This is a genomic window from Lentzea tibetensis (genome assembly GCF_007845675.1).
Taxonomy (GTDB): Bacteria; Actinomycetota; Actinomycetes; order Mycobacteriales; family Pseudonocardiaceae; genus Lentzea; species Lentzea tibetensis.
Map to the genome: position 1 here is coordinate 115344 of NZ_VOBR01000020.1, position 41770 is coordinate 157113.

35 protein-coding genes, 1 pseudogene and 2 riboswitches (1 of these 38 running past the window's edge) are annotated in these 41770 nt (G+C 71.2%); of the genes and pseudogenes, 18 read left to right on the forward strand and 18 right to left on the reverse strand.

Features of this window, described 5'->3' with window-relative positions; all coding sequences use genetic code 11:
- A protein-coding gene (locus FKR81_RS28310; RefSeq protein ID WP_146356267.1) for an alpha/beta fold hydrolase crosses the window boundary here: on the reverse strand, window positions 1-921 show its 5' portion. 30 nt of this gene lie to the left of the window's left edge; only the first 921 of its 951 coding nucleotides appear in the window; its start codon is at window positions 919-921; its stop codon lies beyond the left edge, outside the window.
- A 132-nt stretch (window positions 922-1053) separates the two neighbouring features.
- Between FKR81_RS28310 and FKR81_RS28315 the strand changes: the two genes are divergently transcribed.
- Window positions 1054-3831, forward strand: coding sequence for a helix-turn-helix transcriptional regulator (locus tag FKR81_RS28315; protein ID WP_235921816.1), 2778 nt, complete (start codon window positions 1054-1056; stop codon window positions 3829-3831).
- Here the strand turns inward: FKR81_RS28315 and FKR81_RS28320 are convergent, their stop codons facing one another.
- Window positions 3832-4236 (reverse strand): DUF5997 family protein, encoded by a 405-nt coding sequence (locus FKR81_RS28320; protein WP_146356269.1) that lies wholly within the window; start codon window positions 4234-4236, stop codon window positions 3832-3834.
- Between the two features lie 52 nt (window positions 4237-4288).
- Between FKR81_RS28320 and FKR81_RS28325 the strand changes: the two genes are divergently transcribed.
- On the forward strand, window positions 4289-5077 hold the full coding sequence (locus FKR81_RS28325; protein ID WP_146356271.1) for a LysR family transcriptional regulator substrate-binding protein: 789 nt from the start codon (window positions 4289-4291) through the stop codon (window positions 5075-5077).
- A gap of 5 nt (window positions 5078-5082) precedes the next feature.
- Here FKR81_RS28325 and FKR81_RS28330 read toward each other — a convergent pair whose 3' ends face one another.
- From FKR81_RS28330 to FKR81_RS28345, 4 genes are all read right to left on the reverse strand, one after another.
- Entirely contained in the window at window positions 5083-5499 is a 417-nt protein-coding gene (locus tag FKR81_RS28330) for a hypothetical protein (RefSeq protein ID WP_146356273.1), read from the reverse strand.
- A gap of 96 nt (window positions 5500-5595) precedes the next feature.
- Complete coding sequence (locus tag FKR81_RS28335; protein ID WP_146356274.1) at window positions 5596-7821, reverse strand: ATP-binding protein; 2226 nt, start codon at window positions 7819-7821, stop codon at window positions 5596-5598.
- A 90-nt stretch (window positions 7822-7911) separates the two neighbouring features.
- Window positions 7912-8940, reverse strand: a complete 1029-nt coding sequence (locus FKR81_RS28340) for a ribonucleotide-diphosphate reductase subunit beta (protein WP_235921817.1) — start codon at window positions 8938-8940, stop codon at window positions 7912-7914.
- Window positions 8937-11318 (reverse strand): ribonucleoside-diphosphate reductase subunit alpha, encoded by a 2382-nt coding sequence (locus FKR81_RS28345; RefSeq protein ID WP_235921818.1) that lies wholly within the window; start codon window positions 11316-11318, stop codon window positions 8937-8939. Before FKR81_RS28345 ends, FKR81_RS28340 begins: the two co-directional genes overlap by 4 nt.
- 109 nt (window positions 11319-11427) lie before the next feature.
- Window positions 11428-11635: riboswitch (cobalamin riboswitch) on the reverse strand.
- A gap of 99 nt (window positions 11636-11734) precedes the next feature.
- Window positions 11735-11941: riboswitch (cobalamin riboswitch) on the forward strand.
- Between the two features lie 107 nt (window positions 11942-12048).
- On the opposite strand from FKR81_RS28345, the gene metE reads away from it, so the two are divergent.
- Both metE and FKR81_RS28355 read left to right on the forward strand, forming a co-directional pair.
- Window positions 12049-14298 carry a 5-methyltetrahydropteroyltriglutamate--homocysteine S-methyltransferase gene (metE, locus tag FKR81_RS28350; protein WP_146356276.1) on the forward strand — a complete coding sequence of 750 codons (2250 nt, stop codon included), beginning with the start codon at window positions 12049-12051 and terminating at the stop codon, window positions 14296-14298.
- 285 nt (window positions 14299-14583) lie between these two features.
- A complete protein-coding gene (locus FKR81_RS28355) occupies window positions 14584-15486 on the forward strand; it encodes a tetratricopeptide repeat protein (protein ID WP_146356278.1) in 903 nt (300 codons plus the stop codon).
- A gap of 88 nt (window positions 15487-15574) precedes the next feature.
- Here FKR81_RS28355 and FKR81_RS28360 read toward each other — a convergent pair whose 3' ends face one another.
- Both FKR81_RS28360 and FKR81_RS28365 read right to left on the reverse strand, forming a co-directional pair.
- Complete coding sequence (locus FKR81_RS28360; RefSeq protein WP_222598429.1) at window positions 15575-16573, reverse strand: polyprenyl synthetase family protein; 999 nt, start codon at window positions 16571-16573, stop codon at window positions 15575-15577.
- Complete coding sequence (locus FKR81_RS28365; protein ID WP_146356280.1) at window positions 16567-17472, reverse strand: polyprenyl synthetase family protein; 906 nt, start codon at window positions 17470-17472, stop codon at window positions 16567-16569. The genes FKR81_RS28360 and FKR81_RS28365 overlap by 7 nt, the downstream gene beginning before the upstream one ends.
- A 100-nt stretch (window positions 17473-17572) precedes the next feature.
- On the opposite strand from FKR81_RS28365, the gene FKR81_RS28370 reads away from it, so the two are divergent.
- The 6 genes from FKR81_RS28370 to FKR81_RS28395 all read left to right on the forward strand — a co-directional run bounded on the left by FKR81_RS28370 (window position 17573) and on the right by FKR81_RS28395 (window position 22758).
- Entirely contained in the window at window positions 17573-18520 is a 948-nt protein-coding gene (locus FKR81_RS28370; protein ID WP_146356282.1) for a terpene synthase family protein, read from the forward strand.
- Window positions 18521-18604: 84 nt separating this feature from the next.
- Complete coding sequence (locus tag FKR81_RS28375; RefSeq protein ID WP_146356284.1) at window positions 18605-19561, forward strand: chitinase; 957 nt, start codon at window positions 18605-18607, stop codon at window positions 19559-19561.
- A 69-nt stretch (window positions 19562-19630) separates the two neighbouring features.
- Window positions 19631-20428, forward strand: a complete 798-nt coding sequence (locus FKR81_RS28380) for an ankyrin repeat domain-containing protein (RefSeq protein WP_146356286.1) — start codon at window positions 19631-19633, stop codon at window positions 20426-20428.
- A 109-nt stretch (window positions 20429-20537) separates the two neighbouring features.
- Window positions 20538-21179 (forward strand): metal ABC transporter ATP-binding protein, encoded by a 642-nt coding sequence (locus tag FKR81_RS28385; protein WP_235921819.1) that lies wholly within the window; start codon window positions 20538-20540, stop codon window positions 21177-21179.
- The gene (locus tag FKR81_RS28390) at window positions 21176-22018 is read left to right on the forward strand and encodes a metal ABC transporter permease (RefSeq protein ID WP_146356290.1); all 843 of its coding nucleotides are present in this window, start codon (window positions 21176-21178) and stop codon (window positions 22016-22018) included. The genes FKR81_RS28385 and FKR81_RS28390 overlap by 4 nt, the downstream gene beginning before the upstream one ends.
- Complete coding sequence (locus tag FKR81_RS28395) at window positions 21979-22758, forward strand: metal ABC transporter solute-binding protein, Zn/Mn family (protein ID WP_146356292.1); 780 nt, start codon at window positions 21979-21981, stop codon at window positions 22756-22758. Before FKR81_RS28390 ends, FKR81_RS28395 begins: the two co-directional genes overlap by 40 nt.
- A gap of 39 nt (window positions 22759-22797) precedes the next feature.
- Here FKR81_RS28395 and FKR81_RS28400 read toward each other — a convergent pair whose 3' ends face one another.
- Window positions 22798-24321, reverse strand: coding sequence for a class I adenylate-forming enzyme family protein (locus FKR81_RS28400; RefSeq protein ID WP_146356294.1), 1524 nt, complete (start codon window positions 24319-24321; stop codon window positions 22798-22800).
- Entirely contained in the window at window positions 24318-25949 is a 1632-nt protein-coding gene (locus FKR81_RS28405) for a CoA transferase (RefSeq protein WP_235921820.1), read from the reverse strand. The genes FKR81_RS28400 and FKR81_RS28405 overlap by 4 nt, the downstream gene beginning before the upstream one ends.
- A gap of 69 nt (window positions 25950-26018) precedes the next feature.
- On the opposite strand from FKR81_RS28405, the gene FKR81_RS28410 reads away from it, so the two are divergent.
- Complete coding sequence (locus FKR81_RS28410; RefSeq protein WP_146356296.1) at window positions 26019-27128, forward strand: acyl-CoA dehydrogenase family protein; 1110 nt, start codon at window positions 26019-26021, stop codon at window positions 27126-27128.
- Here the strand turns inward: FKR81_RS28410 and FKR81_RS28415 are convergent.
- The 3 genes from FKR81_RS28415 to sigC are packed head-to-tail and all read right to left on the reverse strand — an operon-like array spanning window position 27109 to window position 29658.
- On the reverse strand, window positions 27109-27909 hold the full coding sequence (locus FKR81_RS28415; RefSeq protein WP_146356298.1) for a sugar ABC transporter permease: 801 nt from the start codon (window positions 27907-27909) through the stop codon (window positions 27109-27111). The two genes, FKR81_RS28410 and FKR81_RS28415, sit on opposite strands and share 20 nt — an antisense overlap.
- Window positions 27894-29045: an MFS transporter gene (locus FKR81_RS28420; RefSeq protein WP_222598430.1), complete on the reverse strand. Its 1152-nt coding sequence runs from the start codon at window positions 29043-29045 to the stop codon at window positions 27894-27896. The genes FKR81_RS28415 and FKR81_RS28420 overlap by 16 nt, the downstream gene beginning before the upstream one ends.
- 37 nt (window positions 29046-29082) lie before the next feature.
- Window positions 29083-29658: an RNA polymerase sigma factor SigC gene (gene sigC, locus FKR81_RS28425; protein WP_146356300.1), complete on the reverse strand. Its 576-nt coding sequence runs from the start codon at window positions 29656-29658 to the stop codon at window positions 29083-29085.
- Between the two features lie 45 nt (window positions 29659-29703).
- Here sigC and FKR81_RS28430 point away from each other — a divergent pair, with 45 nt between their 5' ends.
- The 5 genes and pseudogenes from FKR81_RS28430 to FKR81_RS28445 all read left to right on the forward strand — a co-directional run bounded on the left by FKR81_RS28430 (window position 29704) and on the right by FKR81_RS28445 (window position 35678).
- Window positions 29704-30462 (forward strand): zf-HC2 domain-containing protein, encoded by a 759-nt coding sequence (locus FKR81_RS28430; RefSeq protein WP_146356302.1) that lies wholly within the window; start codon window positions 29704-29706, stop codon window positions 30460-30462.
- Window positions 30463-30575: 113 nt separating this feature from the next.
- Window positions 30576-32384, forward strand: a pseudogene (locus FKR81_RS28435) (glycoside hydrolase family 3 protein); the annotation flags it as partial.
- Between the two features lie 27 nt (window positions 32385-32411).
- Window positions 32412-32798 carry a carbohydrate-binding protein gene (locus tag FKR81_RS45235; RefSeq protein WP_235921825.1) on the forward strand — a complete coding sequence of 129 codons (387 nt, stop codon included), beginning with the start codon at window positions 32412-32414 and terminating at the stop codon, window positions 32796-32798.
- Window positions 32799-32827: 29 nt separating this feature from the next.
- On the forward strand, window positions 32828-34021 hold the full coding sequence (gene dinB / locus FKR81_RS28440; RefSeq protein WP_146356306.1) for a DNA polymerase IV: 1194 nt from the start codon (window positions 32828-32830) through the stop codon (window positions 34019-34021).
- Between the two features lie 121 nt (window positions 34022-34142).
- On the forward strand, window positions 34143-35678 hold the full coding sequence (locus FKR81_RS28445; protein WP_146356308.1) for a sigma-70 family RNA polymerase sigma factor: 1536 nt from the start codon (window positions 34143-34145) through the stop codon (window positions 35676-35678).
- A gap of 23 nt (window positions 35679-35701) precedes the next feature.
- On the opposite strand, the gene FKR81_RS28450 is transcribed toward FKR81_RS28445, so the two are convergent.
- On the reverse strand, window positions 35702-36097 hold the full coding sequence (locus FKR81_RS28450; protein WP_146356310.1) for a DUF6292 family protein: 396 nt from the start codon (window positions 36095-36097) through the stop codon (window positions 35702-35704).
- 121 nt (window positions 36098-36218) lie between these two features.
- Between FKR81_RS28450 and FKR81_RS28455 the strand changes: the two genes are divergently transcribed.
- A complete protein-coding gene (locus tag FKR81_RS28455; RefSeq protein ID WP_235921821.1) occupies window positions 36219-37439 on the forward strand; it encodes a PP2C family protein-serine/threonine phosphatase in 1221 nt (406 codons plus the stop codon).
- A gap of 42 nt (window positions 37440-37481) precedes the next feature.
- On the opposite strand, the gene FKR81_RS28460 is transcribed toward FKR81_RS28455, so the two are convergent.
- The 3 genes from FKR81_RS28460 to FKR81_RS28470 all read right to left on the reverse strand — a co-directional run bounded on the left by FKR81_RS28460 (window position 37482) and on the right by FKR81_RS28470 (window position 40444).
- The gene (locus FKR81_RS28460; RefSeq protein ID WP_146356354.1) at window positions 37482-38384 is read right to left on the reverse strand and encodes an acyl-CoA desaturase; all 903 of its coding nucleotides are present in this window, start codon (window positions 38382-38384) and stop codon (window positions 37482-37484) included.
- Between the two features lie 162 nt (window positions 38385-38546).
- Window positions 38547-39314: a shikimate dehydrogenase family protein gene (locus tag FKR81_RS28465; protein ID WP_235921822.1), complete on the reverse strand. Its 768-nt coding sequence runs from the start codon at window positions 39312-39314 to the stop codon at window positions 38547-38549.
- Between the two features lie 20 nt (window positions 39315-39334).
- The gene (locus FKR81_RS28470; RefSeq protein ID WP_146356314.1) at window positions 39335-40444 is read right to left on the reverse strand and encodes a 3-hydroxyacyl-CoA dehydrogenase family protein; all 1110 of its coding nucleotides are present in this window, start codon (window positions 40442-40444) and stop codon (window positions 39335-39337) included.
- 140 nt (window positions 40445-40584) lie between these two features.
- On the opposite strand from FKR81_RS28470, the gene FKR81_RS28475 reads away from it, so the two are divergent.
- Window positions 40585-41625, forward strand: a complete 1041-nt coding sequence (locus tag FKR81_RS28475; RefSeq protein ID WP_235921823.1) for a 3-oxoacyl-ACP synthase III family protein — start codon at window positions 40585-40587, stop codon at window positions 41623-41625.
- A gap of 4 nt (window positions 41626-41629) precedes the next feature.
- On the opposite strand, the gene FKR81_RS28480 is transcribed toward FKR81_RS28475, so the two are convergent.
- A partial coding sequence (locus tag FKR81_RS28480) for a 3-deoxy-7-phosphoheptulonate synthase (protein ID WP_146356317.1) occupies window positions 41630-41770 on the reverse strand: 141 nt, incomplete at its 5' end.

Sequence of the window (41770 nt, forward strand, 5' to 3'; positions counted from 1 at the left end):
GAGGAACTCGGTCAGTGCGGCCAGCATCGCCTCGGGCGCCTGTTCGGCGACCCAGTGGCCGGCGCCGGGGATGACCACGGTCCGCACGTCCTTCGCGGTGGCCTCCATGCCGTGCCCGACGTGGTCGCCCCAGCTCGCCTCGCCGCCGACCGCCAGCACGGGCATCGTCAGCGGCTGGTTCTTGCGCTCGCCGTTCTGCGTCTGGGTGGCGTCCCACGCGCGGTAGAACCCGAAGCTGCCGTGCAGGGAGTCCGGGTTGGACAGTCCGCTGACGTAGTAGTCGACCGCGTCGGCGGGCACGTTCCCGCCCTGGATGGCGAACTCGTAGCCGAAGAAGATGGCTTCGCGGCCGGTGACGAGCTGTTCGGTCAGGTCGTTGTCGACCCGGTTGAACGGGATGTGCCAGATCCTGTTGTTGACCGCCTCGGGGACGAACAGCGGCGGTGCCGGAACCACTCCGGGAGGACCGGGGACCTCGGCGACGACCAGGCGCTCGACCCGGTCCGGGAAGTCGGCGGCCAGCGCGTAGCTGATGATCATGCCGGTGTCGTGGCCCGCCACGGCGAACCGCTCGTGGCCGAGCTCGTCCATCAACGCGGCCAGGTCACCGGCGAGGGTGCCGGTGTCGTAGCCGTCCGCGGGCTTGTCGGTGAGTCCCATGCCCCGCTGGTCGACCGCGATGACGGTGAAGTCCTCGGCCAGCGCCGGCATCAGGAAGCGCCACGCGTACCAGGTCTCCGGCCATCCGTGCACCAGCAGCAGCGGCGGGCCGTCGCCGCCGATCACGACGTGCTGCCGCAGGCCGCCGGCCTCGACGAACCGGCTGGTGAACGTCTCGGTGAACCCGGCGGGGAGCTGGGGAGCGCCGGAGGCGGAGCCGGGGCCTTCGGCCGCGGGGTACCGGGTGAGGTCCGATCGCATGATGTGTTCCTTTCGGGGATTCCGGCTCCTCGCCGGCTGGATCCAAGACTCGCCTTCTTCGGCGCGCTTCGAACCCGTGTGACCCACTGGCCGGTGCCCTGGCCCACGTGCGACGCACTAGGGTCCTGACGAGTGGGACCCACCTCGAGTCGTGATCCCGGACCAGGCCTGCGCGGCAGGCGCGGCGAGTGCGACACCCTCGACCGCCTGCTGGCGGACGCACGCGCGGGGCGGAGCCAGGTGCTGGTGCTGCGCGGCGAGGCGGGGATCGGCAAGACTGCGTTGCTCGACCACGTGCAGAGCCGTGCGTCGGGATGCGCGGTGACGCGGGCGACGGGTGTCGAGTCCGAGATGGAGCTCGCCTACGCCGGGCTGCACCAGCTGTGCGCCCCCTTCCTCGACCGGCTCGAGCGCCTTCCCGATCCCCAGCGCGACGCGCTCGGCACGGCGTTCGGCCTGACCGCCGGGGAGCCGACCAACCGCTTCCTGGTCGGGCTCGCGGTGCTGACCCTGCTGGCCGAGGTCGCGGAGGAGCAGCCGCTGGTGGTGCTCGTCGACGACGCCCAGTGGCTCGACCGCGTCTCCGCGAACACCCTCACGTTCGTGGCGCGGCGCCTGCTGGCGGAGCGCGTCGCACTGGTGATGGCGGTGCGCGACGGCGACGGCGAGCCGCAGCTGGCCGGGCTGCCGGACCTCGTGGTCGACGGCCTGAGCGACCTCGACGCGGGCGAGCTGCTGGACTCGGTGGTCCGGGGGCCGATCGACGGGCGCGTCCGCGACCGGATCGTCGCCGAGGCCCGCGGCAACCCGCTCGCACTGCTCGAACTGCCGCGCATGTGGACGGCGGCGGAACTGGTCGACGGGTTCGAGCAGTTCGACGCGGTCCCGCTGGCGGGCCGCATCGAGCAGTGCTTCGCCCGGCAGCTCGATCCGCTCCCCGCCGACACCCGCCTGCTGCTGCTCACCGCCGCCGCCGAGCCGCTCGGTGACGCCACGCTCCTCTGGCGGGCGGCAGGTCTGCTCGGGCTCGGCGCCGATCCCGCCGCGGCCGTCGAGGCGGCCGGACTGATCGAGTTCAGCGCCCGCGTCCGGTTCCGCCATCCGCTGGTGCGCTCAGCGGTCTACCGGGCGGCGTCGCCTCAGCAACGGCTGGAGGTGCACCGCGTCCTCGCGGAGGTCACCGACGCCGCCGTCGATCCCGACCGCCGGGCGTGGCACCGCGCACAGGCCAGTGCGGTGCCGGACGAGGACGTCGCGCTCGATCTCGAGCGTTCGGCCGAGCGGGCGCAGGCGCGCGGCGGGCGGATGGCGACCGCCGCGTTTCTCGAACACGCGGCGATGCTGACGCCCGACCCCGCGCACCGCGCGGAACGCGAGCTCGCCGCGGCCAGGGTGAAGCGCGAGGCGGGCATGCTCGACCCGGCGCTGCGCCTGCTGGCCGCCGTCGAGGCGGGTCCGCCCGACGCGCTGCGCAGCGCGGAGGTCGAGCACCTGCGCGGGCAGATCGCGTTCGACCAGCGGCGCGGCGGTGACGCCGCGCGGATGCTGCTCAGCGCGGCCCAGCGGCTCGGCGGGCTCGACGCCGGCCTGGCGCGCGAGACGCACCTCGAAGCACTCGCCGCCGCCGTGTGGGCGACCGGAGCCGACGGGCACGACGGCGTCGCCCGAGCGGCCGAGGCCGCGCGGGCCGCTCCCCCGGCCCTCACCCCGCCGAGAGCGGTCGACCTGGTGCTGGACGCGCTCGCCGCCAGGTTCACCGATGGCTACGCGGCCGCCGCACCGATCATGAGCCGCGCGCTGGACGCCGTCCGCACGCTCGGCGTCGACCACGTCGGCCAGTTCCTCTGGCTGGCGGGCAGCAGGGCCAGCGGCGTCATCGCCACCGAGGTGTGGGATTTCGACGCGGGACGCGCGCTCGCCGCGCACCAGGTGCGGCTCGCCCGCGACACCGGTGCGCTGGTCCAGCTGCAGGTCGCGCTCAACTTCCTCGCGACCAACGAGCTGCTCGCGGGCGAGCTGGCCGCGGCCGAGGCGCTGGTCGAGGAGGACCGCCAGATCGCGGACGTGACCGGCAACGCGTCCAGCGCGCACACCCCGATGCTGCTCGCCGCCTTCCGCGGCCAGGAAGCGCTGGCGACCTCGCTGATCGCGGCCGCCGGGCACGAGGCGTCGGAGCAGGGGCAGGGCCGGGTCGCCGCCTTCGCCGACTACGCGAACGCGGTGCTGCACAACGGTCTCGGCCGTCACGACCTGGCGCTCGACGCCGCTCGCCGGGTGTTCGACCGCGACGTCGTCGGCTACCAGGTCCTCGTGATGACCGAGCTGGCCGAGGCGGCGTCGCGGACCGGCGACGAGGCGGTGCTGGCGGCCGCGGTCGCGCGGATGTCGGAGCGCGCGCCGGCCGCGCCCACCGAGTGGGCGCTCGGTGTCGAGGCACGGCTGCGCGCCCTGCACGGCAAGGGCGACCTCGCGGAGGACCTGCACCGCGAGTCGATCGAGCGGCTGCGCCGCACCTCGCTGCGGGTCGAGCTGGCACGCGGGCACCTGCTGTTCGGGGAGTGGCTGCGCAGGGAAGGCCGACGCGTCGACGCGCGCGAACACCTGCGCACCGCGCACGAGATGCTGACGGCGTCCGGCCTCACCGCGTTCGCCGACCGGGCGCGTCGCGAGCTGCTCGCCACCGGTGAGACGGCGCGCAAGCGCACCGTCGAGACCAGTGACGAGCTGACCGCCCAGGAGTTCCAGATCGCGCGGCTCGCCCGCGACGGTCTGTCCAACCCGGAGATCGGGACGCAGCTGTTCATCAGCCCGCGCACCGTCGAGTGGCACCTGCGCAAGGTCTTCGCCAAGCTCGGCGTCAGCTCGCGCAGACAGCTGCGCCACGCCGAGCTGGCCGTCAGGCCGTCCTGACTACCGGCGACGCGCTGACCGGCCGATGCTGGGCTCCGCGGGCCGCTCCTTGAGGCGCGCCGCTTCCTTCTTGACCTCGGCCGCGGTGGCGCGCTCCTGCTGCAGCCACTCCGGGTTGGCCGTCTTCAGCTCTTCGATCTGCTCGGTGGTCAGCGACTCGGTGATGCCGCTGCGCGCCAGTCCGCTCATGGAGATGCCGAGCTTCAGCGCGATGATCTGCCGGGGATGCGGCCCGTTGCGGCGCAGGTCCCGCAGCCACTCGGGCGGGTCGGCCTGCAGGGCGTTCAGCTCGTCGCGCGAGACGACACCCTCCTGGAACTCCGCGGGGGTGGCTTCGAGGTGCACGCCCAGCTTCTTCGCCGCGGTCGCGGGCTTCATCGTCTGGGGCGTCTTCGGCGACTTCATGACGAGAAGGGTAACGGGCGCCCGCACCGGTCACGCCCGGTAGTCTGCCCTCGTGACCGGCTCGGACGTACCTCCCTCATTCACGCTCGCGTACGTCCCGGGGGTGACGCCCGCCAAGTGGGTCCGGATGTGGAACGAACGGTTGCCCGACGTCGAGCTGACCCTCGTCCAGGTGCCCGCCGCGCAAGCCGCTGACCTGGTGCGCAACCGCGAGGCCGACGCGGTCCTCCTGCGGTTGCCGGTCGACCGGACAGGTCTGCACGCGATCCCCCTCTACACCGAGACGACCGTCGTCGTGCTGCCGAAGGACCACGCCGCCGCCGCGGCCGAGGAGATGTCCACAGAGGACTTCGCCGACGCCGTGGTGCTGCACCCGCTCGACGACACGCTCGAGTGGGAGCGGCCGCCGGGTCAGCCCGCGATCGAACGCCCCGCCACGACAGCCGACGCCGTCGAGCTGGTGGCCGCTGGCATCGGGCTGCTCGTCGTCCCCCAGTCACTCGCGCGGCTGCACCACCGCAGGGACCTCACCTACCGGCCCATGCCGGACGCCCCTGAGTCGCGCGTCGCGCTGTCGTGGCTGGAGGACGAGACCACCGACCTGATGGAGCAGATGATCGGGATCGTCCGCGGGCGGACCGTCAACAGCACCCGCGGACGTCCCGCGGAACCCGCGAAGCGCGAGCGTCCCAGCGACGGTGCGCGCAAGGCGGTGGCAGGCAAGGGCGCGGGCAACGCTGCGGGCAAGAGCGCGGGCAAGGAGTCAGCGGGCAAGGGCACGCGGCGGGGTGCGGGTGCCCGTGACAGCGGCAAGCGCGGGAAGCCTCGCCGCCGGTCGTAGCCCGCTCACTCCCGGACGTAGATGATCTCCCGAGAGCCGGCGCCGTTGGCCCACACCGCTTCCAGCCGGGCGCCGCGGGTGCGGCTGTGCTTCGGTGACGGCACGGGCGACGAGAAGTTGATGACGCCGGTGTCACCTGGACAGAGTGGAGTCGACTTGTACACCGGGTCGCTCCCCAGTGTCCGGTCCACCTGCAGGTGCAGGTGCACGCACTGCTGATGAGGCCTGATCCCCAGTCTGGCGTGGAGACTCCACTCGGTGACGTCGTTGCCCACCCAGACCTGTCCCCACACGGTGATCTGGAGGTGGGGCTTGTCGTTGTAGTCGACGAAACCCGTACCCGCGTCGGCCGTGCCCGCCAGTCCCGGTGTCATGGCCAGCGCCATGGCTCCGGCGACCAGCGCCTTGCTCCGCTGCCGCATCGTTCGGCTCCTTCCTGTTGCTGCGGCACATCGAACTCCTCGGCGGCTGGAGAAAAGCTGGAGAGCGGCGGGAACATCAGTCGCAGCCGGGCAACCTCACGAATCCAGCGACGACCTGCGTTCGACCGCCCACGTGGCGATCTGGCTGCGTGAGGTGAAAGCCAGCTTGCCCATGATCCGTCCGACGTGGCCTTCGGCGGTCCGTCTGGAGATCACCAGCCGCTTGGCGATCTCCTGGTTGGACAACCCGAGCGCGATCAGTTGCGCCACCTGCACCTCGCGGTGGGTCAGCCCGCCGGTGCCCGCGGTGCGTCGCCGGGACGTCGGTGACTCGGGCCCTTCCAGCGCGAGTGAGACGGCCTCGTCGAGCGTGCGTTCGTCACCCCGGCTGAACGCCTCGTGGAACGCCGGGTCGCCGAGCGCCCGGCTGGCGTTCGCGACGCAGTTCTCGTGCGGTGCGACGTATCCCCCGGAGATGTGCTCGGCCAGACCGAAGGTGCGCCGGATCATCTCGCCTGCGCCGAGCAGCTCGGCCGCGCGCTCCGCCTGGTTCTCGGCACCGGCGATCCAGGCCGACAGCTCGATGATGATCCGGATGCCGATGACGTCGCGGAAGGACTGCTTGATCTCCAGGCACTGTCTCGCATACCTGGTCGCCGCGCGCAGGTCGGCTCGGCCGAAGGAGATCAGGACGAGCGTGTTGAGCACGTACGACAACACCCACCGTTCGCCGCGCGCTTCGCACAGCCGCACCGTTTCCCGGCACAGCCGCGCGGCGCGGTCGGGATCGCCGAGGAACAGGTGTGCCGCGGCGAGCTCGAAGCGGGTGATCGTCGCGAAGGTGTCGACCACGCCCAGCCCGTCGAACCGGCGCAGCGCCTCCCCGAGCAGGTCGGCTGCGCGGGAGTGGTCGCCCTCCATCAACGTCGCGAGTCCCAGGACGCGGATCGCGTTGGCCTCCAACGACTCCGCACCGACCTCCGCCGCGACGGCCAGCGACTCGACGGCGTGCTCGTGGCACGCGGGCACGTCACCCCGCATCGCGGCCACCGCGCTCGCCGCCTGCAACGCCTCCGCTCGTTGCCTGCTGGGACCGGTGTCCAGCGCGAGGAACTCGTCCAGCCAGAAGCGCTGCTCGGCGGGCTGAGCGCCGCACGAGGACCAGTAGAACCACAGCGCCGCCGCCATCCGCAGGCCCGTTCGCGCTTCACCGCGCACGGTGGCGCAGTAGTCCAGCGCGAAACGCAGGTTCGCGTGGCCGGCTCGCAGCCTCGCGCACCACACCGACTGGTCAGGCCCGAACCACTCGGCGGCGCACCGTTGCGCCAGTGCCAGGAAGTGGTCCCGGTGCCGCATCCGCAGCCGCGGCCGCTCCCCGCTCGCACCGAGCTTCAGCTGGCCGTACTGCCGAATCGTCTCCAGCATGGAGTAGCGCGACGAGTCGTCACCTCGGCGTTGCAGGACCGACTTGTCCACGAGTGCGGCGACACCGTGGGACAGGTCCACGCCGCCGCAGACCTGCTCCGCGGCGTGCAGGTCGAACCCGTCGGCGAACACGGACAGCCGCGCCCACAACGACTTCTCCTCGTCCGAGCACAGGTCGTAGCTCCAGTCGAGCATCGCCCGCAACGTCCGATACCGCGCGGGGGCAACCCGCGAGCCGTGCGTGAGCAGCCGGAAGCGGTCGTCGAGACGCTGCAGGATCTCTTCGGGAGACAACGCGCGCAGCCACGCCGTGGCGAGCTCGATTCCCAGCGGGATGCCGTCGAGCTCACGGCAGATGTCGGCGACCACCAGCCAGTTGTCCTGGGTGACCTGGAAACCCGGCTCGGCCGCGGAAGCACGTTCGGAGAACAGCTGCATGGCCGCGGACCGCCGCTGGACCACGCCCTCGGAACGGGGCACCGGCAAGGGCTGCACCCGCACCACGTGCTCAGCCGGAATCCGCAACGCGTGCCTGCTCGTCGTCAGCACGCGCAGACCAGGTGCGGCGCCGAGCAGTTCGTCGATCAGCGACGCGCTGGCGGCGGCCGAGGCCTGCACGAGCCCGAACGTGCTCGCGACCGTCTCCGCCAGCAGGTCGTGGCGTTTCAGAGTGCCCAGCTGCACCAGCCACGCGCCGTGCGGCAACCTCCGACGCAACTGGGTCGCGACGCGCAGCGCGAGCCGAGTCTTGCCGACACCGCCGATACCGGTCAACGTCACCAGTCTCGCGCTGGACAGCGTCGTCTTGATCTCGCTGATCTCCCGTCGCCGCCCGACGAAACTGTTGACCTCGGCGGGGAGGTTGCCCATCTGTTCCGCTGACGCCGTTGTGACCACCGTGGCATTGCTACCAGGAATGGGTGTGAAAGGCGTGCGGCCGCTCGGGTTGCGCGCAACGCACAACCCCGAGCGGCCGCACCCGTTCTCCTAGAAGTCCTCGTCGAAGGCGACCGTGCCGCTCACCGCGACCTGGTAGGCCGACACGCGGCGTTCGAAGAAGTTGGACAGCTCCTGCACGTCCTGCAGCTCCATGAACGCGAACGGGTTCTTGGAGCCGTAGATCGGCTCGATGCCGAGCACCTGCAGCCGCCGGTCGGCGACGTGCTCCAGGTAGGACCGCATGTCCGCGACCGACATGCCCGCGACGCCGCCCTCGAGCAGGTCCTCCGCGAACTGGACCTCCGCGTCCACGGCCTCGCGCAGCATCTGCCGCACCTCTTCGTGCAGCTCGTCGTCGAAGAGGTCCGGCTCCTCGCGGCGCACGGTGTCGACGACGTCGAACGCGAACGCCATGTGCATCGACTCGTCGCGGAACACCCAGTTCGTGCCCGAAGCCAGCCCGTTGAGCAGGCCGCGCGAACGCAGGAAGTACACGTAAGCGAAGGCGCCGTAGAAGAACAGGCCCTCGATGCACGCGGCGAAGCAGATCAGGTTCAGCAGGAACGACCGGCGGTCGTCCCGCGTCTCCAGCTGCGTCAGCGACGAGATCGAGTCGATCCACTTGTAGCAGAACTCGGCCTTGGCGCGGATCGACGGGATGGTGTCGACCGCGGCGAACGCCTCGGCGCGGTCGTTCTCGTCGGGCAGGTAGGTGTCGAGCAGCGTCAGGTAGAACTGGACGTGCACGGCCTCCTCGAACAGCTGCCGCGACAGGTAGAGCCGGGCCTCCGGCGCGTTCACGTGCTCGTAGAGGTTGAGCACCAGGTTGTTCGCGACGATGGTGTCGCCGGTCGCGAAGAACGCCACGAGCCGGTTGACGAGGTGCCGCTCGGCCTCCGACAGCTTGTTCAGGTCGGCGAGGTCCGAGTGGAGGTCGACCTCCTCGACGGTCCACGTGTTCTTGATCGCGTCACGGAAGCGCTCGTAGAACAGCGGGTAGCGCATGGGCCGCAGGGTGAGGTCCATGCCGGGGTCGAGCAGGGCGTGCTTGCGGGCGGTGGACTCGAGCGTGGTCACTGGCAGGCCTCACAGGACTCGGGGTTTTCCAGGGAGCAGGCGAGCGCGTCGGCGTCGGTGACCGGGGCGGGCGCGGCCGAGGTCGGCACGGTGGCCTGCTGGATGCGCGTCGCCGGACGGGAGCGCAGGTAGTACGTGGTCTTCAGCCCGGCTTTCCAGGCGTACAGGTACATCGACGAGAGCTTCCCGATCGTCGGCGACGCGACGAACAGGTTCAGCGACTGGCTCTGGTCGATGTACGGGCCGCGCGCGGCCGCCAGCTCGATCAGCGCCTTCTGCGGGAGCTCCCACGCCGTGCGGAACAGCTCGCGCACCTCGGCGGGCAGTTCGGTGAGGCCCTGCGCCGAGCCGTCGTCGCGCTTGAGCCGCGACCGGATCTCCTCGGTCCACAGGCCGCGCGACTTGAGCTCGCGCACCAGGTACGAGTTGATCTGCAGGAACTCGCCGGACAGCGTCTCGCGCTTGAAGGCGTTGGACACCTGCGGCTCGATGCACTCGAAGCACCCGGCGATCGACGCGATCGTGGCGGTCGGCGCCACCGCGATCAGCAGCGAGTTGCGCAGGCCGTGCTCGGAGATCCGCTCCCGCACCGCGGCCCAGCGTTCGGTCTGCGTGGGCGTGACGCCCCACAGGTCCGGCTGCAGATCACCGCGCGCGGCACGGGTCTGCGCGTACGCGGGGTGCGCACCCGCCGAAGCCGCGAGCTCGGCCGACGACTCCAGTGCGGTGAGGTAGATCTCCTCGGCGATCCGCGTCGACAGCTCGCGCGCCCGCTCGGAGTCGAACGGCAGGCGCAGCTTGAAGAACACGTCCTGCAGACCCATGACACCGAGCCCGACCGGGCGCCAGCGCGGGTTGCTGCGACCGGCCTGCTCGGTCGGGTAGTAGTTGATGTCGATCACGCGGTCGAGGAACACGACCGCCGTGCGCACCGTGGACCGCAAGCGGTCCCAGTCGAGGTCGTCACCGTCGACGTGGGCGCCGAGGTTGACCGAACCGAGGTTGCAGACAGCCGTCTCGGCGTCGCTGGTGACCTCGAGGATCTCCGTGCACAGGTTGGACAGGTGCACGACGTTGCCGGGCTCGGCGGTCTGGTTGCACGTGCGGTTGGACGTGTCCTTGAACGTCATCCAGCCGTTGCCGGTCTGCGCCAGCGTGCGGATCATCCGGCCGTACAGGTCGCGGGCCTTGACCGTGCGCACCGCGCGCCCGGCCGCCTCGGCGGCCCGGTACTCGCGGTCGAAGTCCTCGCCCCACAGGTCGGGCAGCTCCGGCACCTCGTCCGGGTTGAACAGCGACCAGTCGGCGTCCGCCTCGACGCGGCGCATGAACTCGTCCGGGATCCAGTTGGCCAGGTTGAGGTTGTGCGTGCGCCGGGCGTCCTCACCGGTGTTGTCGCGCAGCTCGAGGAACTCCTCGACGTCCGGGTGCCACGTCTCCAGGTACACGCACGCCGCACCCTTGCGGCGGCCGCCCTGGTTGACCGCCGCGACCGACGCGTCCAGCGTCCGCAGCCACGGCACGATCCCGTTGGAGTGGCCGTTGGTGCCGCGGATCAGCGCGCCGCGCGACCGCACTCGCGACCACTGCACGCCGATGCCGCCCGCGAACTTCGACAGGTGCGCGATCTGGGAGTACCGCTCGTAGATCGACGCGAGCTCGTCGCGCGGCGAGTCGAGCAGGTAGCACGACGACATCTGGGTGTGCTGGGTGCCGGAGTTGAACAGCGTCGGCGAGCTGGGCAGGTACGCCAGCGACGACATCAGCCGGTAGAAGTCGATCGCCTCGGCCGCGGTGTGCGACAACCCGCAGGCGACCCGCAGCAGCCAGTACTGCGGCATCTCGATCACCGCGCGGGTGGACGGGTGGCGCAGCAGGTAGCGGTCGAAGACGGTGCGCAGGCCGAAGTACTCGAACCGGCGATCGGCGTCGAAGTCGATCGCGTCGTCCAGCTTGCGGGCGTTGGCCGCGACGAAGGTGGCCGTCGCGTCGCCGATGAGGCCCTCGCGGTGCCCGAGCGCGACGCTCTGGCTGAACGAGTGCACCCCCTGCCCGCGGACCTCCTTGTCGATGTACGCCGACAGCAGGCCGGCGGCGAGCTTGGAGTACGCGGGCTCCTCGGCGACCAGCTCGGCGGCGGTCTGGATGGACAGCCGGTCCAGCTCGGACGTCGTCGCGCCGTCGTACAGACCGCTGATCGTCTTCGTGGCCACCCGCAGCGGGTCGATGTCCTCCAAGCCGTCCGCGCAGCGCTGGACCGCGCGCACGATCTTGTTCACGTCGACCGGCTCGAGTGCGCCACTGCGCTTGCGCACCCGCATCGTGGTGCTCCTGCCGGTGTCGGCCACCGGTGGGGCCGACAGGTCGGAGACCGTCACAGCTCTCTCCTCGCGAGCTCGAGGCCACGAAGGGGTGCGAGGAGCAGACGGGCGCGCGCGATCGCCACGTCCTCCCGCCCTCCCTCGGGGCCGCGGACGCCCGCACGCGGTCGCGTGCGGGGCGCTGGCAGGTCTTCGGACTCACGGGCGTGCCTGGCAGGCGCCTACCGGCCGTCGCTTCCCGGACTCGCGTCCAGTGCTTCGTTGACGGCTTTCGTTCCCGTTCACCGCTGCGGGGCAGTCCCGGACTCGCACCGGGTTCCCTCTTGCGACGACCGATCTGGATGATCGGCCGAACCAGCTATCGCGGCACAATACATGGACACCGCAGCCCCACATGCACCCCACATCTAGTGGCGTGTCGCTCAGTTGGAGTAGCGAATCCCAGTGGCCGGATGCCGTGATCGGCTTGGGCTACGCTCAGCGGTGCCGACGGTTCACCCGGTCCTCGAGGACCAGGTGAGGCAAGAGGGAACCCGGTGGAAATCCGGGACTGCCCCGCAGCGGTGAGTGGGAACGAAAGCCGTCAGAAGCACTGGATCTCGGGATCTGGGAAGCGACGGCCGGTAGGAGCGTGCAGCACGCCCACGAGTCCGAAGACCTGCCGCCGGTGCGCGCACCACCGGTGCGCGTTGCTCCGGAGCCTCTCGGGTGGGCCAGGGCGCTCGCTTCGCGCTGCGCTGCCTCGTGGGTCTCCGGTGCTGTCCGCACGCTCGCGAGGAGAGAGCTTGTGATCACCATCGGCAGCACCGTGCTCGGTTACCCGCGCATCGGTCCGAAGCGCGAGCTGAAGCGCGCCGTCGAGCAGTACTGGGCCGGCAAGATCGACGAGTCCGCGCTGCGGGAGGTCGCCCGGCAGCTGCGGGAGTCGACCTGGACCGAGCTGCGGGACGCGGGCCTGGACACGATTCCCGGCAACACGTTCTCGTTCTACGACCAGGTGCTCGACACGGCCGAGCTGTTCGGCGTCATCCCGCAACGGTTCCACGATCTCGGTCTGTCCCCTTTGGACACCTACTTCGCCGCGGCGCGCGGTCGCGGTGACGCGGTCGCGCTGGAACTGACGAAGTGGTTCGACACCAACTACCACTACCTGGTCCCCGAGCTCGGCCCGGACACCGCGTTCCGGCCGGCCGGCGACAAGCCGATCGCCGAGTTCCACGAGGCCCGCGAGCTCGGCATCACGACGCGGCCGGTGCTGCTCGGTCCGGTGACGTTCCTGTTGCTCGCCAAACCGACCGCGGCGGGCTTCGAGCCGCTCGCGCTGCTCGACCGGCTGCTCGACGTCTACACCGAGCTGCTGACCAGGTTGCGCGCCGAGGGCGTGGACTGGGTCCAGCTGGACGAGCCCGCGTTCGCCGCCGACCGCACACCCGCCGAACTGAGCGCGCTGCGCCGCGCGTACCAGGTGCTCGGCGGCCTGTCCGGCAGGCCGAAGGTGCTCGTCACCGGGTACTACGGAGACCTCGGCCCCGCGCTGGAGGTACTGGCGACCAGCCCCGTCGACGCACTGGCCGTCGACCTGGTCTCCGCGCCGGACAGCCAGATCGCGGCGATTCCCGCGTTGCGGGACAAGACGCTCGTCGCCGGCGTGGTCGACGGCCGCAACGTGTGGCGCACGGACCTGCACGCCGCGCTCGCCAAGGCCGCGTCCCTGCTCGGGTCCGCCGGCCACGTCGCGGTGTCGACGTCCTCCACGCTGCTGCACGTGCCATACGACCTGGACGCCGAAACCGGCCTCGACGCCGACGTCCGCGCGCGACTGGCGTTCGCCCGGCAGAAGGTCCGCGAGGTCGTCCTGCTCGGACAGGCGCTGCGCAACGGCGCGAACGGCGAGTTCGCCGACGAGGCCGCGCGGTCCCGCCCGACGCCGCGCCGCGACGACCACGTGCGGGCGCGCGTCGCGTCACTGCGACCCGAACACCGCGTCCGCGCTCCGTACGACGAACGTGCCGACGCGCAGCGGGACCGGTTGAAGCTGCCCCAGCTCGCCACCACCACGATCGGCTCGTTCCCGCAGACCGGCGACATCCGCAGGGCACGTGCGGAACTCCGCGCGGGCGCGCTCGACCAGGCGGGCTACGACCAGCGGATGCGCGACGAGATCGACCGCGTGATCGCGTTGCAGACCGACATCGGCCTGGACGTGCTCGTGCACGGCGAGCCCGAGCGCAACGACATGGTGCAGTACTTCGCCGAGCACCTGGACGGCTTCGCCTCCACCGAGTTCGGCTGGGTGCAGTCGTACGGCTCCCGTTGCGTCCGGCCACCGATCATCCACGGCGACGTGTCCCGACCGGCCCCGATCACCGTCGGCTGGTCGGCCTACGCGCAGTCGCTGACCAGCAAGCCGGTCAAGGGCATGCTCACCGGACCCGTGACGATCCTCGCCTGGTCGTTCGTCCGCGACGACCAGCCGCTCGCCGACACCGCCGCCCAGGTCGCGCTCGCGTTGCGCGACGAGATCCGCGACCTGGAGGCCGCGGGCATCCGGATCGTCCAGGTCGACGAGCCCGCGCTGCGCGAACTGCTGCCGCTGCGCGCACAGGACCAGCAGTCCTATTTGGACTGGTCGGTGGCCGCGTTCCGGCTCGCCACCTCCGGTGCGGCGCCTGCCACGCAGATCCACACCCATCTGTGCTACTCCGAGTTCGGCGAGGTGATCGACGCGATCGACGGACTGGACGCCGACGTGACGACCATCGAGGCCGCGCGTTCGAAGATGGAGGTGCTCGAGGACCTGCGCTCCGCCGGCTTCAGCCGCGGTGTCGGGCCCGGTGTGTACGACATCCACTCACCGCGAGTGCCTTCCGCGAACGAAGTCGCCGTGCTGCTGGTGGAAGCGGTGCGGGCGGTGCCGGGCGACCGGCTGTGGGTCAACCCGGACTGCGGCCTGAAGACCCGCGGCTACGCCGAGGTCGAGCCCGCACTGCGCAACCTCGTCGCGGCCACCCTGCGCGTGCGCGCCACGCTCACATGAGCGGCAAGTCACCTGCCGAGTCGCGCCTGACGTTGTCGCAGATCATGGACAACAACGACACCAACCTGATGGGGACCGTGCACGGCTCCCGGATGCGGACGGCGTGACGTGACCGCGTCCCTCGCTTCCTCGGGGAGCGAGGGACGCGGTGCGCACATTTGTATGCGCCCCTCGCGTAGCCTTCCCGCCTCTTCGACGTCCCTGTCGGTCCAGACAGGACACTCCAGCAGTCGAGCGCGGGTACCAAGACTGGTGCGCGCGCAGAAGATGGAAGGCTTTACTCCTTTGAGCGCAACGAGTTACACGACCCTCGCCGGACTGGTCAAGGACCCGGCCAGCAGCGGCGCCGACCTGTACGCCGCGGCCATCGGGCTGCGGGACAGCTTCGTCCGATCCGAGCACCTGATCGGCCTGCTGCCGCCGGACGCCCCCGAGGTGCTCGTCGCCGGCCTGCGGCGGGCCGGTGACGCGGGCGTCGTCGACGCGTGGCTCGAGCTCGGCCGCCTGCTCACCAAGGGCGCGGCGCCGTGGGCGCCCTATCCGGAGCGCGACGTCGACGCGGCGATCGAGGCCTACCAGGCCGCGGACCGCGCCGGATCGGCGGCAGGCGCGCTCGGGTGGATCAGGGCCGCCTACTTCGCCCGCAGCACGTCCCACGCGACGGCGGCCGCGACCCGGCTGGCCGAGCTGCTCGCGGCGCGACCGGACGACCCGGACCTGTTGCTGCTGACCGGATACCTGACGCACCAGGGCTACGGCCACCCCGCCGACCCCGCGGCGGCCGTGCACCACCACCTCGCGGCGGCCGAACACGGCAGCGGCGACGCCGCGTTCGAGCTCAGCGTGCTGTACGGGTCCGGCAGCGGCGTGCCCGCCGACCAGGAGGAGTCGCATCGCTGGACCTTCCGGGCCGCCGAACTCGACAGCGCTCGTGGAATGGCCAACCTGGGCGGCATGTACGCGACCGGCCGCGGCGTCGAGCAGGACCCGGCCGCCGCGGTCCGGTGGTACGCGAAGGCCGCCTACCGGGGCCACGCGAAGAGTGCTTACACCGCAGGCGTGATGTACCTGGTCGGTGACGGCGGCCTGCCGGTCGACGAGGACGAGGCCGAGTCGTTCTTCGCCCGCGCCGAGGAGCTCGGGTTCAACGTCGACGACAACCTCGAGGCGATGGGCCTCTCCCGGTAACACCGGCCGCGGCACTCCCAGGGGAATCCGGCACGCAGGTGGCCGCCTGCGCCGGTGTGCCCGCGCCCGCAGGGGTGGTTCGCGGGCATCAGGCGAGGTTGTCGCGGTAGTACCGGACCGCGAGCTCGGCGAGCGCGGTCAGCTTCTCGCTGCCGCCGACGGCGCGATCGACGTGGGTGATCGCCACGTCGATCCGCCGCCGGATCTCGGACTCCGCCCAGTCCCGCGCTCCCGACCGGATCACCAGCGACGCCGCGTACCGGGCCTGCTCGTCGTCCAGTTCGACGCCGTTCGCGTAGAGCTCCGCGAGCTCGGGCTCTGACCCCAGCGCGCGCACGATCGGCAGGGTCTTCTTGAGGCGCGCCAGATCCGAGCCGGTGGGCTTGCCCGTGGCGGACTCGTCGCCCCAGATGCCGAGCAGGTCGTTGGCGAACTGGAAGGCCACGCCGATCTCCACGCCGTAGTCGTCGAGCGCGTCGACCACCGCGGCGTCCGCGCCCGCGGTGAGCGCCGTGACCGCGCACGCACAGCCGAGCAGGACACCGGTCTTCCTGGCGGACATGAGGAGGCACTCGTCGAGGGTGATACCCGGCCGTTGTTCGAAGGCGATGTCCATGCTCTGCCCCTCGCACAGCTCGGTCACGCACCGCGCGAGGCGGGCGACCGCGGCGCTGGGCACTTCCCCGTGCGTCGCAAGGGTTTCGAGGCCGAGCGCGAGCAATGCGTTTCCCGCGAGCAGTGCGTCGACCGTGCCGTAGACCGTCCACAGCGCGGGTTGGCCGTGGCGTCGCACGTCCTGGTCGTGGACGTCGTCGTGCACGAGCGTGAAGTTGTGCACCAGCTCGATCGCGGCGGCCACCGTCACCGCGGTGTCCGGCGAAGCCTGCAAAGCCTCGGCTGCGGCGAGAACGAGCGCGGGTCGCACGGCCTTTCCGGTGCCGCCGCGGTGCGCGTTGCCCGCGCTGTCCCACCAGCCGAAGTGGTGTCCGGCGATCAGCCGCATCCTGTCGGGCAGGGTGTCCACGCGTTGGCGCAGCACGGGTTCGACAGCGCTGCGGGCCCGTCCCAGCAGGTCGGTCGTCACCACTCGCGCACACCCGGCAGCGCGAGGTCGGTGAGCGCGCGCAGGGCGTCCGCACCGGCCGGATGGAACGGCGCGTCGTCGAGCGCGTCGAGTGCCCGCCTGCGCCGGGTCACGATCATCCGGCGGACCTCGTCGACCGCACCGGTCTCGGCGATCAGCAGTTGCGCCATCCGCACTCCCGCGTCGTCGAGATCCCGGTCCCCCACCAGGTGCACGAGCTGCTCGCGTTGCGACGCGGTGGCGAGCTCGAACGCCAGCTCGAGCACCACGGTGGCCTTGCCCTCGCGCAGGTCGCCGATCGGCGCGAGCGGTCGCGCACCGTCCGGCACGACGTCCTCCAGGTCGTCGAGCAGCTGGAACGCCTCCCCCAGCGGTTCGGCGTACGCGGTGCAGGCGTCCTGAACGTCCCGGCTCGCCCCCGCCATCGCCGCACCGATCCGGAGCGGGCGGTGCACCGTGTACTGGGTCGTCTTGTAGTGGATCACCTGAAAGGGCTGCTCGGTGCCCAGCAGATCGAGCAGTTGCCCGATGAGCACGTCCTCGCGCATCCGCCGCACGCGCTCCGCCGCGGTCGTGCCCGCACCGCCGAGGAGTTCCGCCGACCACGCCTCGCACATGTCTCCCAGCAGGATCGCGGCGCTGACCGCCGACCACTCGTCCAGCGAGTCGACGACGCGGTGCAGGGTCGGCCGGCCACGCCGCGTGTGCGACCGGTCGATCACGTCGTCGTGGATCAGCACGTAGGCGTGGAAGAGCTCCAGCCCGACCGCCACGTCGAGCAGACGCGGGCTCGCGTCGTGCCGCACGGTGTGCCAGCCTGCCCAGCAGAAGCGGGCGGACTCGCTTTCCCGGCCCGTCGAGAAATGCCCCCAACCACCGCAGTGGCGCCATTGTGTGAGCATTCGTCAATTTTCCCGCCCGATCGAGCACGAACGTCGCGAGAGCGCTGTCTATGTCCTTTCGAACCGCGGCCAGGTCAGACGTCCCATTTGGAGTCAAATGATGAAGTATTCGAAGGGACAAGCAGTGATGAACACACAACCGATAGAGATTCCCTTTCCGGTTCGACAACACCCCGACAGATCTCGCATTGAAACCAGTACGAGGGACTGGGCGGCCCGGTTCGGCCTCGTCGACGGTGACGACGCGAAGCGGAACCTCGCCGCGGCCCGGTTCGGGGAGTACGCCGCCTACACCCACCCGGCCGCGCCCTGGCCGGAGGCCGGGATCACGGCCGACTGGCTGACCTGGGCATTCCTCATCGACGATCAGTACGAGGACGGCGAACTCGCCACCGCGGACACCTGGCGCGAGATCATCGCCGCCGTCACCGACGTCCTCGCGGCCAGGCCACCGAGCGGCCCGTTCGCCGACGCGCCCCTGATCGCGGCACTCGCGGACCTCACCACCCGGTTGTACGCACTCGCATCGCCGGCCTGGCAGAAACGTTTCACCTCCCATTTCGCCGCCATGGTCGCGGGAGCGCTGCGAGAAATCGAGCTCCGTCACGCGGGCATCGCGCCAATGCGGGCGGACTACGTCGAGCTTCGACGTGACGCGGGGGCGATGAGAGTCGTCTTCGACATCATGGAGATCTGCATTCGTGCGGAACTGTCCGATGAGGTGTACCGGGATCCGCTGTACCAGGAAATAATCGAGTCCGGCGCCGACGTGGTGACCTGGACGAACGACCTCCACTCGGCCGCCAAGGAACTCTCCGCCGGCATGGTCACCAACATGGTGCTGGTGTTGCACCACCATGAAGGAATGGACCTGCCCCGTGCCGCCGAGGCCACTCGCAATCTCGTCGCACTACGCGTCGCCGATCTGGACATCGCGGTACGCCGGCTCGGAGACGGTCACCCGGCCCGCCGGTGCGCGGAAGCGGTCTGCGACTGGGTGGCGGGCTCCAACAGCTGGCACGCCGCCGGCACCGACCGCTATCGCTGACCCACCGGACGTCTAGCCATAGCCGCCGGTTTGGTCTATACCAATGATGACCCACCTCACACCCTGCCACTGAGGAGGTTCGTCATGCGGAAGCTGTTCAAGATCGGATTGATCGCCGCGCTGGCGGCGATGGCCCTGCCGGTCGGCACGAGTCAGGCGGCGACGGCCTCATCGGTCGCGCCCTACGTGGACATGGGCGCGTGGCCGACACCCGTGTTGTCCACAATGGCCGGCAAGGGAGGCGTGAAGAGCTTCACCCTCGGTTTCGTCACCTCGTACGGCTGCAAGGCCAGCTGGTTCGGCGCGTACGACCCCAGGACGGGGTGGCAGAAGGAGGAGATCGCCAAGCTCCGGGCGGCCGGCGGTGACGTGAAGATCTCCTTCGGCGGCGCGTCCGGCATCGAGCTGGCCTACTTCTGCACCACGCCGACGACGCTGGCCAACGAGTACGACGCCGTGGTCAACGCGTACTCGCTGAAGTACGTGGACTTCGACATCGAGGGAGCCGCCGTCGCCGACCCGACGACGGTGGCGCGCCGGTCGCAGGCGCTGAAGATCCTCCAGGACCGGCACCCCGGCCTGAAGATCTCGCTGACCCTGCCGGTCCTGCCCAGCGGGCTCACCCAGGACGGCGTGAACGTGGTCCGGTCGGCCAAGAACGCCGGCGTGAACCTGGACGTGGTCAACGTCATGGCCATGGACTACTACCAGGGCCCTGCCGACCAGGGCGCCAAGGCGGTCGCCGCCGCCAAGGCCACGCAAGCCCAGGTGAAGTCGGTGTACGGACTCTCCGACGCGGCCGCCTGGAAGAAGATCGGCGTCACCCCGATGCTGGGCGTGAACGACTCGCAGAACGAGATCTTCTACCAGAAGGACGCCCGCACGCTGGTGAGCTTCGCCAGCTCGGTGCACCTGGGCATGCTCTCGTTCTGGGAGCAGGGCCGGGACGCCAACGCGTGCACCGGCGCCCTGTACCGCTGCACGAACGTCGCGCAACAGCCCTACGAGTTCGCCAGGATCTTCGCTGGCTACAACGGTTAGCTCGATTCGATCTCCGCCCCATGAGCGTCAGCCGATACGTTGACGCTCATGGGGTGGAGATTCAGAGGTGTGTACACCGTCGGATCGCCGGGCGGCCGGGAGTGGCTGGCGGGCGACGAGGTGGTCCGGGGTCGTTATCACCACATCACGCCCGATGACGCGCCGCGCGCACGGTTGCCGTCCACCGGTGTCGTGGTCGTGCACGGGTTCGGCCCACCGGCCACCTACGACCACGTGGACCCCGACCTGGTGTCGAGACCGTTGCCCTGGGACGCGTTCCTGCCCGCGGAGGGTGACACCGGAGGCCTCGACGCCGCGGACGCACTGACCATGCTCGGCAGGTGGCACCGTCCACCGACCGCCATGGTCGCGTGGATGCGGGAGCTCGCGCGCGCCGCCGGTGCGCCCGCGGTGCTCTACCAGTGCGAGACGTCCGGTGGTCCGCCGGACCACGAGAGCGCGCTGCTGGTGAACGAGAAGGAGATCGCCGTCGTCGTGTGCTGGGACGAGCCCGGTGGCAGGGCGGTGTGGCCGGCGGATCTCCAGGCTCCGGACCCGCTCCAGTTCCTGCTCCGGTCGCTGGGCGCGGAACCCACCGGGTGGTACTTCGAGCCGCACGCCCGTGACGACCTGACCGGTGCGCTGCCCTGGGACGATCCCGCCGCCGACCGGCTCAGCCTGTTCCGGGCGTGTGTTCGCGGCGACCTGGAGGCCGTCGACGCGGTGCTCCGGCGCGGGGCCGACCTCCACGGGTATCCGTTCGAGTCACCGCTCAGCGCGGCGTCGGACCGAGGTCATACCGCCGTGGTGGAACGGCTTCGGCAAGCCGGTGATCGCCGCCAGGAGGACGTGACGCCGGGCCAGTGAGATGACCGGCCCGGCGTGACTCGTCCACTGGTCGGACCGCATGCCGAAGAAGTTCCCCGGATCACCCGACAGAGGGAACTGACGAGGCCTCCTGGCCGACTAGATGCGCGTGGAAACGACAGGGCTGCCGGTCCGCTTCGCGGGCGTGAGCTGCGCGCACGGCGGACGTGCCGTCGTGCGCGACGTCGACCTGGTGGTGGAACCTGGCGAACTGGTCGCGCTGACGGGCACGAACGGATCGGGCAAGACGACCCTGCTGCGCGCCGTCCTGGGCTTGCACCGGGCGAGCACCGGCGTCATCGAGGTCGGCGGAGCGCACGCCCGGTCCGCTGCCGACTGGGCGCAGCGCCGCCGCGAGGTCGCCTGGATCCCGCAACGCCAGGCCGCGGGCCGGTTTCCGCTGCTGACCGACGAGCTGCTCGCCAGCAGCGGAGCACCCGAGCACGCGCGCGCGGCCGCCGCCCAGCTCGGCGTCGACCACCTCCGTGACCGGCCGCTGCACACGTTGTCCGGCGGCCAGCTCCAGCGCACCTACCTCGCGCGGGCGATGGGTTGCATCGAGGCCGGAGCCGGGCTGCTGCTGGCGGACGAACCCACCGCGGCGCTCGACTTCGCCGGGCAGGCCGACGCCGCCGACCTGCTCGCGTCGTTGCCGGTGACCGTCCTCGTCGTCACGCACGACCGTGCGGTGGTCGAGCGGTGCGAACGGGTGCTGGAGATGGCCGCGGGCACGCTGCGGGAGATCTCGTGATCGAACTGCTCGAGCTCGCCTCGGTGCAGCGGGCCGCGTTCGCGCTGCTGCTCGGCGCCATCGGACTGCCGATCGTCGGCGTGGTCATCATCGGGCTGGACATCATGCCGGTGCGGTTCGCGATGATGCACATCGCGTTGCTCGGCATAGCGATCGGCCTGTTCACCGGACTCGATCCGTTGCTGTGCGCGGTGGTCGCGTGTGGACTGTCGGGCGCCGGCCTCACGCCGCTGGCCCGCAGCTCGACCGGGTTGTCCGGGGCGATGGGGCTGTTGATGAGCCTCGCCATCGCCGCTGCGCTGCTGGTGCTGTCGATCTCCGGTGTGAACGCGTCCAGCGCGTTCGAGCTGTTGTGGGGCTCGATTCTCGCGACCCGCACCGGCGACGTCGTCCTGCTGGGTGCCCTCGCGGTGGTCGTGCCCGGCTTGTTCCTGTTGCGACGCAGGCAACTGGCGCTGTTGCTGCACGATCGCGAGCTCGCCGCGTGCTCCGGGGTGCGGGTCGAACGGCTGACGCTCGTCCTGCTCGTGCTGGTGGCGATCGCCATCGCGGGCGCGATCCGGCTGACCGGCGCGCTGCTCGTCGACGCGCTCACCCTGCTGCCCGCGCTCGCCGCCCGCAGGCTCGCCCAGTCCCTCACCGCGATGGCGTTGTGGGCGGTCGGCATCGGTGTCGGTGTGAACCTCGCCGGGTTCGCACTGGCCCTGCTGCTGGACCAGCCGCCCGGTCCCGTCCTCGTCCTGCTGGCGGGAGCTGTCGCACTCACCGTCCACCTGATTCCCGAACGGAGAACGACCACATGGCAGTCCGCGGCATCGCCCGGATCTCTTGGGCACTGATCGCGTCAGCACTCGCGCTGACCGGATGCGGATCGAGCACGACACCCGCGTCCCAGCAGGCCGACGGCCCGAAGATCGTCGCGACGACCAGCTGGGAGGCCGGTTTCGCGAAGGCGGCCGGCGCCAGGAACGTCACGGTGATCGTGCCGAAGTCCGTGCTGCACGCGCCGGACTACGACCCGAAGCCGTCCGACCTCGCCGCGGTCGCCGACGCGGACTTCGTGCTGTACGCGCCGTTCGAGGCGTTCGCGCCCAAGATCACCGACGCGGCCGGGTCGAAGGCGAAGAAGGTCGAGGTCGCGCTGGACAACTCGCGCGACAAGGTCAAGGCCGAGGTCACCCGGCTCGGTGAGCTGTTCGGCACCGCCGACGCGGCGAGGAAGTGGAACGAGTCGTTCGACGCCGAGTACACCAAGCTCGCGGGCGACGTGAAGGCCAAGTGGCCGGCCGGGCAGCCGCCGAAGGTCGTGGCGCAGATGTTCGTCGGGTACGCCGCGGACCTCGCGGGCGCCGAGGTGCTCGGCACCTACGGCCCCGAGCCGGTGACCGCGTCGCAGGTCGCCGACCTGGTGGGCAAGGCGCCGCAGTTCGTGTTCGAGAACTCGCACATGAGCACCGGCACCGTGCTGCCCGACGCGAAGGCGAAGCAGGTCATGCTGGTGAACTACCCCGGTGACGACAACGACCTGCTCGGCGTCTACCGCACCAACGCGAAGACCATCATCGAGGCGCTGGCGTGACGCGGGGTGAGGGGCGGCACGACGCCGCCCCTCACCGGGTCAGCGTGCGAGGCGGCGCAGGACTTCCTTGTCGACCTTGCCCGCCGGGCTCAGCGGCAGCTCGTCGAGCACCAGCAGCCGTTCGGGGTGCTTGAACCGCGCGATGCCCGCGGCAGCGAGGAACTCGCTCAAGCACTCGACCCCCACCTCCCCGGTCAGCACGAGACAGGCGCACAGCCGTTCGCCCATCAGCTCGTCCGGCACGCCGACGCACGCGACGTCGCGGATCGCCGGGTGCGCCGCGATTGCCTGCTCCACCTCCGCCGGGCTGATGTTGGCGCCACCGCGGATCACGACGTCCTTGCGTCGCCCCACCACGGTCAGGTAACCGTCCGAGTCGAACACGCCGAGGTCGCCGGTGCGCACCCAACCGTCCGGGGTGCGGTAGCGGGCGTTGAGGTCGTCGTCGCCGACGTAGCGCATCGGGCTCATCGGGCCGCGCGCGATGATTTCTCCCGCCGTGCCAACGGGAACCGGCTGCAGCGCGTCGTCCACCAGCCGGATCTCGGCGACCGCGGGGTTGGGTCTGCCCGCGCCGGTGGTCCGCTCGGCGGGGTCGTCGAGCGCGGTGTGGCAGTTGACGCCGTCGGCTGAGCCGTAGACGTTCACGACCGTGCAGCCGAACGCGTCGCGGCAGGCCTGCGCGGTGGTGGCGTCGAGCTGCGCGCCGCCGGGAGCGATGACCCGGATCGACGAGGTGTCGCTGGTGCGCGGCTGGTCCAGCAGCATCCGGAACATCGTCGGGACGCCGAAGAGGTGCGTCGGCCGGGCGCGTTCGATCAGGTCCAGTGTGGACTCCGGCGTGAACTTCCGCTGCACCACCAGCGTCCCGCCGTGCCGGGCGAGCGTGACGGTGGTGCCGTTGCTGCCGAACGACGACGCGAGCGGAACCAGGAACAGCGCGCGCAGCTCCTCGCCCGGCGGGATCAACCTGCCGACGAACGCCCCGCGCCCGCCCAGCAGTGCGTTGTGCGAGTACAGCACCATCTTCGGCTCGGCCTCGGAGCCCGACGACACGAGGATCCGCGCCGGGCCGTTGGGATCCGACCGCACCGGTGTGAACGCACCGGCGGGAGCGAGGAGCTCGCGGGGCGTGAGCACCGGACAGGGCACCGCGCCCGCCAGGTCCTCGTCCGCGATCACCGCCACCGCGCCGCTGCGCGTGACCAGGGACCGCGCCTCGTGAGAACCGCGGCCGACCGGGAACGGCAGCACGACGCCACCTAACGCGGCAACGGCGAGATCGGCGGCACACGCGTGTCTGCCGTTGGCCAGCTGGGTGGCGACCACGTCGCCCGCACCGACACCGTGCCGACGCAGGTTGGCCGCCATCAGCAGGGCAAGCTCGTTGAGCTCGGCGTAGCTGACCTCGCCGTCGTCGTCGATCACGGCGGCCTGTTCCGGCCGCAGGAACACCCGCAGCGAGAACAGGTCGTAGATGTCCCGGTCCGGGTAGCGGCCCTGCTCGGCCCAGCGGTGCCGCAGCTCCGCGGGCACGAGGTCGCGCACGGTGGTGGCGGTCAACGAAACCTCCAGGGTGTCAGCACTTCCGGGCACCGGTCGGTGTCGATCGCGACGGCATCGGCGAACCGCGGATCGGTGACGATCGCGGCCAGGTCGTCGGTCACCGGCACGCCTTCGTGGCGCCAGCCGCCGGTGCCGCGCGCGGGCCGCCGGAACCCCGGCGCGGGACGGCCTTTCGCACCGAGCTGCAGCAGGTCGGCGGCGGCCAGCAGGGACGACTCGCAGCGGATCGCCCTGCCGGTTCGCTCGCGGTGCAGCAGTGCGGCCACGGTCGCGTGGGCACCGAGCAGGCCGCCGAGCACGTCGAGCAACGTCATCAGCGACGGTGCGGGCGGCTCGTCGCTCGGGCGCAGCAACTCCCCCAGCCCGGTGCGGGCCTGCGCCATGAAGTCCGTGCCCATCGGCGCGTCCGGCAGCCGGTCCGCCCAGCCGGAGGTGTGCACGAACACCAGCGACGGGTTCACCACGACCAGGTCGTGCGCGCCCAGCCCGAGTTGCTCGGCCTTGCCCGGCGCCCAGTTGTGCAGGAACACGTCCGCCGTCCGCACGAGCTCGCGCAGCCGGTCGCGGTCGCGCGGGTCCTTGATGTCGATCTCCACGGCGGACTTGCCGCGGTTGAGCGCGAGCCAGCGCGCGGACATCTCGCCGCACATCGGTGGCACGCCGCGCAACGGATCCCCGCCCGGCGGCTCGATCCTGATCACGTCCGCGCCCAGCAACCGCAGCAGATGAGCCGCCAGCGGCGCCTGCACCCGGCGGCCCGCCTCCAGCACGACCAACCCGGACAACGGCAGGTCGCCGCCAGGCCGAACACGATCACTGCTCGCGTCCAACGTGGACAGCTCCCACGCCGGCAGCGGCACGAACTCCGCCTGCCTGCGCGCGTACGGGTAGAGCTCGCAGATGCTCATGCCCGATGCGTCCGCGTGCGCGGTGAGCTCGGCGAACGTCCGGGTCGTGGTCGCCTCGTGCAGCTCCGGCGGCAGGGGCGCCGCCGCGGTGGCGTACCGGAACTGGAACGGCCGCCATCCGGCACCGATCGCCCTCGCGGGAACGTCCAGTCGCGCCCAGAACGCCTGCCACACCGCAGGATCGAGCGCCTCGATCTCGAACAGCACACCGTCCTCGCTCCGGAACGGAGGTCCGCCCGGCCCGATCGGCGCGGCCTCACCCTCAGGTGCGCCCGCCGCGGCGAGGTACTGCGACACGGTCAGCAGCGCGGCCTGCGCCACGCTCGTCGTGACCTCGGATCGTCCGGCCAGCACCGCCGCGAGCAGCCCCGTACCGCCGACGACTCCGGCCGCGGTCGCGCAGTAGTCCAGCCCCAGCCCCGCTGGTGCGCCGGTGCTGCGCCCGTGCACGTGCATCGGCCCGCACACGGCCTGCGCGCTCGCCTCGTCCACGACCTCACCGCCGTGCAGCGGTCCGGCCCAGCTCACCGTCAGCTCGGTGCCGCCGGTGCCGACGTGCGCGGCTTCACCGTCAACACCGGGGAACCGCGAGACCGTCGCGCCCGACTGGTGCAGGAGCGCGCTGAGCACGTCGGCCGTCGCGGAGTCACCGCGGACCGTCACCTCGGTCGTGCGGGGCGGCGGGTCGGCCGACGTCCGGGCGAGGTGCAGGGTCACACGAACCTCCTCGGAGAACAGGGACTGTCCTCCCACGAGTCGGACGACACGGCGCGCTGGTTCCCGGCGATGAGGAGACTGCTTGTGCTGGAACGGATCTCGGCTTTCGTGCGCGACCACGTGCAGCCTGTTGAGACGGTGCTCGACGGCGACTCCGCGCACGCCGAGCTGGCCCGATTGCGTGAGCTGGCGAAGTCGGCGGGCCTGTGGGCGTTGCCACTCCCCCGCGAGCTGGGAGGCGGTGGACTCGACCTCGCCACGTACTTCGGCCTCGCGGAAGCAGAAGGCCGCAGTGACCACGGTCCGACGGCGCTCGGGTCGGCGAGCCTGCTCGACGTCCGCATGTTCCGCGCGCACGCGAGCGAGGCGGTTCGCGAGCGCTACCTGAAGTCCTTGGTGGCCGGGGAGATCACCGGCAGCTATGCGATGACCGAGCCCGGTGTCGCCGGTTCCGATCCCGCCGCGTCGCGAACGACCGCCGCACGGGTGGCAGGCGGTTGGGTGCTGAGCGGGCGCAAGTGGTTCACGACCGGCGCCGGAACCGCCGCCTACGTGACGGTGCTGGCCGGTGGCTCGTTGTTCGTCGTCCCCACCGGCTCGCCCGGTTTCCGCGTGGTGCGGGAGATTCCGGTGCTCGGCGCCTCAGGGCAGTTCGAGATCGAGGTGGCGGAGGTCTTCGTCCCCGCGGAGCACCTGCTCGGCGAAGGTGGTGACGGGCTGGCGATCGCGGGCACCCGGCTGGCGCTCGGCCGGACGCTGCGGTGCCTGCGCTGGATCGGCCAGGCGGAGCGCGCGTTCGAGCTGATGTGCGCCCGCGCCACCACGAGGCAGGTCCGCGGCAGCGCGCTCGCCGACCGGCAACTGGTGCAGCAGCACGTCTTCGAAGCGCTGCTCGCCATCCGCTCGGCTCGGGCGCTCACCCGTCAGGCGGCCGAACTCGTTGCCGCGGAACAGGATGCACGCACGGAGATCGGCCTGGCCAAGGTCGCCGCCGCTCGGACGCTGCAGCAGGTCACCGACTCGGCGACCCAGGTGTTCGGCGCGGAAGGACTCGGCCCGGACACGCCGTTGCCGATGCTGTCCCGCATCGCGCGCACCGCCCGGATCCTCGACGGCGCCGACGAGCTGCACGTCTCGGCGACCGCTCGCCGCGTGCTGGCTAGAGGTCGTGCGGACTGAGCCTGCCCTCCGACATGGCCAGCGCGAGCGCGAAGAAGAAGGTTCCCCACACGAGCTCGTGGTTCACGAGCTCCTCGTAGCGGCCGCCCAGCAGCCTGCCGTCGACGAAGTGGCGCTCCGCCAGGCGATCCAGCATCGGCGAGACGTCACGGCCCAGCTTCACCACGGCGACCGCGGCGATCGCCTCGGCCGAGCTGTCCTCAGACTCCAGCCACTCGTCCGCCATGGTCTCGGCCCGGTCGCGGTAGTCGTCACCGAGCCACAGCACCGCATCCGCCGCGGCGAGCAGCAACCACGCCCTCCCCCGGCTCCACCGCTCCAGCGGGTGCAGCTCGAGGTGCTGGTCGAGGTGGGACCGTGCGACGTCGTGGAAACCGGCCCAGGCCAGCAGCGGCACCACACCCGCCGCACCGTCCGCCCGGATGCCGGTGTCCTGGCCGATCGCATCGCCCCACGGCACCAGGCCGGTTCCCGCGTCGAACCGCGAGACCAGCGACTTCGCCGCTCGCACGGCCAGGTCCGCGTCGCTCCGCCCGTACCAGAAGATCATGCCCTGCAGCACCGTGTCCGCATCGGACCAGCACTCCAGACGCGCGTTCCAGCGCGGCGTTTCCGGGTGGCCGAACAACGACAGCAGGCCCACCCAGAACCCCGCCGTCCACGATCCGCGCGCGGTCGTGCGCCACAGTCCGCCGACCGGGTCCGCGTGGAGCGGAAACCGGTCGCCGACCTCGGCGAGCGTCTGCTCGACCCGGTCGCGCAGGTTCACCCCTGCGACCACTTGACCACCGCCGCGGCCGCCGCGCACTCGGCCGCTACCAACGCCCACCCGGCCGAGTAGCTCCCGGACACCTCGACGAGCAGGCCGAACAACGGTGGCCCGACGGCGAATCCGGCGAAGAACCCGGCCGCCACGAGCGCGGAGTTCCGGCCCAGCTGCGCCGGCGTCGACGCTCCGACGACGGCGAGCACCGACACCGCGTTCGCCGCCACCGCGCACGCGCCGACCACGGCGACGGCCAGCCACGCCAGCACCGCGTTGGCGGCCAGCAACAGCACCGGAGCGGCCGCGGCGACCAGTGCCAACGGCGCCAGCAGCGACATCGGTTGCCTGCCTGCGGACACGACGCGCGCCCACCAGATCCGGCCCGCGATCCCGACGACGCCCAGCACCGCGACCAACCCCGCCGCGGCCGGCGCGGAGTACGAGAGCTCCTGCGTCGCGAACAAGGCGACGTAGGTGTTGACCGCCGCGATCCCGCAGCCCAGCAACACCGAGAAACCCGCCAGCAGCCACACCACGGGCTCGGCGGCCAGCGACACCTTGATCGTCGGCACCCGCACCGGTGCGGTGTCGTGCGGCAACACCAGGCTCGCGACGGCCGCGAGTGCCGCGCAGCCCGCCGGCACGCCGACCGCGACCCGCCAGTCGACCGCGTCGGCCAGCCAGGCCAGCGGAAGTCCGGCGACGAACGCGCCGAGCTGCACCCCGGACTGCTTGATCCCGAGCAGCACCGGCCGTCGCGGCGGGGGCACCGCGGTCGCGATCAACTTGTTCGTCGACGGGTTCGCCAGCGCCTGCGGGACTCCGCCGATCGCGACAGCCACTACGAGCACCGCGTAGTGCGGGGCCGACGAGAAGACCGCCAACGCGACCGCGCTCGCGGCGAACAACGCGATCACCGACCGGCGCGGCCCCACGGCGTCGACCACGGGTCCGATCATCAGAGACAGCGCGGCGGCCACGCCGAAGCCCGCGGTGACGAGCACGCCGAGCAGCGGACGGGCGATGCCGAACTCGGTCACCAACGCGGGCGCGAGCGCACCCAGCAGGAACAACGGCAGCATCGACGAGGTCATCGCCGCCGTCGTCAGCACGGGCACCGCGGCGCGGTCGCGCAGGTGAGCCTTCTCCACGCCCACTAGTCGGGTGATCGGCCGTGCTGGTTCCCGGTCAGATCACTCCGGCGTCGGTGTGCTCCTGGCCGCTGATCAGATCTTCACGAGCACGTGCGACGCGCGACCGGACCGTGCCGATCGGGCAGCCGCTGACCTCGGCGGCCTCGGCGTAGGACAGGCCGAGCACCTGGGTCAGCAGGAGCGCTTCGCGGCGTTCCGGCGCCAGTCCGGACAGCATGACGTTGAGCTCGACGACGTCCTCGAACCCCGCGTTTCGGCCGTGCTCGGCGAACCGGTCCGCGTCCGAGGCGAGCTGGTAGTCCGCCGACCAGGCGATCGACGGCCGCGCCACCGCGGCCCGGATGTGGTCGACCACGGTTCGCCGGGCGATCGACAACAACCACGTCCGCGCCGAGGCGCGTCCCTCGAAGCCCGGCAGGCTGCGCAGTGCCCGCAGGTAGACCTCCTGCGTCAGGTCGTCCGCGACACCGACGTTGGCCAGGTGCGCGCTCAGTCGCCAGACATCACGCTGCGTAGCACGAATGAACTGCTCAAGGGCAGTTCGGTCACCCGATCCAGCGGCCAGCGCGAGTGCTGTCACCGCTGCGTCGTCACCGCGCGAAGTCGACACGGTCGGGAGAGTAACCCACCAATTGGCGGGAACTGTTAACTCCCGATGTCCGACAATCTCTACGTGGACTGCGACACCTGCCGTGAAGCGCTGTCGGCCAGACTGGACGGCGAACCCGAATCGGCGCCCGCTGACCAGGTCGAAGGGCACCTGGCGGAGTGCGCGGACTGCCGTGCCTGGCAGGACCAGGCCGCGGCGCTCACCCGCACGCTGCGCCTCCGGCCCGCGACGCCCGTTCCGGACCTCACCGCCGCCATCCTCGACGCGGCGCCCGTCATCGAGCCACCCCGGCCACGGGGCTGGCTGCCGCGGATGCTGCTCGGCGGCGTCGCCGTCGCCCAGCTGACCATCGGTCTCGCCCAGATCCTCGGCACCGGCGAGTCAGCGCACAGCGGCCACTCCACGGGCGTCGACAGCAGCCACCTGTTCAACGAGAGCACCGCGTGGAACCTCGCGCTGGGCCTCGGACTGCTGTGGACCGCACTGCGTCCGGCCGCCGCGAGCGGCCTGCTGCCCGTCGTCGGCGCGTTCGTGGCGGTGCTGATCCCGTTCTCCGCGAGCGATCTCCTCGGTGGCGCCGCCACCGTCTCCCGCGTCACCACGCACGCCCTGCTGATACTGGGACTCGCGCTGCTCGTGATCGTGCACCGCGGCAACCGTGATCCACACGGCCGCACGCCCGTCAGCACCTCCGACTCCCCCGGCGCCGAAACGGGGGCGGCCGACGCGCCGGAACCGGGGACGCGGACGCGGTCTCAGCGACGGGTGCGGCTGCGGCCGGTCAGCAGGCGCCGCGCGGCCTGAACCGGTACTCGTTCCGGTCGCCAATGGTCTACACCACTGGGTGAACACGCGTTACGCTCGACGAAACCTGTTGTGCGGCAACGTGAACAGGACCTCACACCGGAGGTCTGCCCATGCGCTCCCTCGTCGCGGCCGTGATCCTCCTGGCTGCCGCTGTCGTCGACACCGGTACCGCCTCCGCCGCCGATCCGATCTACCAGGACCCGAGCCAGCCGGTCGCCGCGCGCGTCGCCGACCTGCTCGGCCGGATGTCGCTCGACGAGAAGGTCGGGCAGATGACGCAGGCCGAGCGGAACGCGGTCAGCGCGGCCGACCTGACCACCTTCCGGATCGGCTCGCTGCTCTCCGGCGGGGGTTCCGCGCCTTCACCGAACAACGCCACGTCGTGGGCGAACATGTACGACGGGTTCCAGCGCGCGGCGACCGCCACGCCGCTGGGGATCCCGCTGATCTACGGCGTGGACGCCGTGCACGGTCACAACAACGTCGTCGGCGCCACGATCTTCCCGCACAACATCGGCCTCGGCGCGACCCGCGACCCGGCGCTGGTGCAGCGGATCGGGCGCGCCACCGCGGAGGAGGTGTCGGGCACCGGCATCGACTGGGACTTCGCGCCGTGCCTGTGCGTCGCCCGCAACGACCGCTGGGGCCGCACCTACGAGTCGTTCGGCGAGCAGCCGGAGATCGCGTCCTCGATGACCACGCTCATCACCGGCCTGCAGGGCGCCAAGCTGTCCGATCCCGGTTCGGTGCTGGCCACGGCCAAGCACTACATCGGCGACGGCGGCACCACCGGCGGTGACGACCAGGGCAACACCCAGATCAGCGAAGCCGAGCTGCGCGCGGTGCACCTGCCGCCGTTCCGCGAGGCCGTCGCGCGGGGCGCCGGTTCGGTGATGATCACCTACAGCAGCTGGAACGGCACGAAGACGCACGGCCACAAGTACCTGATCACCGACGTGCTGAAGAACGAGCTGGGCTTCAGCGGCCTGGTGGTGTCGGACTGGAACGCCATCGACCAGATCGACGGCCAGCCGGGGTTCACCGCGACCGAGGTCCGCACCGCGATCAACGCGGGCCTGGACATGATCATGGTGCCGGCCGAGTGGCGGTCGTTCATCACCCTGCTCAAGGCCGAGGTGCAGGCGGGCCGGGTGCCGATGTCGCGCATCGACGACGCCAACCGGCGCATCCTCACCAAGAAGTTCGAGCTGGGCCTGTTCGAGAAGCCGTTGACCGACCGCGCGTTCACGCCGTCGGTCGGCAGCGCCGCCCATCGGCAGATCGCGCGGGAGGCCGTGCGCAAGTCGCAGGTGCTGCTGAAGAACCAGAACGGCGTGCTGCCGCTGCCGAAGACGGCGAGCAAGGTGTTCGTGGCGGGCAAGAGCGCCGACAACATCGGCTACCAGAGCGGCGGCTGGACCTTGACCTGGCAGGGCGGCAGCGGTCCGACGCAGCCGGGAACCACGGTGCTGCAAGGCATCCGCTCCGCGGTGTCAGCCTCGACGACGGTGACCTACAACCGCAACGGCACCGGGATCGACGGCAGCTACCAGGCCGCGATCGCCGTCGTCGGCGAGACGCCGTACGCGGAGGGCGCGGGCGACCGGACCGGCGGCATGGGCCTCGACAGCGAAGACCTGGCGACGTTGGCGACGCTTCGGGCGTCCGGTGTTCCGGTCGTGGTGGTGCTCGTGTCCGGCAGGCCGCTGGACATCGCGGCCCAGTTGTCCGGCTGGCACGCGCTGGTCGCGGCCTGGCTGCCGGGCACCGAGGGCAACGGCGTCGCGGACGTGCTGTTCGGCGATTACCGGCCCACCGGCGCGCTGCCGTTCAGCTGGATGCAGAGCGCGAGCCAGCAGCCGATCAACGCCGGCGACGGCAAGACGCCGCTGTTCGCCTACGGCTTCGGCGACCGGTTCCCGGCGACGCAGAACGCTTACGCCCTGATCGGCGCGAGCTACTACGACGAACAGCGCGGCACGCAGGTCGAGCGCTGCACGGACTCGGGCTGCGGGCAGAACGTCGGCTACCTCACGCCGGGCGACTACGTGGCCTACGCGGACGTGGACTTCGGTGCGACTCCGCCGACCTCGGTGGTCACCCGGCTGGCGTCCGGCTCCACGGCGGGCGGAACGCTGCAGTACCGGCTGGACAGCCCGACGGGCCCGCTGGTCGCGACGGTGCCGGCGGCGAGCACCGGCGGCTGGCAGGCGTGGACGAGCCGCACCGCGACCGCGAGTGGAGCGACCGGCGTGCACCGGCTGTACCTGGTGGCGACCGGCGGGACGGGTGGCGACCTGGCGAACGTGAACTGGTTCCAGTTCGCCCGTTAGTGTGCACACAGGACGATTGATGCGAACATGTGTTCGTGAGCACGACGCCCATCCTGCACGCCGATCTGGACGCGTTCTACGCCTCCGTCGAGCAACGGGACGACCCACGTCTGCGCGGCCGGCCGGTGATCGTGGGCGGCGGCGTGGTGCTGGCCGCGAGCTACGAGGCCAAGAACCTCGGGGTGCGCACCGCGATGGGTGGCGCACGGGCGCTGCGGCTGTGCCCGCACGCGATCGTCGTGCCTCCGCGGATGTCGGCGTACTCCGCCGCGAGCAAGGCGGTCTTCGAGGTGTTCCGCGACACGACACCCCTGGTCGAGGGCCTTTCGATCGACGAGGCGTTCCTGGACGTCGGCGGCCTGCACAGGATCTCCGGTCCGCCGGAGGTGATCGCCGAGCGGTTGCGCAGGGAGGTGCTCGAGCGGGTCGGCCTGCCGATCACCGTCGGGGTGGCCAGGACGAAGTTCCTGGCCAAGGTCGCGAGCGCGGTCGCCAAGCCCGACGGCCTGCTGGTCGTGCCCGCGGACCGCGAGCTCGAGTTCCTCCACCCGTTGCCGGTCGAGCGGCTGTGGGGCGTCGGCGAGGTGACCGCGGCGAAGCTGCACGCGCGCGAGATCGACACCGTCGGCCAGGTCGCCCAGCTGGACGAGCGCACCCTGGTCACGATGCTGGGTGCGGCGGCAGGCAGGCACCTGCACGCGTTGGCGCACAACCGCGACCCGCGCCCGGTGCAGGTGGGCAGGCGCCGCCGCTCGATCGGCTCGCAACGGGCGCTGGGCCGCAGGCCGCGAACGCCGGACGATCTGGAGGCGATCCTGGCCTCGCTCATCGACCGCGTGTCGCGACGCCTGCGCACCGCCCACCGCGCGTGCCGGACGGTGGTGCTCCGCCTGCGCTTCGCCGACTTCACGCGGGCGACCCGCTCGCACACGTTGCCGCACCCGACCACGGAGACGGAGTTGCTGCTGACGACGGCGAGGCTGCTGCTCGCCGCCGCGATGCCCACCATCACGAGCCGCGGCATCACGTTGCTGGGCGTGTCACTGGCCAACCTCCACGACGACGACGCGATCCAGCTGATGCTGCCGTTCTCCGACCACGAGCCGGGCGCGCTCGACTCCGCGCTGGACCACGTGCGGGACCGCTTCGGCACCTCGGCGGTGACGAGGGCGGCACTGCTCGGCCGCGACACGGGCATCTCGGTGCCGCTGCTACCGGACTAACCTCCAGCACCCGAGGGGCGTAACCGCGCATCGGCCTGACGAACAGCGGTGATAGGCGTGGCAAGGTGGACTGCAGAGCGGAACGCTCATCATTCTTGGCATTGAGAAGGCGGCGACCCCCGTGCTCGGGCAGCCCGACGAACGTGACGTGGCGCGGTGGCGCACCGGTGACCAGGCGACGATGCGCGCCGACCTCGACCGCGCACTCGGTGTGGACGGCGCGGAGGAGTCCGCGCACCTCTCCTCCGACGCCGAGCTGATCGAAGCCGTGCGCGGCGGGACGATCCAGGCCTACAGCGAGCTCTACTCGCGGCACGTGCGCGCCGCCCACAACCTGGCCCTCCACCTGTCCAGGTCGCCGGTCGACGCCGACGACCTGGTGTCGGACGCCTTCGCGAAGGTGCTCACCACGCTGCGCGCGGGCGGCGGGCCCGACTCGGCGTTCCGCCCCTACCTGCTCACCGCGGTGCGCCACCTCGCCTACGACAAGTTCCGGCGGGATCGCAGGCTCGAACTGGCCGACGACGTGGCGGCCCTACCCGGCGCCGAACGGGTCACCAGCGTGCCGTTCCACGACACGGCGGTCGCGGAGCTGGACCGGACGCTCGTCGCCAGGGCTTTCGCCACCCTTCCCGAGCGCTGGCAGAACGTGTTGTGGCACACCGCGATCGAGGGTCAGTCACCGGGCGATGTCGCGCCGTTGTTCGGCCTGACGCCCAACGGTGTCTCCGCGATGGCCCACCGGGCCCGTGAAGGTCTGCGGAAGGCTTACCTCCAGGCGCACGTCGCGGACAGTCCCTCCGCGCGGTGCCGTGCCACGGTCGACAACCTGGGCGCGTGGACTCGCGGCGGTCTGTCCAGGCGCGAGTCCGCCCAGCTCGACGCGCATCTCGACACCTGCGGCACCTGCCGGGCTCTCGCCACCGAGCTGGCCGACGTCAACGGCGCGCTGCGCGGCGTCGTCGCGCCACTCGTGCTCGGCGCGGGCACCGCCGGCTACCTGGCCGGGACGGCCAAAGCGGGCGCGGCGGTGGCCGCCTCGACGCCCGCGCTGCTCGGTGTGGGTGCGTCGACCACAGCACTCGTGATCGCGTTCGCCGTGGGGATGATGGATGCGCCCGCTCCCACGGCCATCCCGACGACCGCCGTCGCACCACCACCGTCGGGCACCAGCGCCGGTACGACGACGCAGGTGCGGAGCGGCTCGTCCGCCCCCACCTCGACGGGCTCCGCGACGCCGACCACGACAGGCGGGTCGAACACCGTCGCACCGCGAACCACCACGCCCGCCGCCGCACCCTCGTTCGTCGCGACCGCGCCCGACGGGTTCACCACGTCCACCGGCGGACCACCCACCGACTTCCCCGTCACCATCCGCAACACCGGTTCGGCGCCCGCGCCGCCCATCACGTTGACGCTGTCCCTGCCCGACGACGTCAAGGTGGTCGGTCCGGGCAACCCTCCTGCGGGATCCGTCGGGTGCCCGGCGGGCAAGGGCACCGTGACGTGCACCGCCGAGCAGGAGCTGGCCGCGGGCGCTTCGGTGACGTTCGTCTTCCGCCTGCTCGCAGGTCCGAAAGCGAGCAACGGCACCATCACCGCGACCACGGGCTCGACTCGGGTGGACGTGCCCGTCACGATCGTGCCGAAGAAGTAGGTCGACGACAGTCCACAGTGGATTCAGTCAGCGGCACCACGCGTTCTCGGTGCCGGCACGAACGCGGTGGTGGCGCCCTCGTCCTGCCGGAAGAGACTCATGACCCACCGCACGACGGTCGGGGGCGGCGGCAACCGGTCCTGCTCGAGTCGTGCGACCACGACGAGGGTGCTGCCGCCGGTGCTCTCGATCGCCGCCGCCCACCCGTTTCGCTCGTCCCAGAGCAACGCGACGTCGTGATCGGGGAAGTCGGGCAGCTGTCCGTCCAGTGCCACGTAGGCGTTGGCCGGACGTTGCGCCTCCACGAACGAGCTGTCGCCGCGCAAGCCCAGCGCCTCGGTGACCAGCCGGACGTAGCAGCTCAGGCCGCGCGCCAAGCTGTCGTCGAAGTCGAAGTCGAGATCGAAATCCAGATCCATGCGCCATCGCCTGCTTCTACTCCGCCGTGCGCTCGACGCGCCGACTGCTTGACGCGTCGAGCGTGTACCCCGGCTGGGCTGGTCGCGAAACCCCCGGTTCGGCAGGTCTACGCTGCGAAAAGTGATCGAACGAGTGGAACCCTGGCACGCCCTGTTCCGCCAGATCATCAACGGCGCCCACCTGACCACCGCTGGTGACCTGGCGAAGCTGGTGGACGACGCGACCGCCCGCGTCGGCGTGGTGGTGCAGCTGTACCTCACCGACGTCGGCCAGCAGCGGTTGCAGCCGGTGCGAGCCGAAGCCGGGCCACCGCTGCTGGTGGACTCCACCACAGCCGGGCGCGCGTTCCAGCGAACCGAGATCATCGCCGTGCACGCCACGCCGGGATACCTGTGGGTGCCGGTGCTGAACGGCACCGAACGGCTGGGCGTGCTGCAGGCGACCCTGCCCACCGGAGCCGACCCGGACGACCACTGGATTCGCGAGCAGTGCTGGGTGCTCGCCGGCCTGCTCGGGCACCTCGTCATGAGCAAGCTGCACTACAGCGACTTCCTGCACGTGGTCCGCCGCGCCACGCCGTTCTCCGTGGCGTCCGAACTGCTGTGGCAGCTGTTGCCACCACAGACCTTCGCCTGCGACGAGCTGGTGGTCACGGCCGTGATGGAGCCCTACCACTCGGTGGGCGGCGACGGCTACGACTACTCCGTCGACAACGGCCGCGCCCGCGTCGCGATCTTCGACGCGATGGGGCACGACATGCACGCGGGCCTCACCACCGCCGTGGCGCTGGCGGCCACCCGCAACGCCCGCCGCAACGGCCTCGGGCTGCTCGAAGGAGCCGAGCTGGCCGACGAGGCCGTGCGGCAGCAGGCGACCGCGGGCCTGAAGGCTCCGTTCGCGACGGCGGTGCTGGCCGAACTCGATCTCGCGACCGGGGTCTTGCACTACTTCGTCGCGGGACACCCGCCCGCACTCCTGTTGCGCGGGGGCAGGATGGTGAAAGCACTGAGCGGCACGATCCACCCGCCACTCGGCCTCGGCCACCTCGCGAAGTCGAAGCCGCAGCTCGGGCGTGAACAACTCCAGGCCGATGACCGGATCCTGTTCCACAGCGATGGCGTCACCGAGGCGCGTGACCCGCGGGGCGAGCAGTTCGGCGTCGACCGCCTGGTCGATCTCACCGAACTCCACGAAGCGGCCGGGCTGTCCCCACCCGAGACGCTGCGTCGCGTGGCCCGTGCCGTCCTCGACCACCAGCGCGGGCAACTCCAGGACGACGCCACACTGCTCCTGGTCGAGTGGAGCAGGGCTGCGGCCCGGAACGTCCTGCCCGCGCCCTGAGCTGCATTGCCCGTGGCGGCCTGCCTCAGTGCGATTGCCCGGTCATGGCGTGGTCGCCTTCAGCTTGCGCGCCAGTCGTTCCGGCCTCGGCCAGCGGACCTTGGTCGCCCAGCCCAGCAGTTCGAACACCCGGATCAGCCGTGCGGAGATGTCGATCTGGCCCCGGCGGACCCCGTGGCGCGCGCAGGTGGGGTCGGCGTGGTGGGAGTTGTGCCACGACTCCCCCATCGACAGGATCGCGAGCGGCCAGAAGTTCGCCGACTTGTCCCTGGCCTCGAACGGCCGGTCACCGATCATGTGACAGATCGAGTTCACCGACCACGTCACGTGGTGCAGGACGGCGACCCGGACGAGGCTGGCCCAGAAGAAGGCGGTCACCGCGCCCCACCAGCTCCAGCTGATCAGGCCGCCCGCCACCGCGGGCAGCAGCAGCGTCGCGACGGTCAGCACCGGGAAGAGCCGGTCGACGCGCTGGATGTCGTTGTCGGCGAGCAGGTCGGGCGCGAACCGAACGGCGTTGGTCTTGTCCCGTCCGAACATCCAGCCCATGTGCGCGTGCCAGAACCCCTTGACGAGCGCACCGGCCGACGTGCCGTACCTCCACGGGGAATGCGGATCGCCTTCGCGGTCGGCGAAGGCGTGGTGGCGGCGGTGGTCGGCGACCCAGCCGATGATCGGCCCCTGCATCGCCATGCTGCCTGTGACCGCCAGCGCGATCCGCAGGCCCCGGTTCGCGGTGAACGCGCCGTGGGTGAAGTAGCGGTGGAATCCGACCGTCGCGCCGAGGCAGGTCAGGGTGTAGAAGAACACCGCCAGAGCGATGTCCGTCCAACCAAGACCCCATCCCCAGGCCAACGGGACAGCGGCCACGAGTGCGAGCGCCGGCACGACGGCGAAGACCTTGACCAGCCACATCTCGGTCGCCGTCTTCTCACCGGCGAGCATCGGTTCCGGCGCGACGTCGGCGCGGACTTGCGTGTTCAAGTGCCTACCTCCGGTATCGGAACGAATCTCCGACGCCGGGGTCCGGGGCCATCGGTGCAGTGCTGGGCATCCGCCAGCCCCGAACGGATTCCCGACCACTGGCACGGCGAAACCACACCATGATCAGTTCCGCAGTCCGAAGAAGCTCAGGTAGTGGTCGATCTGCCCGCTGAGCATGTGGATGCCCTGGTGCGTCGGCAGCCCCAGTTCGGCCGCGGCGTGCAGCAGCCGGGTGATCTCCGGTTCCATCACGATGTCCGCGACCAGCGTTCCGCCGGCCAGCTTCGCCGGATCGAACGGCAGGTCGTCGCCGGGCCGCATGCCCAGCGGAGTGGCGTTCACGGCGACGTCGATCTGAGCGAGGTCGGCTACTCCGCCTCGCCGCACGCGACCGGGCCACCAGCGTTCAGCGCGCGTGCGCAGCTCGTCCACGCGGGCCTCGTCGGGATCGAACACGGCGATGGACGCCGCACCGGCGTCGAGCAGCGCGGGTGCGATCGCGCGGCCCGCTCCTCCTGCTCCGAACAGCGCGACGTCGCGACCTTCGACCCGGCGTCCTTCGTCCTGCAGACCGGTGACGAACCCGAGGCCGTCGAAGTTCTCGGCGTGCCACCTGCCGTTCGGCGCGCGCCACAACGCGTTCGCACTGCCCGCCTGCTCCGCTGCCGCGCTCCTGCGGTCGGCGAACGCGCACGCGGCCAGTTTGTGCGGCACGGTCAGCAACACGCCGCGGAGATTCTCCACCGCACCCAACGCGGAGAGGACGTTCTCGAGCTGGGGAGGCGCGACGTGCAGCGGGACGGTCACCCCGTCGACGCCGAGCCGGGCGAACGCCGCGTTGAGCAGCGCTGGTGCGCGCACCTGTGCGACCGGGTCTCCGATCACGACCACCAGATCCGCCGTACCGCTGATCATCCGACGGGCCAGTCGTAGAAGCCCGCACCGGTCTTGCGTCCCAGCCTGCCCCGAGCGACCAGGGAGACCAGTCGCTCGTGAGGTGCGTGGCCTGCGCCGGGGAACTCCTCGTCCAGCCTGGTCAGGATCGCGAGCGAGACGTCGAGGCCGATCGTGTCGAGCAGCTTGAACGGTCCCATCGGGTAGCCGAACCTGGACACGACCTCGCTGTCGACCGCATCCGGTTCGCAACGGTCCAAAAGCCGGACCGCGTCGTTGAGGTAGGGGAACAACAGGTAGTTCACGATGAAGCCCGCGCGGTCGCCGCACACGATCGGTTCCTTGCCCATGCCGCGCACCACCGAACACGCGGTCGCCACCACATCGGCGGCCGTGCCCGCCGCGGGGACGACCTCCACCAGGCGCATGTGCGGCGCCGGGTTGAAGAAGTGCAGCCCCAGCACGTCGGCCGGGCGGCTCGTGGCGGCCGCGCACGCGGTGACGGACAGGCTCGACGTGCTGGTCGCCAGCACCGCGCCGGGCCGGGCGACGGCGTCCACCGCGGTCAGCACCGTGCGCTTGACGTCGAGGTCCTCGGCCACCGCCTCGATCAGCAGGTCGCACTCGGCCAGCTCGGCGAGGTCGGTGGTCACGTGCACGGCGCTGATCGCGCTCTCGCGGACCTCGTCGGTGATGCGGCCGCGGCGCATTGCGCGCGCGAGCGAGCCATCGACGACGTCGAACGCACTCCTCGCGCGGGCCGGGGTGCGTGCGACGAGCGTGACGGGAAAGCCGTTGGTGGCGAAGACCTCCGTGATACCGCAGGCCATCGTTCCCGATCCCACGACACCGACCCGAGCGACCTCACGCGTGCTGCCGCGCGCGGTCGTGGCCGACCGCACCGGTCCCCCGGTGTACCCGGCGAGCTCCAGCGGTCCCGCAGGCAGGCCGCATCCGAGCCGCATCGCGGTGTCGATGTCGGCGCGGCTCGCGTATCCCTGTTCGCACAGGCTGATCGCGTGATCGAGGTGCGCGCGGACCAGGTCGCCGACGTGATCAGGAGCGGGCAGCACCTGAACCGCACCCTCGCCCATCGCGCCCATGCCCACAACAACGGATTCGTCCATGTCCGAAAACTATTGGTGCGAAACCGCACTCGCGCACCCCTATTGCCCGGCACGCACCCCCCTCAGTTCGCTTCGCTCGCCCTGGGACGCCACCCGCGCTCACTAGCATCCGAAGGCGACCCGAAGTGGAGGAGAACGTCATGACGAGCAACGACTTCTGCCCGTGTGGTTGCGCGATCGCGTCGTGGTCCATGCCGGGCCACCCACGCCGCCCGAAGGCCGTCGGCGTGCTCGGGTGCGGCCACCACCTGCCGCACGACGTCGTCTCGAACGAGCCCGTGGCGGCCGCCGCCGGCGTGCTGCCCGGCTGGATCGAGTCCCGCACGGGCATTCGGGCCAGGCGGGTGGCCGCCGAGGACGAGGCCGCGTCCGACCTCGCCGTGCTGGCGGCGGAACGGGCGCTGGCGAACGCAGGTGTGTCCGCCAGTGCACTCCGGCTCATCATCGTCGCGACGTCCACACCGGACTCACCGCAGCCGCCCACCGCGAGTCTGGTGCAGCACCGGCTCGGAGCGGCCAACGCGGCGGCGTTCGACGTCAACGCCGTGTGCAGCGGCTTCGTCTTCGGCATGGAGACGGCGCGCCGGATGATCGCCGACGGCGGGCTCGCACTCGTGATCGGGGTGGACGTCTACTCGCGCATCCTCGATCCGGCCGATCGCCGGACCGCGGTGTTGTTCGGCGACGGCGCGGGTGCGTGCGTGCTCGGCCCGGTGCCGCCGGGACGCGGCATCGTCTCGGTGGGACTGTCCACGTACGGCGGCATGCACGACCGGATCCGCGTGCCCGCGGGCGGCAGCCGGATCCCGCCGTCCAAGGAGTCGCTGCTCGCGGGCGAGCACTACTTCACCATGGACGGGCGCGGGGTGCGGGAGTTCGTCACCGACGAGCTGCCGCGGGCGGTCCACCTGTTCTTGCGGGACAACGGGATCGATGGTGCGGACGTGCGCCATCTCGTGCCGCACCAGGCGAACCTGCGCATGCTGGAGGAGATCGTGCCGTCGCTCGGGCTGCCGCGCGCCGATGTCCACTACACGGTGGAGGACTACGGCAACACCGGCGCGGCGTCCGTACCGGTGACGATGTCCGAGGCGGGAGAACGCTTCCGCGAGGGCGACCTGGTGCTGCTGGCCGCGTTCGGCGGTGGGATGTCCATCGGGCTCGCGCTCCTGCGCTGGTGATCGATCAGGAGCGGAGCGTCTCCGCGACCAGGAACGCCAGCTCGAGTGACTGCTGGGTGTTCAGGCGCGGGTCGCACGCGGTCTCGTAGCGGCCGGCGAGGTCGGCGTCGGAGATCTCCTGCGCGCCGCCCAGGCACTCGGTGAC

What these genes read in the sequence shown, in the direction of transcription:
- FKR81_RS28320 (WP_146356269.1), bottom strand. Translation starts at nt 4,236, where the DNA reads ATGAAGTCGCCGAAGACGCCCCAGACGATGAAGCCCGCGACCGCGGCG.
- FKR81_RS28330 (WP_146356273.1), bottom strand. Translation starts at nt 5,499, where the DNA reads ATGCGGCAGCGGAGCAAGGCGCTGGTCGCCGGAGCCATGGCGCTGGCC.
- FKR81_RS28365 (WP_146356280.1), bottom strand. Translation starts at nt 17,472, where the DNA reads ATGCTCACACAATGGCGCCACTGCGGTGGTTGGGGGCATTTCTCGACG.
- FKR81_RS28370 (WP_146356282.1), top strand. Translation starts at nt 17,573, where the DNA reads ATGAAGTATTCGAAGGGACAAGCAGTGATGAACACACAACCGATAGAG.
- FKR81_RS28375 (WP_146356284.1), top strand. Translation starts at nt 18,605, where the DNA reads ATGCGGAAGCTGTTCAAGATCGGATTGATCGCCGCGCTGGCGGCGATG.
- FKR81_RS28395 (WP_146356292.1), top strand. Translation starts at nt 21,979, where the DNA reads ATGGCAGTCCGCGGCATCGCCCGGATCTCTTGGGCACTGATCGCGTCA.
- FKR81_RS28410 (WP_146356296.1), top strand. Translation starts at nt 26,019, where the DNA reads ATGAGGAGACTGCTTGTGCTGGAACGGATCTCGGCTTTCGTGCGCGAC.
- FKR81_RS28430 (WP_146356302.1), top strand. Translation starts at nt 29,704, where the DNA reads ATGTCCGACAATCTCTACGTGGACTGCGACACCTGCCGTGAAGCGCTG.
- FKR81_RS28450 (WP_146356310.1), bottom strand. Translation starts at nt 36,097, where the DNA reads ATGGATCTGGATTTCGATCTCGACTTCGACTTCGACGACAGCTTGGCG.
- FKR81_RS28460 (WP_146356354.1), bottom strand. Translation starts at nt 38,384, where the DNA reads ATGCTCGCCGGTGAGAAGACGGCGACCGAGATGTGGCTGGTCAAGGTC.
- FKR81_RS28470 (WP_146356314.1), bottom strand. Translation starts at nt 40,444, where the DNA reads ATGGACGAATCCGTTGTTGTGGGCATGGGCGCGATGGGCGAGGGTGCG.
- FKR81_RS28475 (WP_235921823.1), top strand. Translation starts at nt 40,585, where the DNA reads ATGACGAGCAACGACTTCTGCCCGTGTGGTTGCGCGATCGCGTCGTGG.